The organism is Pseudoalteromonas sp. BSi20311 (genome assembly GCF_000239875.1).
GTDB lineage: Bacteria > Pseudomonadota > Gammaproteobacteria > Enterobacterales > Alteromonadaceae > Pseudoalteromonas.
Genome location: NZ_BADU01000190.1, coordinates 1 through 44,432 on the forward strand (window position 1 = coordinate 1; position 44,432 = coordinate 44,432).

Here is a 44,432-nt window from a genome sequence, read left to right on the forward strand (position 1 = left end):
TTTAGTCGAAAGACTTTAAATTTAAAAATTAATAATAAGAAAATTGAAAAGAATTTTCTTGGTGACAATAGCGTTTTGGACCCACCTGACCCCATGCCGAACTCAGTAGTGAAACGAAACAGCGCCGATGATAGTGTAGCATTTGTTATGTGAAAGTAGGACATTACCAGGATCCAATTAAAGAAACCCGTTACAGCAATGTAACGGGTTTTTTGCTGTCTGGAGTTTAGTAAATATCTAAGAGCCCATGCCAAACTCAGTAGTCAAACAAAACAGCTCGAAGGCGAGCCCCGCGGAAGGCCGCCCCGACACAATGATAGCATCGCATTTGCTATGTGACTTTTTATCGCTGTGGGCACTGCGACATTCTACTGCGCTGTGGCTACGAAGTAGCCCACCGACTCTAATTAAAGGCATCAGATTAAAGTAAAAAAAGTAGGAACTTAAAGCCCTTACTATGGTTTACTTATGCTGTAATAGTTTCGAAGTTTGTAGTGAAATATTTTCATTGATATCAGCGAATCCCCTATTTGCTCAACATTACCATGCGGTTATGGATCTGACGTGTTAAAATTTGGTTTTAGATTTCGTATTATTGAGGTGTCGATTGCCAACGAGTGATTATCAACGAGTGTTAAATGAGATAACTCAAGAGGTTAAGCTTTTACTAACGCAGGGTAAAGTTGCCGATTATATACCGGCATTGGCAGAGGTTTCTCCTGAGCAGTTCTCTATTGCTATTTATACTACGGACGGAGAAATTTTCTGCGCCGGTGATTGTGAGCAACGTTTCACAATTCAATCTGTCTCTAAGGTTATGACTCTGACATTAGCGTTGCAACGCTATGGCGATGAATTATGGAATAGAGTTGGCAAAGAGCCTTCAGGTACGGCGTTTAACTCTTTGACACAGCTTGAGTTTGAAAAAGGTATTCCACGTAACCCATTTATTAATGCAGGGGCGATTGTTACCTGTGATGCTCTGTATAGTCGTTTATCTGCACCTATGCACTCTATGCTTGAAACATTTCGCGATTTGTCAGGCAATCGAAGCATTGTAATAGACAAACAAGTAGCTAACTCAGAGTATGAGTTTAGGCATCGAAATGCGGCAATGGCACATTTAATGAAATCATTTGGTAACTTTGAGAATGAAGTAGATGATGTGCTTTGGTCATACTTTAATTTTTGTGCCATAGAACTTAATTGTATCGAGCTTGCTAAGGCGTACAATTTTTTAGCCAATAAAGGGATCGATTACAGCTCAAAAAAACGAGTGCTTTCTAGTCGTCAAAACAAGCAACTAAATTCGTTGTTATTTACCAGTGGGTTATATGACGCAGCGGGTGACTTTGGTTATCGTGTTGGTATGCCGGGTAAATCGGGTGTTTCTGGAACAATATTAGCGGTGTTACCGAATAGGTTTACAGTTGCAGTCTATTCACCGGGATTAAACTCTTTTGGTAACTCAGTGGCGGGAATAGCAGCATTAGAGCTGCTATCTAAAAAGCTTGATATATCGATATTTTAGCTTTGTTTAGCGTAACGGGATCTTATTGATCCCAATACACTTGTTCTAAACAATCTTCGCGCTCAGGCAAACCACGAGATAAGCGAGGAGAGTGCTGTACAAGTACTTCAAAGCTTGCACGGTTAGCATATTTGCTAATTTGTGCGAGCGAAGAGTAGGTAATGGCCTGTTGCTGATGCTTTGCTGAATTAGCAACATTCAACTTATGATAAACATTCGCTGATAAGTCATGTAAAACCGCGGCTAAAGCACAGTCACCGGCACCATTGGTATTTTTAATCGAGTCAGGCCCACCCATAAACGGCGCAGTATGGCTGTATGCCTTTATAGGATTTTCACAGTCAACTTTACGCATTGCACGTGAAAATTCATAACGATTAAAATCTGGTATAGCACCCGGTAATAATGGGTACTCTGTTTCACGTTTGCAGCTGTCATCAACAAAGCCAGCCATAAATAAGCCTTTTTCACCGGCTGTACAAATAACTAAGTCAACCCAGTCTAATGCTTTGTCAGCAGCAAGAAGTGGATCTTCATATCCAGTAATTGCTTGGCCTTCTTCTTCGTTCATAGCAAGTATATCAACATGCTTTTCTACAAAGTTAGCCCACCATGTCGGGTCCTGCTCGATAAGAAACTTAGTCCCTAGAGTTAATACCACCGGTACATTTGCATCGTTAGCGTACTTGATTGCTTGCATGGTCGCTTCGGTCATGGTTTCATCACCTTGAGTACGCATTAAATAAGCACTGATGACTAATGCTGATGAGCCTTCTATTAGCTCTTTATCAATTGACTCTGGCTTTAGGTAATTCATCAGGCCAGCACTAATAGCAAACGTGCGCTCACCTGTTTCATCAATCAAGGTAAAGCAACGGCCAATAGGACCATCGACTGGTTGTAAGTAGTCTAAATCTACACGACTTGAGTTATTACATAAAAATCGATAAGCATAACTGCCTATTTTTATATTTTCGCTCATTACGCCTAATAGTACCGAACGATCATCAGCAAGTACGGAATAGTTGTGCATTGTGTTGCCAACGGTTCCTCCTGCGAATTCGTAATCGACCATATCGTTTAGTTTTAAGCGATCGTATAAAGCATTAGTGATGTCATTATCTATAACTTGCGACATCCCTCGGCGCAATTGAAATTCATCGAGAAAAGCTTGGTCAACCTTAGCTTCTATATCAACAACGATTTGATCGATTCCCGTAATATAGCTGCGGTGTAATCGCTCTGTGGCGTTAAGTTGATTGGTCAGTGGATCTTTGGCTTCCACTGGAAAATAATGTTTATGCCTGCGGCGTCCAGGAAATTTCATTTGCTACCCGTGTTGTGAGCTAAATAAAAAAAGCGTGAGATTATAGCGTAAATCGCGCCTTATGAGCCATGGCAAACCACTTAAATTTGTTTTATTTTTGCAATAAAGTGATCAATAACGCATTTTATTACGCTAAGTTGGTATAATTACGGCATAAAAAATAGTTAAGTAATAATCATGACAGAGCCATTTGACGACCAATATTGGATGGAACAAGCCCTTGTGTATGCAAAACAAGCAGAGCAACTCGATGAGATACCTGTAGGCGCTATTATTGTCAAAAATAATCAGCTTATAAGTGCGGGTTATAATCGCTCAATTACTGATAATGATCCGTCGGCTCATGCTGAGATGATAGCGGTAAGAGAGGCCGGAAAAGTGCTTAATAACTATCGCTTAATTGATTGCACCTTGTATGTCACGTTAGAGCCGTGCTCTATGTGTGCAGGTTTATTGGTGCACAGCCGAATTAAACGCTTAGTATTTGGTGCAGCCGATGCTAAAACGGGTTCTGCTGGTTCAATTATGAACTTGTTGCAAGAACCTCGTTTGAACCATCAGGTAGAAATAACGGGTGGGGTATTAGAGACACAATGTGCAGAGACTATTTCGAGTTTTTTTAAGCGCCGTCGAGCACAAATAAAGGCTGCAAAGCTAGCCGCTCGTATTGCTAACAGCGATTAGTCAGCTGCTGCTATTAGAGCATCTAACTCAGCCATTTGTTGCATAGCGAACATGCGGCGACGCCAAATAACCTTTTTATGCAAGTTTCTTAACATCACTCGACGGCGAGTAGCAGTTGAGTGCTTTATACAACGTTTAAGTTGATGTGTACGTCTACGTTTAAGCATGACTTATCCTTATGTGCTTGGTGATGACACAAATTTTAATACAATTGAGCCAGATTATTGAATAATTGATTGCAAGTAAACAACTATTTGCTTTTCTGGCATGTCGCTAATTCAGCGCGAAATTTCATAGCATATTTATTTCTCTTTTTCGACTTCATCACTAGTACGTTGATTTGCCTCATCTGGTTTAATAGTCTGCTCTTTTGTTTCGCTTGCTGGCGGTATAGTTGCCATTGCGTCATTTTCATCCAGCCAAACAAGCGCATCGTAATAGCGACGAATATTATCAACGTAAGTCACTGCAACATCACCGCGAGCATAGCCATAGCGGGTATTACGGTAGTGACGTTTTTTTACTAGTAATGGTAAGCGCTTTTTAACATCAGCCCATTTATCAGGGCTAGCGCCTTGTTGCTCAGTAATTATGCGGGCATCATTGACGTGGCCCCAACCAACATTATAAGCGGCAAGTGCAAGCCAAGTTCGATCAGGCTGCGGGATTCTATCTGGTATACGCTTGATTAATTTTGCTAAGTATTGAGCACCGCCACGTATGTTTTGTTCTGGCTCTAAGCGATTAGTAACACCGACTTGTTTTGCAGTGCGCCTTGTTAGCATCATAATACCGCGCACCCCCGTTGGCGATTTAGCTCGTGGGTTCCACATCGACTCTTGATAACTCAATGCAGCAAGTAAGCGCCAATCAAGGCTACCCGCATATTGCATAAACCAAGGTTGATATTTAGGCAGTGTTTCTTTTATGGCATCTATATAAGCTAAGGTATTAACGTAATTAAACTGACGGACATGGCCAAAATACTTCTCTTCAAGCACATAAAGTTGATTGTTTTGTTTTGCTTCACCAAAAAAAGGAACTAGCAATGCGTATAAAGAATCATCATTTGATTTTCGAAGTATCCATGCAATTGAATCATTACGGGTAACTGAAAAGCCAATACTCAAGTTAGGATGATAGCGCCTAAATAACGCTAATGTATGAGAATCCGCTAAGGTGTAATCTATTTCCCCATCAATAACGGCTTGTAGTAACTCTTCTTCATCAAACTCTTCGGTTTCATTCCAAGTTAAATCTGGGTTGTTTTGTTGTATTTCCTCTAATGTGAGCGAGTGACTACTTTTGGCAATAACAGTGAAGTTACCAGTTAAATCATCAAAATCTCTTGGGCGTTCTCGGCCTTGTTTAAATACTAATTTTTGACTAATTGTTCTGTAAGTTGGGCCATAGCGGTAACGTTCGGCGCGCGCCTTGTTAAAAGTAAGTCCAGAGGCAATTAAATCGAGATCGCCACTATCTAAGCGCGCAAACATATCGGATAAATTAAAAAAGGGCACAATTTCGAGCTCTACCCCAAGGTAGTCGGCGAATGCCTGAGATAGTTCAAATTCAAACCCTTGTTCACCTTGAACAGCTTGATAGTAATTACTTGCACTGGCGAGTGTACCAACACGAATTTTATTTTCTGCTTTAATTTGGGCAAGCTGTGTTGACTGCTCTTGTGTGTTACAGGCACACAAAAGGATGACTAACGTAATGATTGTTATTAGCTTTATCTTCAACATATTCGCCTCTTTAGCATCGTATCTCCTGTTATAACAAAACTTACTGATTACGTCACTTACCGTTTAATCGCAGTTAGTAAAAAATTGGTGTAAACAAAAAGAAAAAGTTAATTTAATGAAAAGCGCATTTTTGAGTTAAATCTGAGAGTAATTTGGACTATAATACGCGCCTAAAATATCGTTCAATCCCTAACCCCGGGTGAAATTACTTATGTTGATCCTTCGTGGTGCACCAGCACTTTCAGAGTTCAGAGTTAATAAAATTTTAGCGCGTTGCCAACAATCGCAACTTCCTGTCACCAATGTATATGCCGAATACGCTCACTTTGCCGATTTAACATCGCCATTAAACACTGATGAGCAAACTAAGCTAGAAAAGTTGCTAACTTACGGCCCAACAATTGCTGAGCATGCGCCAGCGGGTCAGTTGGTATTAGTAACGCCTCGTCCTGGTACTATTTCGCCATGGGCTTCAAAAGCGACTGATATCGCTCATAACTGTGGGCTTAAGCAAGTTCACCGAGTTGAGCGTGGTATTACTTACTATGTTGAAGGTGATTTAAGCGCCGAGCAACTTACACAGGTTACAGCGCTTCTTCATGACCGCATGACTGAAGCTACTCATAGTAAATTAGAAGATGCAGCGCAGTTATTTCGCAGTGATGCACCTCGCCAAATGTCATCAGTTGATATTTTAGGTGGCGGCCGTGAAGCATTAGCCGTAGCCAATATAGAGCAAGGGTTTGCACTTGCTGATGATGAAATTGACTACTTAGTTGAAAACTTCATCAAGTTAGGGCGCAATCCTAACGACATCGAATTATTCATGTTTGCACAAGCAAACTCAGAGCATTGTCGTCATAAAATATTTAATGCTGATTGGACTATCGATGGTATTGAACAGCCAAAGTCGCTGTTTAAAATGATTAAAAATACCTTTGAGCATAATCCTGAAAATGTACTGTCTGCTTATAAAGATAACGCAGCCGTAATGAAAGGCTCAAAGGCGGGTCGCTTCTTCCCGAATGCGCAAGGTGAATATGCGTATCATCAAGAAGACATTGAAATTTTAATGAAAGTTGAAACCCATAACCACCCAACAGCGATTGCTCCTTTTTCTGGTGCCGCAACTGGGTCAGGCGGTGAAATCCGTGATGAGGGCGCAACCGGTCGAGGCTCTAAGCCAAAAGCGGGTTTAGTGGGCTTTACTGTATCTAACTTACGTATCCCTGGTTTTGAACTGCCTTGGGAAAGCGATTTTGGTAAGCCGGGTCGTATTGTAAACGCACTTGATATAATGACTGAAGGTCCACTAGGTGGCGCTGCATTTAATAACGAGTTTGGTCGTCCTAATTTATTAGGTTATTTCCGTACTTACGAAGAAAAAGTAACAAGCCATAATGGTGAAGAGGTACGTGGTTACCACAAGCCAATTATGCTTGCCGGTGGTTTAGGTAATATCCGTGCTGATCATGTTCAAAAAGGCGATATTCCAGTTGGTGCAAAACTCATTGCACTAGGTGGCCCTGCAATGAACATTGGCTTGGGTGGTGGTGCTGCATCAAGTATGGCATCGGGTCAATCAAATGAAGATTTAGACTTTGCATCAGTTCAGCGTGAAAACCCAGAAATGGAACGTCGTTGTCAAGAAGTGATCGACAAATGTTGGCAGCTAGGTGATGCAAATCCTATTGCGTTTATACACGATGTGGGCGCTGGTGGTTTATCAAATGCATTCCCTGAGCTTGTTAATGATGGCGGACGTGGTGGTAAATTCCAACTACGCGATATCCCTAATGATGAGCCGGGCATGGCACCACACGAAATTTGGTGTAATGAATCGCAAGAGCGCTATGTGCTTGCTGTGGGCGTTGAAGACTTTGCACGCTTTGAAGCAATTTGTAAGCGTGAGCGCGCACAATATGCAGTTATTGGTGAAGCAACAGAAGAGCGTCATTTAACGGTTGCGGATAGTCATTTTGATAACAGCCCTGTAGATTTACCATTGGATGTATTATTAGGTAAAGCACCTAAAATGCATCGTGATGTTACGTCGCAGCAAGTAGTCGGTACTGCACTTGATATGGATGCTATTAATCCTGCGGATGCAGCGCAGCGATTATTACGTTTACCAACCATTGCAGAAAAAACGTTCCTGATTACTATTGGCGACCGCTCTGTAACTGGTTTAGTAGCGCGCGATCAAATGGTTGGCCCTTGGCAAGTGCCTGTGGCTAACTGTGCAGTTACCGCAGCAACTTACGATACCTACCACGGTGAAGCTATGTCACTAGGTGAACGTACTCCAGCGGCATTACTTAATTATGGCGCCTCAGCACGTTTGGCTGTGGCCGAGTCTCTTACAAATATTGCTGGTGCTAATATTGGTGGCTTAGAAAACATTAAGTTATCTGCAAACTGGATGGCGGCTGCGGGTCACCCTGGCGAAGACGCAGGTCTATATGAAGCGGTAAAAGCCGTAGGTGAAGAGTTATGTCCAGCACTTGGGTTAACAATCCCAGTAGGTAAAGACTCGATGTCGATGAAAACGACATGGAAAAATGAAGATGATACAACTGAGCAATCAGTAACATCGCCTCTATCACTGATTATTACAGCCTTTGGGCGCGTTGATGATGTGCGTAAAACGGTGACTCCACAGCTGCGCACTGATAAGGGCGACACTTCGCTTATTTTAGTTGATTTAGGTGCGGGTAAAAACCGACTGGGCGCATCAAGCCTTGCACAAGTATATAAGCAGCTTGGTGATGTTACTCCTGATGTAGACAGCCCTGAGTTACTAAAAGGCTTTTACAATGCTATGCAGGCGCTAGTGGCTGATAGCAAGCTACTTGCGTATCACGATCGTTCAGACGGTGGCTTGTTTACTACTATCGCTGAAATGGCGTTTACCGGACATACCGGTGTAACCGTAGATTTAGCGACTTTGACAGGCTCTGATATTGAAGCGCTTTATAACGAAGAGTTAGGTGCTGTAATTCAAGTAGCAAACAGTGATTTAGATGCTGTAAAAGCTGTATTTGAGCAGCATGGTGTTGCCGCAATTAGCCATGTGATTGGCTCGCTTAATAATGACGATAACATTGTATTTAATCGTGGTGAGCAAACAGTACTTAATCATACGCGTACTGAGCTTCGTACAATTTGGGCCGAAACAACCTATCAGATGCAAGCGCGTCGTGATAACCCTGAGTGTGCTAAGCAAGAGTTTGACGCTAAATTTGATGCAAAAGACCCAGGCTTAAACGTTAAACTTAACTTTGACTTAAACGAAGATATTGCTGCACCGTACATTGCGACAGGTGCTAAGCCACAAATGGCTATTTTACGTGAGCAGGGCGTTAACTCGCACCTAGAAATGGCTGCTGCGTTTAACCGTGCTGGTTTTGCTGCGGTAGATGTTCACATGAGTGATATTTTAGAAGGTCGTTTAACGCTTGAACAGTTTAAAGGTTTAGTGGCGTGTGGTGGCTTCTCTTACGGTGACGTATTAGGCGCGGGTGAAGGTTGGGCTAAGTCAATATTGTTTAACGATATGGCACGCGATCAGTTCCAAAGCTTCTTCCATCGTGAAGATACCTTTAGCTTAGGTGTATGTAACGGTTGTCAGATGCTATCAACATTAAAAGAGTTGATTCCAGGTACTGAACATTGGCCGCGCTTTGTAACTAATAAGTCAGAGCGTTTTGAAGCACGCTTTAGTCTGGTTGAAATTCAAGAAAACCCATCGGTGTTCTTTAATGGTATGGCAGGTTCACGTATGCCAATTGCAGTTTCACATGGTGAAGGTCATGCAGAATTTGCAAATGATGCGGCAACTAAGGCTGCACTTGCAAGCGGCACCGTAGCAGTTAAGTTCGTTGATAACTACGGTAATCCAACAACACAGTACCCAGCAAACCCGAATGGTTCACCTGAAGGGATCACCGGTATTACATCAACAGATGGTCGTGCAACTGTAATGATGCCACACCCTGAACGTGTATTCCGTGCGGTTGCTAACTCTTGGCACCCAGATGAGTGGGCCGAGGATAGCCCATGGATGCGTATGTTTAGAAATGCGCGTAAAAATGTAGGTTAATATACACGCTGGATTCATGATCTAAATGTAAGATAAAAAGGCTGCCTTGTGCAGCCTTTTTTGTTTAGACTGTTCAAGGTTCAAGGTTCAAGGTTCAAGGTTCAAGGTTCAAGGTTCAAGGTTCAAGGTTCAAGGTTCAAGGTTCAAGGTTCAAGGTTCAAGGTTCAAGGTTCAATAAGGATAGTATGATCAAACGCATCGCATGGGGAATCGTGTTTTTATTTCTGAGTGTTTTAACACTGGGTTATGTATTTCGTATGCCTATAACTCAATGGGCTATAGCGCCATCTTTGAGCCAATCTGGTGTTGAACTACATTGTTTAGATTGGTCACTAAATGCAAATATTAGCTTAAACGTAAACCGATTATGTTTGACTTACCAAGGCCATCAAATTGAGCATTGTGGCTGATACAAAAAAAATAACTGTTGGCCGCGCTAATCTTCGTTTAAATGATAGCGAGAGTGTCTCAGCAAGTAATAATTCCTTCAAAAAGCTGGCACTTAGTTTACCCAAAGAGCGGCCGAAAATTGATATCAAAAGATTGTTAATTACCCACCCACAACTTCATGATGAACTGGTAGTTAGCATTGGTGAAGAGAAGCTAAATACATTTGTGATTTCAGGTGATGCAATCGCAGAGGTAACAGTCAGCAATCATAAAATTACTGGTCACTTTAAGTTAGTTGATGGATTACTAACAAAGATAAAGCCGATACCCGCGTTTTCATTAAACAGTGGGCATGAGTTCACCTTTGATGGGTTATCCGTTGATATAAAATCAAACATAGATGCTGAGTTTACACAGCAGTTTAGTAAATGCCCAGTAACGCTAAAGGCTTTTGGTGATATGAATATTTACTATCACTTTAACGATAAAAAAGCCTTGTTAAATACACAGCAATTAACCAGCTTGGTAACGTTTGAAAGTGATTGTTTGGCACTTATAAACAATCAATCACAGCGTGAATTTGTAGCCAAGCAGCTGCCGTTAAAATGGCAATTGATGCTTAGTGATACGGTAAAGTTTGAAAACGGACAACTTGTTATACCGTCAATGCTATTAAACACTAAAAATAGTGAAACGAAGCTGAGCCTGAAAAACCTAGCAATTAATATTCAGCAGCCGTTAGAGTATGCCAAAGGCAATATTAAGTTATTGTTTATCAGCGAAGGTATTGAGCATATAGAAATAGATGCAGCTTTAAATAACTTGGCTGTGAATGGCAACTACCAATTAAACGTCGATGAGCTGCCTGGTTTTTTACCTGTATCAGCTAAAAAGGTAGCAAGCACTGGCCTATTTCAAATAGAGAATGTTTTACAGCGTCAGCAAAATGCGAAAATAACCAGCGAGATTGGTTTTGCTGAGCTTAGTTTTGATAAATTAACAGTAAAGGGCTACAAGGCACAGTTTACGACTGAGATTGACGATAAACAAAATATCAACGCAAGCTTGGATAGCCATTTACGCTCAGTGGCTTATGAGCAATACCAAGTGCGTGGTGTAAATAATCAATTATCAGCATCTTCTAGTTTGGCTGTTGGCGAATTATTTGTCGATTTAAACAGTGAAACTAAACTTACCCAACTTAACAGTGATCTTTTAAACCTAAGTAATATTCGCATAAGCTCTAAAGGCCTGCAAAGTCGGGCGCTTCAAGCCTCACATCATGTATTTATTGATGGTATTGAGTTGGTAGCCAGTCACCACATATCTGCTGTGGAACACCCATTTGAGATAACAGTTGCAGATCAAGCTGTGACTAAATTTAACCCTGTTTTACAGCAGTTTGAACCATTAGCCACGCTGACCGACGGTAGCTTTAATGGAGTTGTTCGCGGAGATGTTAATTTACAGCAGGCTGAGTTTGCATTTCAAGTCGAACAGGTAAGTGGCTTATACAACGATTATTTAGCTAAGCATTTTAGCAGTCGCTTAACGGGTTCTTATGATTCAGGGCAGCTTAATGTGGCTCCTACTACATTTGAATTAAATGAGTTACGAGCAGGTGCTGTTGTGAGTAATATTGTCGGTAATTTTAGTGTTGAGAACTCTATTGCTCGCGCTGAAGAAATAACTGCTGATGTACTTGGTGGTCGTTTTGCTTTGGATAGCTACAAAGTGACGGAAAAAGCGCAGCAGTCTTTGGTCACATTTGAAAATATTGATGCGAGTAAACTTATTACCTTAGATGATAAATCGGGCATTACACTAACTGGTCGAGTGAATGGCCGCTTACCCGTTTACTTTGATCAACAAGGTATTTCGGTAAAATCCGGTGAATTATCTAACCAAGGAACAGGTAAACTAGTTATTACTGACAATGCAGCTTTTGATGCAGTTAAAGCTCAGCAACAAGAACTGGACCCGATTTTAAGCTTGTTGGAAGATTTAGACATTCAGAGCTTAAACAGTAGTGTTGACTTAAAGCCTGACGGTTGGCTTTATTTAGGTGTAAACTTAAAGGGATACAATAAGGAACAGGCGCAGCAAGTTAACTTTAATTACAACCATGAAGAAAATGTTTTTACACTCTTAAGAGCATTGCGCTTAAGTGATGAAATTACTCAAAAAGTTGAACAAGAGTATTCAACAAAAGGAACTAAAAATGACTAAATGGCTGATAATACTTACAGCACTGGGGTTGCTTAGTGCATGTACGCACCGCGTTGAAGTGGCAGCGAAAGAGCCTATCACCATTAATTTAAATGTGAAGGTTGATCATGAAATTCGCGTAAAAGTTGATAAAGAGCTAGATGACTTATTTAGCGATGACAGTGAGTTATTCTAAGGAGCAATTATGAGTTTATTAAAAAATAAAAAGTTAAACGTGATCACACTTTTAAGTGCCGCTTTATTGTCATTTTCTGCTTGGGCAATCAGTTTAGATGATGCTAAAAACCAAGGGCTTGTGGGTGAAGATAGCTCAGGTTATTTAGGTTTGGTTGTACAAAATGCAGAGGCTAAAGCGGTTGTTGATGAAATTAACGCAAAGCGCAAAGCACAATATTTAAAACTTGCGAAAAAGAACAACTTGTCACTTGCTCAAGTAGAAGCATTAGCAGCGGCAAAAACCATTGAAAAAACCCAAGCAGGGCATTTCGTTGAAGTTAATGGTGAGTGGGTTAAAAAATAACTCTGTGCATTATTAAAAACCAAAAACCGAGCTTATGCGCTCGGTTTTTTGCAATTTTCAAGTAGCTGCTGCCAAAAGTGAATGCCTTTACGGCGAGCTAAGTTGATATTGTGCTCAGGAATTGACTCCGGCTCGTTGTATTCATCTAGTGCCGCGCTCATGCTTGCTTCACGTATTAAGTGTAAAGTAGGAAAAGGCGAGCGATTAGTATAATTTGCAGCGTCATCTTCATCACTATCAGCGAATACATAATCAGGATGAAAGTTTGCAATTTGGTACTTTCCCTCAAATCCTTGTGCAACTAATAGCGCATTGGCTAAGTCAACAAGGTCTAAAAAATCTTCAAAATCAGTAAAGCCATTATCAAATATTAATAAAGTGGTTTCACGCTGAGGATCACGGTCAAGTTGGATACATTGTTCAAGCATATCCATAACAGCATCATCAATTTTTGAGGTGTTACTAATGGTGTAGTGAATGCAGTTATTTTCAACTTCTTTACGGGCAAATGGACAAAAATTGTATTTTACAATCACAGCGCTTACCCATTCACGGGTTTGAGATATAGCTAAGTTGGTCACGATTTTGGCTCTAAATAAGGAGTTATAATGGCAAGCGTTTTGGCAATAGCGCCTTGGTTTTTAGCAACGCACTGAGCTGCTTTACTGCCAAGAATATCACACGCTTTGGTGTTTTTAATTAAGCGAAGCAATGCAAGCACCAGTTCGTCAGTATTTTCAACCACATGGGCGCCTTTGAGTTTAATCAGTTCAGGGTAAACATGGTTAAAGTTGTAGGTATGAGGGCCGGTAAGTACACCCACTGAAAAAGCTGCCGACTCTAATGGGTTATGGCCACCACGAGGAATTAAGCTGCCACCGATAAAGCTAATATTAGCGGCACCATATAGATATTGTAATTCACCTAATGTGTCGGCTAACACAATTTGTTCATTATTATAATTTTTTTGACTGCGACGACTAAAGCTGAGATTAGAGTGAGTCAGTAGCTCTGCAACTTTATCAAATTGTTCGGGGTGACGTGGCGCAATGATCAGTAAAGCGTCAGGATGTGTTTCTAGTAGTTGCTGGTGGGCTGCTAAAATAAACTCATGCTCTATAGGGTGTGTAGAACCTGCGACCCATATAAAGCGTTCTGCTTTTTTATAATGTTGCTTTAAAGAGGCTACTTTATCGAGTTGTGCAGTGGTTGGGGTAATATCAAATTTTATTGATCCCGTTACACGGCTTTTTTCAGCAGGTAGCCCTAATTCAATAAAGCGATTTGCATCTGTTTTGTCATGACTTGCAAGTGCGGTAATTGATTGCATGATACTGCGAGTTAGCTGGGCCACTTTTTCGTAGCCTTGCTGAGACTTTTCAGATAGACGTGCGTTAACAACCAATACGGGTATATTTTGTTTGTGCGCATTAACCATTAAGTTCGGCCATAGTTCCGTTTCTAAAATACAGAGTAATTGCGGTTTTACTCGTTTTAAAAAGCGAGTGGTGGCCATAGGAAAATCAATGGGTAAATAACTAACAGCAACGCTTTGTTTAAACTGTGCGGTAACTTGCTCTCGTCCTGTTGGAGTATTGCAGGTAATTAAAATATTTAACTGCGGTTGTTCATGTTGTAGGGCTTTAATTAAAGGAGTTGCAGCTAACACCTCGCCCACTGAAGCACAATGAAATACAACTGGTTTGTTGTTTGAAAATAAAGCGCGGCTTATGAAGCCAAAACGTTCCTTAAAGTGAGCGCGATATCCCGCGTTTTTTTTACCTCTTAATACATATAAATAAAATACAATCAGCGGGCTAATAATAATTAATGCGAGTGAATAAAAAATGCGTGCCATACTGTTGCTTTATATAGATGAAAGTGGCGCTAGTTTAGCGTGAAATCGTTTTTTTCTAAATACACAAATATAAAATAGCAACTTGAAAAAGGTAACAACGATAAAAACCTTCTTTATCTGAATAATAACTTTCTACCCGTACTTTAATTTAGTTATATAGAGGTGATTTGGCTATAAAATTATGGAATAATGAAATTAATTTTTCCTGCCATTTCAGTTCCAAGAGGAATATCTCATGTCAATTATAGATTCAGTGGCAACTAGCTACCTAGAAAGTTTAAATCGTCACCAAGTATTGTTCGAAACCATGGAGGCGTATCATCAAGAGGTAATGCAGTTGTTAGAAGCATGTCATAGTGCTTTACAGGCTGGTGGTAAGGTTGTTTGGTTTGGTAATGGCGGCAGTGCGGCTGATGCTCAGCATTTGGCTGCAGAGTTTGTGGTACGTTATAAGTTAGAGCGAGGACCGTTAGCGTCTATTGCTCTCACCACAGACACCTCTATTTTAACAGCGCACAGTAATGACTATCATTTTGACACAGTATTTGAACGCCAAGTTCAGGCGCTATGTAAACCTGAAGATATCGTAATTGGCTTAACTACATCGGGCACCAGTAATAATATTAATTTAGCGTTAGAAGCCGCTAATAAAATAGGAGCATTCACTGTTGCATTTACAGGTCGCGATGGAGGTAAAGTAAAAGACATCGCCAAGTTACCTATTATTATTAAAAATGATGAAACAGCCCGTATTCAAGAGGCACACATGTTTATTGGCCATTGGCTGTGTGAAGCCATGGATATGGTTGTTGCGGAGCAGCAGTAATGGATTTATCGCTATTAAAAAACTTATCAGCAGCGCGTATTTTAGTGGTTGGTGACGTTATGCTCGACCGCTACTGGTATGGTGATTCTGGCCGTATTTCGCCGGAGGCACCAGTACCCGTTGTAAAAGTCAGTAAATTTGAAGACAAAGCCGGTGGTGCCGCCAATGTGGCTAAAAATATAGCCCGACTAGATGGCAAAGTGGGTTTACTTGGCCTAATTGGCGAGGATGAAAGCGGACAAATTTTAGAAAACATTCTAGAGGGTGAAAAAATAAATTCACAGCTTGTGAGTGTATGCGATTTGCCGACTATTTCTAAAATGCGGGTGATCAGTCGTCATCAACAAGTTGTGCGTTTAGATTTAGAAGAGGCTTTTAATGAGTCTCATAGCCAGTTGTTATTAAATCGATTAGAGCTGGTGCTGAGTGATTACGACTTTATTGTATTTTCTGATTACAACAAGGGCTCACTCGCGCTAATCCAAAAAATGATTTCGGTTGCTAAAGATGCAGGTAAAACCGTGCTTGTTGACCCTAAATCATCTGATTTAGAGTTGTACCGTGGAGCTGATTACATAACCCCTAATTTAAATGAGTTTAAATTAGCGGGTGGTCAGGTTGGTTCAGAAGAGTTGCTTGCTAGCAGCGCGCGTACCCTGATTAGTGATGCGGGTATTAACGCCATGCTACTAACACGCTCAGAACAAGGTATGTCGCTAATTGATGCAACGCAAAAGCATGACTTTGCAGCGCAACAACTCGAAGTAAGTGATGTAACCGGTGCGGGCGATACTGTTATTGCTACATTAGCTGTAATGCTAGGTGCGGGTATGACCGCCAAAGATGCAGTCGAAATTGCAAACTTAGCTGCAGGTATTGCAGTAAGTAAATTGGGAGCGGCTACCGTTTCTCCTGAAGAGTTGAGCCGCAAGTTAGGCCAATACTTACAAGCCACTGGCGAGCATTATCAAACCCCATTTGATGATGTATTACAACATATTGAATTTGCAAAGCAAAATGGAGAAACCATTGTATTTACTAATGGTTGTTTTGATATTTTGCATGCAGGCCATGTGCGCTATTTAGCGCAAGCTAAAGCGCGTGGTGATAGATTAGTGGTTGGTTTAAATAACGATGAATCCATTGCCCGTTTAAAAGGCCCTGAGCGCCCAATTAACCCATTAGATGAGCGTGCTATGGTTTTAAGTGCATTAGCCTCAGTTGATTGGGTTATTCCGTTTGGCAGTGAGGCTGAAAATGACACTCCAGCAAAGCTAATTGAGCAAATTAGCCCAGATATTCTTGTTAAAGGTGGTGATTACACTGTTGAGCAAATTGCTGGTGCCGAGCATGTGTTGCGTCATGGCGGAAAAGTAGAAGTGCTTGAGTTTTTAGATGGTTGCTCTACATCAAAAGTGATTAGCAAATTAAAAGCTAGCTAGTTAGTGAAATAAAAAAGGGGATAAACTTTGGTTTATCCCCTTTTTTATACTTACAAAACTAAAAGTTATATTCGAACTTTGCAAATGCAGACGTATCGTTTTCTGCTCCATCGTTATTAGAGGCAAGTCCGCCAAGGGTAAAGCGCCCCCCCATGGCAAGCATTCTGTAACGTACTTCAAGCTGTTTAGAGCTAAATGCTGTTTTGGTAATCGAGTTACCTAAGTCTGGGTTATTTGGGTAACGGTCACGGTTGTCGCTGTTGTAGTCAATATCACGTAATTTTACTTGCCAGTCAGTTCCGCTTGAGAGTTGCCCAAGTACGGTTAATACTAGTGATTGAGCATCATTATCATAGGTAGAGCCGATAGGGCGACCATGGTAACGATACCCTGATTGGTAATCAGTGTGCTCATAATAGCAATTTTCGGTCGTTGACCCCGCAGAGCAAGACACACCTGTATCAATGTATTCTAAGTTGACTAGTAAATTCTGCTCGTAAACACGATGTGTTGTTTGTAAGCCAAATAAGTACGCTCTATCAGCTGGTTTAAACTGTGAGCTCGCATCTTCACCAATCGTACTGGCATAAACGGCATAAGGTTGATTAAATAATGTATCTGACCAACGAATATCAATACCAGCTAATTGATTACCTATTTTTGACTCTAACTGGCTATCACAATTAGAAGTGCCATCAACACATTTTGTATCACCGGCAATCATATCAATAAAATCACTAGCCGAGCTTGGTTGTCCCTTACCAGCCCATTGTGCTGACCAGCTCAGTGCTATTTCTAATTGTTGAACGGGGCGAAAGTTAACCCGAGTGCTCCACAATAACGCATCAGGAATAACGCGGGTTGATTCCAGCTTAGCCATTTGTGCAGTAAACCCCCACTGACCAATCCAACTTAACCAAGGTGTTTCAAAGGCACTGCTTTGTTCACGAGAAATACTAATGGCAGGTAAAGGTTTTGCATTACCAGACATAATTAAGCTGTTATCAACACCCGGACCCCAAAATTGCTCAATGGCACCCGCTCTTACAATCCAATTACCCATACGATACGCTAAATAGCTGTCATCTAGAGAGGTATCATTGCAGTCAGTTAGTGCTTGCTCGTTTTGAGCTATATCATCAGTTGTTTTACCGTCGACTAAGCATTTTTTGCCATCATTACGATGATTAATCGCTATTTTAGCTGCAAAGTTATGTCCTAAATAAGCGTAGGCAGCAGTTAACTCTGATTCTTGGCTATTGGTGGCACCAAAGCTAGTGGCTACAAGAGGATCTGAGCTGGCAAATGCCGAAAGCTGTACACTATGCGAACCGCTATTTTCTGACTTATAACGATGTTTTACACGTAATAACGCATCTTGCAGTTGAGGGGGTAATTGTTCTAACGAAGTATTGTTAACATCATTAATAAAGCTTTTCCACATTAATGGGTACGTTGTTACTGGCGCTAAAATTATACCTGCATCGGCAAGCTGTTGTATATCTGCCCTAAGACCATAGTCATCAGGCTTTACCCAAGGTTCAGCATTTACGGTTGTAGTTACGGCACAAAAAAGCGAAGAAAGTATAAAAATTTTGTTTCGCAAAGCTCAGATCCTTATGATTGAAATTGCCGACAAGTTTAGCAATCTACGCTCTCTATTGCAGTAATTAAATCAACCAAGATAAATTTAAAATGCCACTATAGATTAGATTAAAACATTGTAGCTCTATCGGAAAAATGATCTCGTTGATATACTCGCTGCAAAGAAAAAAAAGAGATGGTAATGAGCAACAAACGACTTTTATTTATTCCCGTGTCATCGCCTGAAGGTATTGGTGAATATATGCGCTCGTTACAGCTAGCTCATTCCCTTACCTCGGAGTACGGCAATTCGTTAGATATTCATTTCATTTTAAATAAGCACACGGCTTATGCTAAAAACTGCCCATTTCCTACCTTATTGTTAAATCAATCGGCAACAAAAGAAAATACGCATGTATGTCAGTTTATTAAGCAATACAAACCAGATGCGGTGCTATTTGATTGTGCAGGACGCGCTGAGCAAATGAAAGCTGCAAAAAAAGTGGGTGCTAAAGTTGTTTTTATTTCACAGCATGCAAAAAAGCGAGCAAAAGGTTTAAAGCTTAATAGAGCGGGCCTTATTGATACTCATTGGGTGGTTCAGCCTGATTACTGTATTGAACCTCTTTCGTGGTATGAAAAGCTAAAATTGAGCATGTTGTCTCTGGCCTATCCTGCTAATGTTGGGCCATTTACAGTGTTTGCATCAGCGCAACAAAAATCCGATGCACTAACCCGTTATCAATTGAAAGAGAAAGAATTCTTTATTGTTAACGCAGGTTCTGGTGGGCACACCCTTAATGGCCAAAACTGTGCTGATATCTACTATAAAGCAGCACTGAATATTGCGAAAGAAACAGGTTTAAAAGGGGTTGTGGTGTTTGGTCCTAATTACACTAAGTCGTTACCTAAAAGCGATGAGTTAATTTGTTTGCCAAGCCAAGAGGGGACTGAATTTTTAGCCTTACTAAGTCAGGCTAAGGTGGCATTATTAAGCGCGGGCGATACTTTACTTCAAGCCATTACTTTACAAACGCCAACGATAGCATGTGCTATTTCAAAAGATCAAAATGAGCGAGTTGTTCGTTGTGCGAGTACCGGTGTTGTTAAAGAGGCTGAGCTTGATATTTTAGATATTACCCAAAAAATAAAAGAGCTACTTTTGGAACCAAATTATAATAATACAGTAGGCCAATACGAGTCGTTAGAAAATGTGCATAGCTTTGATGTTATAACCAAAGGAGTACAAGCGTTGTTAATAGGAAGTAAGCTATGAATATTGTTATTGTAATTGACTCTCTCGTTGGTGGTGGCGCTGAAAAAGTAATGCTTACTTTGGCGCAGGAAATGGTATCAAAAGCCCACAATGTGACTATTTTGTCATTGGCGCAAAATATTGAATATGACATTCCAAACCCCTTATCTGTTGAAAGTTTATTTTCAGGTCGAGCAACAAAAGTTGATCGATTTTGGCAGATAAAAAAGAATGTTAAAGTATTAGAAGCATGGTTTGAACAAAAGCTACTTCAACTTGGTTCTATTGATTTAGTACTTTCTAATTTAGATCGTAGTAATAACTTATTAGCAAAAAGTAAAATAGAAAATATCCATTTTGTTGTTCATAACTCAGTTAATGCAGAGCTCGCTAGGCAAAAAAAACTAGGTCCGCTTTCATATTTATATCTTAAAAAAAGCAAACAAAACTTAAATGGTAAATCATTGATTTGTGTTTCTAAAGGGGTTGAAGAAGAAATAAAGCAAGGCAACTTAATTAGTCCAAGTGCTATAACAACTATTTATAACCCCTTTAATTTTAAAGAAATTAATGAGCAAGCTAATGAATCAAATATTAATATACCAGATACACCTTACTTGATTCATGTGGGACGTTTTGCTAAACAAAAACGTCACGATGTTCTGTTTGACACATTTGCCAAATTAGATAAAAAATATAAATTGGTATTGTTGTGTAATAAAAAAGAGAAAGCGTTTAAGTTAGCCAAACAATACGGAATTGAAAATCAACTTATTGTACCTGGATTTGAACAAAATCCTTATAATTGGATTAAGCAGGCTAAGGCTTTGTTGTTAAGCTCAGACTTTGAAGGATTTGGTAATGTGTTAGTTGAGGCTTTGGCTGTAGGAACACCAGTTGTCAGTACTGAGTGTCCTCATGGTCCAAGTGAAATACTTACAGGTGAGTTAAGCAAATATTTAGTACCAATTGGTCAAAGCGAAAAGCTTGTGCTGGCAGTTAAGCAAGTGCTCGCAGATAACCCAAATGTAGGCAAAGCAGCTATTTTAGAAAAAGTGTGTGCCGATAGGGTAACAGAGCAATACTTAGCATTAGCAAACTAGTTTTTATTGGGTTAACCCGTCACGATAGTGTTTATCTAAACGCTGCCAATCGTTTTGCTGCCAATGAAAGTTGCTATTGCGGCTTTGCTCTTTTAAAAAGGAGCGCTGTAAGCGAGACATATTGCTTTGTTGCCATTTTTTATGGGGAACTTTTATTTCGCCACGGTCAAAGTCGATAATGTAAACATCACCAGAGTCATCAAATAAAATATTATTAATATTTAAATCAGCGTGATAAACCCCTTTACTATGAAATTGGGCAATAGTTTGTGCTATTTTTTTTTATCTCAGCTTCACTCAATGTGCGTTCAATCAGTATATCTAATATACTTTTAGCGCCGCTAACCGCTTCAGTAATAATATCACCTCGGTAAATGAAGCCATAGCGACTCACTTTAGCTGCAATAGGCTTTGGTACATTTAAGCCTAACTCTATTAATCGAGTCATTAAGCTAAATTCTTGATAAACACGCGTTTGCTCTAGTCCCCAATATAAATATTGGTCACTAAGTAGTTTTCCTATTAGGCCGCCACGCCAATAATGGCGCAACACAGCCGTTAAATCTGCGTGTTTAAAAAACCATGCGGTTGCACGTCCCTTTTTAGCGCCAACAATTTTTTGCTGTTGCTGCCAGAAATTGGGCTCAAACCAATCTAACTCTATCTGGCTGCTATATTGAGGATGGCTCAAAATGACATGGTTATTTTTGACGTGTTGATTAAACATAGCTCATAGGGTTCGCGTTAATATGTGCACATATTAACGTGTTTTAACGCTAAGGATAAGTACTTGCAATGACGCGATTATAATTTAAGATCAGGTTTTATTATTTTACCTCCAAGGAAACGTGTGACTTCAGCGCCTACTTACACTTCAATTTGTATTTTACGTCTTTCTGCTATTGGTGATGTATGCCATGCAGTAAGTGCGGTACAAGCTATTCAAAAAGCACACCCAAATGCCAAAATTACATGGGTTATAGGTAAGGTCGAGGCGATGCTGTTAGCTGACTTACCAGGCGTTGAGCTTGTTGTATTTGATAAAAAACAAGGTAAAGCGGCACTGAAACAGTTAAAGCAAACCTTTAAAGGGCAGTGTTTTGACGTACTGCTTAATATGCAAGTGGCTTTAAGAGCAGGTTTTGTTGCTCGCTGTATTCCTGCCAAAGTTAAAATTGGTTTTGACTGGGCTCGTTCAAAAGAGCTACATAGTTTATTTATTAATAAACGCATTAAAGCCCAATCTCAGGCGCATGTTTTAGAGGGATTTAAAGGCTTTGCCCAAGCGATTGGTGTTGATGATTATGTCCCTGTATGGAATATGCCCTTTACCAACAAAGATCAAGCTAAAGCTGATGAGCTGTTAGGTGACGATTATTTATCAAATAAGCTATTTGTTATTTCGCCAGCAGCAAGTAAAGCACAGCGTAACTGGTTAGCCGATCGCTATGCTGCGCTTGCGGATTATGCACATACACAGGGGTTTAAAATAGTATTAACTGGTGGACCGACTGAACTGGAAATTAATTTAGCAAATAACATCATTAAACACTCTGATTCACCCATTCTGAACTTGGTGGGTAAAACAAAACTCAAAGAATTATTGTGCTTACTTAAACGGGCAAGCTTAGTACTTGCGCCCGATACAGGCCCAGCTCATATGGCGGTGACTGTGGGTACGCCCGTTATTGGTTTATATGCGCATTCAAACCCTGCGCGTACGGGGCCTTATTTATACCAAGACTATGTTGTTGAGGTTTACCATCAAAACTTAGTAAAGCAAACAGGTAAAATCGCCGAGCAATTGCCTTGGGGTACTCGTGTTAAAGGCGATGATTTAATGAGCCAAATAACCACCGATGCAGTAAAACAAATGTTTGATCATGTTGTTAAAAAAGAGTCGCTGTTATGAATCAAGAGAACACTAACAAGGCGCTTTTTTTAGATCGTGATGGCGTAGTAAATGTTGATCATGGTTATGTGTTTAAAAGCGAAGAGTTTGAATTTATAGACGGTGTGTTTTCAACATGCAAAGCGTTTTATGATGCGGGCTATAAAATAATTATAGTGACTAATCAGTCAGGCATTGGCCGTGGTTATTATTCTGAGAGCGAATTTTTAACACTTAGCGAGTGGATGAAAGCGCAGTTTAGCGCTCATCAAATTGAAATTACGGACGTTTATTTTTGTCCTCATCATCCTAAAAACGCATTACCAGATTATTTAAAAGAGTGCGATTGCAGAAAACCAGCGCCTGGCATGTTACTTCAAGGAATAGAAGATCATCATATCAACCCTGCGCTTAGTGTGATGGTGGGTGACAAATTAGGTGACATGCACGCTGCCATTAGCGCTAATGTACGTACCAAAGTACTGGTACGTTCAGGGCAAAAATTTGATGACAAAGCTGTAAATTTTGCTGACTATGTTTGTGACTCAATCAACGACCTTCCGGCTTTGTTTGCTGATCTAACGTAGTACACACCTCAAGCCTGTAAACTGGCAGCTTTTCCTGCCAGTTAGGTAATTTGCGACGAATGACAAACAGTGCAATTTGGCGCTTAAACTTTTACAATACCCGCATTATAAATAGCAGCAACACGTCTGCTGTTTAACCCGTTCAACCAAATGGAGATCACAGATGAGAGCATCTGCTTTTTTTAGCCAATTACAACAGCAAATCGAAGACGTTAAAGCGGAAGGTTTGTACAAGAATGAACGTGTTATCACTTCGCAGCAGCAAGCTCAAATTGAAGTGGCATCAGGCGAAAAAGTTATTAATTTTTGTGCTAACAACTACTTAGGTTTAGCTAACAGCCCAGAGCTTATTAAAGCGGCGCAACAAGGCTTAGATGACCATGGCTTTGGTGTAGCGTCTGTGCGTTTCATTTGTGGTACACAAGATATTCATAAAACGCTCGAGAAAAAAATCAGTCAATTCTTAGAAACTGAAGACACCATTTTGTATTCATCATGTTTTGATGCGAATACGGGCTTGTTTGAAACTATTTTAGGTGCAGACGATGCGATTATTTCTGATTCATTAAACCATGCATCTATTATTGATGGCGTGCGTTTATGTAAAGCAAAACGTTTCCGTTATGCAAATAACGATATGGCAGATTTAGAAAAGCAATTAATTGCAGCCGATGAAGCCGGTGCTAAAACTAAACTAATTGCTACTGATGGCGTGTTCTCAATGGATGGCGTTATTTGTAATTTAGAAGCAGTGTGTGATTTAGCCGACAAATACGACGCACTCGTTATGGTTGATGATTCACATGCCGTTGGTTTTGTTGGCGAAAACGGTAAAGGTACACCTGAGTACTGTAATGTACTCGACCGTGTTGATATTATTACTGGTACCTTAGGCAAAGCGCTTGGTGGAGCCTCTGGTGGTTATACCTCAGGTAAAAAAGAAATTGTTGAGTGGCTTCGTCAACGTTCACGTCCATACTTATTCTCAAACTCATTAGCGCCTTCAATTGTAACGGCATCAATCAAAGTGTTAGAAATGCTTGAAAATGGCGGTGAGCTTCGCGCTAAGCTATGGTCAAATGCTAAATACTTCCGCGAGCAAATGGAAGCGGCAGGTTTTACCTGTGCAGGTAAAGATCATGCGATTATTCCAGTGATGCTAGGAGACGCCAAAGTAGCGTCACTTATGGCTGATAAGCTATTGGCTGAAGGGATTTATGTAACTGGCTTTTCATTCCCTGTTGTACCAAAAGGTCAGGCGCGTATTCGTACCCAAATTTCTGCAGCGCACAGCAAGGAACAGCTTGATATAGCCATTGCAGCCTTTACCCGTATTGGTAAAGAGATTGGTGTTATTTAATTTTCTTGTTAAATCGCGGCTAAAGTCGCGATTTTTTAATTGAGTGTGGATTATGAAAGCATTATCAAAGTTAAAAGCAGAGCCAGGCATTTGGATGACAGATGCACCAAAGCCTGAAGTGGGTCATAACGATCTGTTAATTAAGATTCGTAAAACGGCTATTTGTGGCACCGATGTTCATATTTATAAGTGGGATGAGTGGGCACAAAATACCATTCCTACGCCTATGGTGGTTGGCCACGAATACGTGGGTGAAGTAATTGACATGGGCCAAGAAGTGCGCGGTTTCAATGTTGGCGACCGTGTATCAGGTGAAGGTCATATAACCTGTGGTCATTGTCGTAACTGTCGTGCTGGTCGTGTTCACTTATGCCGTAATACAACCGGTGTAGGTGTTAACCGCGAAGGTGCATTTGCTGAGTACTTAGTTATTCCAGCATTTAATGCCTTTAAAATTCCAGATAACATTAGCGATGAACTTGCCTCTATTTTTGACCCGTTTGGTAATGCAGTACATACCGCTTTATCGTTTGACTTAGTGGGTGAAGATGTATTGATCACCGGTGCAGGCCCTATTGGTATTATGGCAGCCGCAGTAGCTAAACATGTAGGTGCTCGTCATGTAGTTATTACCGACGTAAATGAATACCGCCTAGACTTAGCGCGTAAAATGGGCGCAACGCGTGCTGTAAACGTTGCGAATGAAAAGCTTGAAGATGTAGCTAAAGAGCTGGGTATGACAGAGGGCTTTGATATTGGCCTAGAAATGTCAGGTGTTCCGAGTGCATTTAATGCCATGCTAAATAATATGAATCATGGCGGCAAAATTGCCATGTTAGGTATTCCACCTTCAGATATGGCGGTCGATTGGAATCAAGTTATCTTTAAAGGCTTAGTGATCAAAGGTATTTACGGTCGTGAGATGTTTGAAACCTGGTACAAAATGGCCAGCTTGATTCAATCAGGACTTGATTTAAAACCAATTATTACTCATCAATATTCAATTGATGACTTCCAAGCTGGCTTTGATATGATGATTTCAGGCCAATCAGGTAAAGTAATTCTTAACTGGGATTAATTATCCACTGTTAAGAGAATTAAAGGCGGCATTTGTCGCCTTTTTTGTAATTATAAGAGAGTACTATGGCATTTAAACATATATCAATCGCACAAACCCTCGAACTACTAAACAAAGAGGATGTGGTGATTGCCGATATTCGCGATCCTAATTCGTATCAGGCAGGGCACATTCCTGGCTCTGAAGCACTTTCAAATGCAAATATCGCCCAATTTATGATGGAAAAAGAGTTTGACCAGCCGATTATTATTGTTTGTTATCACGGCATGAGTTCACAAGGTGCTGCCAGCTACTTAGTAGAGCAAGGCTTTGAAGATGTTTACAGTATGGATGGTGGTTTTACTGCGTGGGAAGCCGCTTACAAGGATAAAGTAGCACGATGATAGAGCTTGGTAGCCTAACTAATCCCCGCGCTGCACAGGGCTTTATAGATTACCTAAAAAGCCAAGGGCTTACAGGGCAAATTCGTACTGAGGATGGCCATACGCTTGTTATTAGTGTGGCACCTGAAGACTTTCATGCAGTGCAGCCTTTATGGAACGAATTTGCTAAAAACCCTAATCATGAGCGTTACCAACAAGCATCATGGCAAGTAGGTACTACGCAGTCACCGTTAAAGTATCAAGGGCAGTCACTTAATTTAGTCGCTCGTTTTAAAGCCTTAAGCTGGCTTAATCAAGGTGTTAGTATTCTCAGCATTATTGTTTATGTTGCCTTTTTATTTGGTGCGTTTGAGCCTATTTATATGGCGTTGCAGTTCAATCCTGCGTCACCACTTACCTGGTTAACACCTGCTATTGTGCATTTTAGCGCTATGCATATTGTGTTTAACTTAATCTGGTGGGTATCGCTGGGTGATAACATTGAAAAGCAATGCGGTAAGTCGAGTTTAATCGGGCTGTTTTTAGTTACCGCTTTAATAAGTAATTGGGCACAGTACTTAATGGTCGGTCCTAACTTTGGTGGGCTTAGCGGTGTTGTATATGGGTTGTTAGGCTTTTGTTGGATTTACAGCGCGCTTAACCCTAAACAGCCTGCACTGGTTACAACCGCGATTGTTGGTTTTATGCTGGTATGGTTAGTACTTGGTTTTGCAGATGTATTATTTGTTGGAATGGCTAATTGGGCACACTTAGGTGGGCTTATTAGCGGTATGGCTTTTGCCTATACCGCTCAGCTTTTTAAAACAAAAAGCGGCTAATGATATAAATATTTAGTAAATAACAGGTCTCGGATTATTTCTTGGCCTGTTTCTTCCTTAAGTAAGCTTTTTAGTTTTTCTGCGCTTTTAAGGCGAATTTGCTCACGCCCTGTTAAAGACTTTATTTTGTTTTCAGGCTCTTTTGATAATATCTCTACTAGCGCATCACGTAACAGCGGGGTGTGGTGTTCTACAATGGCAATGTCGGATGTTTTATTTAGCATTAAATCAACCGTGACACGTACGTAGCCCATTTTTTTACTAGATGGACCAATATAATTGGTAATAATATCTGGCTCAAACCCAAAATAACCCACAGTAGACTCAGCACGTGCTGATAAGCTAGTTAGGCTGACTAAAAGAATAAAAAGGCCTGTAAATACTGTTTTTTTCATTTCAAAAGCGTTTCCGTAAACTGGTTACAAATAGTTTATACTTATTAGTAAATAAGATACAGCAAGATGCTGTTATTTGTTGTGTTATGTAAAAGTACTCTGGACTCAAGTTTGGGATAGGCAATAGCGAGAGTCAAATGCTAATTAGCGTTTTATAATATAGGGTGTGCTTGGTGGTGAGCAAATCGCGCTTTTTCAAATTCGTTGGCAATGTTATGATCTCACTGATTTTTATCAAATAGAGCTATTGTGATTACTTTTCCTCTTTCTTTATCTGCTGATTGGCAGAATACTGCTCAAGTCAGTGGCTTATCTAGCGCTGAGCAAGAGTGGTTATTTGAACCCCATTCTTTAACGGCTAAATTAAAAAGTCAGTCTCAGCACTTTGCTGTAAAAGTGTTGAGCGAGCAAAAAGTAGACCTTTCGCAATCACAGCAAGCGTTATTAAGTGATCAGGTAAACACGGTGCTTAACCGTGAAGTGTTACTGTTGTGTGATGAACAACCGATTGTTTATGCTCAAAGTTGGTTGCCAATAACAAGTAACAATACAAACAATCAGCTGCACAATATGGGAGAGCGCCCGTTAGGTGATGTGATCTTTCAAGATCCTGCGTTAAAGCGTACCGATATTGAAATTGCGCGCTTTGATGATAACCACACATTGCAGTCACTGGTGAGCGAACTTAATTTACCGAACCGTCCCTTACTGGGAAGACGCAGCGTATTTTCTTTACACAACTATCAATTTTTGGTTTGTGAGGTTTTTTTACCAGGAGCTTATTTATACTCATGAAATTAGCCGCTTTGTCAGTTCATCATATTCCCTTTTACATCCAGTTAATGCGAATAGATAAGCCCATAGGCACTTTATTGCTGCTTTGGCCAACTTATTGGGCACTGTGGATTGCGAACGAAGGTCTGCCTAGCTTAATTAATTTCATTGTGTTTACCCTTGGGGTAATAGTTATGCGCAGCGCTGGATGCGTTATTAATGATTTCGCAGATAGAAAAATTGATGGCTCAGTAAAACGTACTTGTCAGCGTCCGCTAGCGACCGGAGCGGTAAGTAGTGGCGAAGCAATTAGTTTGTTTTTATTACTCGTTGCCATCGCCTTTATATTAGTCTTAATGCTTAATACCAATACTATTTTGTTATCGTTTGGTGCGCTTGGATTAGCGTTTTGTTATCCCTTTATGAAACGTTACACGCAACTTCCTCAAGTTGTATTGGGCGCGGCTTTTGGCTGGGCAATCCCTATGGCTTTTATGGCGTCAACAAACTCTCTCCCCGTGCAGGCATGGTTGCTATTTATTGCCAATATTTGCTGGACGGTGGCTTACGACACTATGTACGCCATGGTTGATAGGGACGATGATTTAAAAATAGGAGTTAAATCAACCGCTATTTTATTCGCCAGTTATGACCGCCATATTATAGCGATACTTAACTTTAGCTTTTTTGCGTTGATGGTTTTAATTGGGTTGATGAACCAAATAGGATTTAGTTTTTGGTTGGGATTAGCTATTGCAGCAATGTTACTTGTGTATCAACAGCGTTTGATTCATTTACGCCAGCGAGATAATTGTTTTAAAGCATTTTTAAATAACCATTACGTAGGACTGGCTATTTTTATTGGTTTATTATTTTCTTATCCCGTTTTTGCTTAACGGGGTGGGTCGATAATGCCACTAATTGACGCGTTTTTTCTGAACCAACCAGCAATCGAATAGCGGTTATCAACAGCAGGAAGTACTTCATGTACAAAGCGTTCGCTTTCAAATAATACCAAAGTGCCTGCCGTGGGTTTTATTACTATTTCTATGTCTTTACTTTTAGGCTTGTAAATAACTAGCTCTCCACCTTCCTCTGGAGAGTTCAAATATAATACGGTAGTAAAAACACGGTTTGAACGACCTTTAAATGCATCTACATGTTTTTTATAAAAATCACCTTGCGTATATTTTGCATAGTGACATTCATAATCAAACAAACCCATAAAGAAAGTTCGATTAAGCGTATTACGAACTGCTTCCATTACTTGCTGGTAGCCAAGTTGTGCATTTGAACTGCCATCAAACCAATAGGTTTTGTCTTTACGAACAGTATCATCGATTTGCAAATTATTTAATCGACCAACACCGGCAAGGCTAAAGTGGGGGTTTATTCTATAACAATCAGCCATTAAATCAGAAATTAAGCCATTATCAATGGCGTTTTCAATAATGGCATAGCCATGCGTTTCAATGTGCTCTAAATAAATTTCAGTAGCGGTAAAGTTGTTCATCAACGCTAGTCATAATAGTAGGGAGCGTTAGTGTAATGTAAAAAAACTTTAAAGCTACAAATTTATAGTGATCATCAAAGCGCATGGTGCATTGTTATGCTCTTGAAACTTTCTTGATTAGCGAGAGTAGATGGTCAACATGCTCACCCGCTTCTATCTGCTGGCTGGTTTGCACAATAAGTTGCTCATGGCTAATATCGTTATTGGTCTTAAGCTGAATTAGATTGTGGTTCTCTGCCACAGAGCTAGTGTGTTCAATACCGGCAATCGCAAAGTGGTCTGATTTTTCAAGTCCAGCCATGACCTGCTCAATACTGCCCACTTTAATTGTTGAAACTTTATTTAATGAATCAATCACTTCATTCAGCATTGATTGCACTTGTTTTGATTGCGAAAAACAACTAAACATGGGAAAGCTTTCAAGCTCTTTTTTACTGATATCGCTTTTATTTGCTAATGGGTGTTGTTTTGAGCAAAACAAAATAAGCTGATCAGGTAATTGTATGTCGCTACCTATACTGTTGACTATTTGCGAGCATACACTAATGTCAATTTCCCCTTGAAGTAACTTTCTGTGAAGCTCAGTTTTGTTTTGCAGCTGCATTTCAATTTTAATATGAGGGTATTGGCTTAAAAACTCACCGCAGGTAATTGGCACTATGCTGCTGGTTGTTGTGGTGTAACCAATGACCAGCTTTTTCTCTTCAGTGCCATTAATCGATTGAAAAGCGCGGTGTTTTATTTGCTCCAACTCATTGAGGGTATTTCTAGCAAAGTCGAGGAAAAGCTCCCCAGCTTGAGTTAATTTGACTGATCGAGTAGAGCGGGTAACAAGTTCGTAACCAAGTTCTGTTTCAAGGGTTTGAATACTACGAGTTAACGCAGATGTGCTAATTTGGGTTTGTTCTGCAGCTTGCCTAAAATGACGAAGTAGGCCAAGCGCTACAAATTGTTCTAATTGTTCAAATCTCACTATATAGTCCTTTTTTATAGGTAAGCTAGGGGAATTACAGATTTAATACTGACTTTATATCCCTACAGATCAGTTGAAACATGGTTTTTAACCACCGACTTAGATTAACTTTCTTTTCATCGTATTTAAAGAGAATAGTTGCAAAATGTTGTTATACCTTTGGGTAATGTTAAGTAACTGTTGGGTTTTATTATTAGCCTAATTTGTGCAATTTTATAAACAGCTTTATTAAAGTTTCGGTTTGTTAATTGCTGTTTTTGCTTTTTGGATTAGGTCCAATAAAATTTTTACTAACTCTATTACTTAATGGTTTATTTTCAATATTTTGCAATTCAATTTCTATGGCGTCGCAAGAAATGTGAATTTCAAATAATGAAGTAAGCAAAGATAAGCTTAAGCAGCTTAAACTGACACCAAATAAAATAATACCTGTAGTATTAAATTCTATGAATAAGGCGAACATAGATAACGTACATAATAAAAAAGCAGCCACCCCGTATACTTGCATGGTTCTTATTAGTTTTATTCGCTTTCTTAGGTTGGTTATTTGCGCCACCACAACAGGACGAATTGACTCCCCTTCACGCGCATTCAGTTCTCGTATTAGTTGCGCAAGTACTAAAAATCGGTTTGTATAGGCAAGTAACAACAATGAGATGGCTGGGAAAAGTAAACCTGGGGTCGTTAGCGTCATAATGTGTCCTTAAATCATATTATTTGCTTTAGGTTACGCAGGCGCATTGTACACATAAAGTAAATGAGGTGGATATTGCAAAATACTAATAATAGTGATTCAAATGTAACATTATTTGATTGGGTAACGCTTTATAACGCAGAAAATAGTTTAGAGGCCAATATAATAAAAGGATTGATTCTTAACGCGGGAATTGAGTGTCAAATTAAAGGCGAAATGCTGCAAGGTGCTATGGGCGAGATCCCATTTGAGCAAACACAAGTAAGTGTGCAGGTTTATGCGATAAAAGAGCGCCATGCACGCGAAATATTGGTAAACTATCAGCAAGTAAAACAATCAGCTCCAGATTGGGTATGCCCTAACTGTAACGAGCATAATGGATCAACATTTGATTTTTGTTGGTCATGTGGGACTTTAAAGAATGACAAAAGCGAATAATTTTCAGCGTATTAGAGAGTTAAATTACCTACAAAAGGCGGTATTAGCCAGTGCGTTAATAGAGCGTATGTTGCCTAATTATGGACTATTTAGTGAGGCTACCGGTTTTGGTGATGAGGTTATTTTACGTAATGCTTTAAATGTATGTTGGGAAAAGATACTGCTTCCTAAAAGTAAGATTGATTTAGAAAAGCAAGTCGAAAAAATTGAACCTAATGTACCTGAACTTGCTGATTTTGATATGTTTGGCACTTATCCTGCCATTGACGCTGCCACCTCATTATTGAGCTTAATGCATGGCCTTTTAGCACAAGACGAGCAAGAATTTGTTAATGTGAGTAAAATATCGCAGGCAACTGTGGCTCGCTTTATTGAGTATCAAATGACGGTTGAAGGGGATGTTGCTGATAATAAAGCAGTGCGTGAACACCCACTAATGCAATACGAAATAGAGGTATTAGGTGAACTAATTGATTTTGTAGAAGCTATGGGGCGTATTACTGCTGAAAATGTAAAAGCATTGAAAAAGCATGTCCTTGCTGATGGCCAAACTAACATTGGTTTAGCACTTTAAGTTATTTGTTTTAAACACCTTGTTAGGTGGCAGGAGAATTAACAATGCGAATTTTAGGCATTGAATCATCATGCGATGAAACTGGTATTGCTATTTATGATGATGAAAAAGGGCTACTGGCTCATCAATTATATAGCCAAGTAAAAGTACATGCTGATTACGGTGGTGTGGTACCTGAACTTGCATCTCGCGATCATGTACGTAAAACATTGCCGCTTATCGATGCGGCATTTGCACAAGCTGGCTGTGGACCGGAAGATTTAGACGGCATTGCCTACACGGCAGGACCTGGTTTAGTGGGGGCATTGTTGGTGGGCACCTCAATTGGTCGCTCTTTAGCGTATGGTTGGGACATTCCAGCTGTAGCAGTGCACCATATGGAAGGGCATTTATTAGCGCCAATGCTTGAGGAAAACGTTCCCGAATTTCCATTTATTGCTTTACTCGTATCTGGCGGTCATACCATGATGGTAAAGGTCGCGGGTATTGGCCAATATGAAGTATTGGGTGAGTCGGTAGATGACGCTGCAGGTGAAGCATTTGATAAAACAGCTAAATTACTAGGACTTGATTACCCTGGCGGCCCTCGTTTAGCTAAAATGGCTGAGCAAGGCGTTGCCAAACGATTTGTTTTTCCACGCCCGATGACAGATAAGCCTGGTCTTGATTTTAGCTTTAGTGGCCTAAAAACCGCCGCTTCGATTGCTATTCGTGAAAATGATAGCGACGAGCAAACTAAAGCAGATATTGCCCATGCATTTCAAACAGCTGTTATAGATACTTTAGTGATTAAGTGTAAAAGAGCACTAAAGCAAACGGGTATTAAACGTTTAGTAATAGCCGGTGGTGTGAGTGCTAATACACAACTACGTTTGCAATTAGAGCGTGTGATGCAAGGTATGAAGGGCGAAGTGTATTACCCTCGCACTGAGTTTTGTACCGACAATGGCGCAATGATTGCTTATGCTGGTATGCAGCGTTTAAAAGCAGGGCAATTTGCTACGCTTGACATGAAAACTAAACCGCGCTGGCCAATCGATAGCTTAGAAGCAATATAGTTAACCAGAACTTATTAGTTATTACTTATTATCATCTGTGGGGGCTTGTTTAGTCCCTACTTTTGGTTCTTCACCCTTAAATAAACGTACAATATTAGTACGATGCCTAATAATGATCAGTAGCGTAATAAAGGTCACCGGTAAGGTATATAACGGTTTTATCCACCATGTATATAAAGGTGCTAGCGTCACAGCGACTAACGCTGCAAGCGATGAGTAGCGGGTAATCGCGACAATAATCAGCCAAGTACCAATTAATAACCCTCCTAAAGAAAGCCCTATCGGTAGTAATGAACCAAATGCCGTTGCGACCGCTTTACCCCCCTTAAAACTAAAAAATAACGGGTACATATGGCCTAAGCATGCTGCAACCGCGACTAAACCGAGCTCTAGCGGCTCAAGTTTTAAAAAGTAAGCGCCCCAAACAGGAATAGTACCCTTTAAAATATCAAATATTAACACTAAGCATGCGGGGAGTGCCCCGCCTAAGCGGTAGACATTGGTTGCTCCTGGGTTATTGGAGCCATTTGTGCGTGGATCGGGAAGTTTGAATAGCCGCGACACTAAAATGGCCGATGAAATCGAGCCGAGCAAATAGGCTAAAACAAACATTAAAATGACTAACACGCGCTTCCTTATTTTTTAATCATTACTTTTAAGCTATTATTGGCGTCAAAATTTACGGGCCTCTTAAATTACTCGCAATTTCGTAACCATTCTATTGTAGAAGTAATTTTAGTATATTTAAACACTGATTAAAGTATATACAGTATTAATTTGATTGATACAATATGTAATTAACTCAGTGACTTGTTACAGTCATTTGGAGTATCAATGGACAAGGTATTTATATCACAATTGCATGTCGAAACGATTATCGGTGTGTATGATTTTGAAAAGAAAAGTAAACAAAGCCTGTACTTTGATATTGAAATGTTAAGTGACATCAAACCTGCAGCACAAAACGATGATATTAGCTTAGCATTAGATTACGCCAAAGTGAGTGAGCGAGTCATCGAGCACAGCACGACTAAACCAGTCGAGCTTTTAGAAACGCTGGTGGAGCAATTAGCGCAAATTATTTTAACCGAATTTAATACACCTCAAGTAACGATAAGAGTTAGCAAGCCCGCCGCAGTTTCACAAGCGCAAACTGTGGGTGTAGAGATAACCCGCAACAAGGCTTCGGCTTAAATGGCGCAGATATATATTAGCCTTGGTTCAAACATTAATAAGGCAGAGCATATTCGTCGTGCTCTAGTGGCGTTAAATGAGCACTTTGAAAACACACAGCATTCATCAGTATTTGAAAGTGAAGCTGTAGGTTTTGCCGGTAATAACTTTTATAACTCAGTACTTGCCGCCACCACTAACATGGCGCTGGTTGATGTGTGCGCGTTATTAAAACAAATAGAACGCGATAATGGTCGCCAAGCAAATGATAAAAAATTTAGCCCACGTACTCTGGATCTCGATTTACTTTTTTATGATGATGTAATTTGCGAGAGCCCAGCACAACTACCGCGTGATGAAATTACTAAAAATGCCTTTGTTTTGCAGCCTTTAGCCGAGGTGGCGCCTAACTTTTATCATCCGGTAGCAAAACAAACGATTGCCCAAATATGGAATGCATATAACAACCCTCAACAAAAACTATGGAAGGTGGAGTTTTCTAACCCATGAGTATTATAGAAATAATTGTTTTAGCCCTAATTCAGGGATTTACTGAGTTTTTACCTATATCGAGTTCTGCACACTTAATTTTACCGTCACAAATTTTAGGTTGGGAAGATCAAGGTTTAGCATTTGATGTTGCCGTGCATGTAGGCACTTTAGTTGCGGTTGTTATTTATTTTCGTAAAGAAGTAGCCGATATACTCGGTGCTTGGTTTAAATCGTTTGGTGCGCAAGGCACAACAGATGATAGCAAACTAGGTTGGTGGATCATTTTAGGTACTGTGCCTGCGGCTATTTTAGGCTTATTGCTAAAAGACTTTGTTGAACTGTATTTACGCAGCGCATGGGTGATTGCAACCACAACGATCGTATTTGGCTTATTACTTTGGTACGCCGATGCCAAAGGTAAGCAGATAAAAACAATTTATCAGCTAAACTGGAAAACGGCCCTTATTATTGGCTTTGCACAGGCCGTTGCGATGATCCCTGGCACTTCACGTTCAGGTATTACTATGACTGCGGGTTTGATGCTGGGTATGAACAAACAAAGTGCAGCGCGCTTTTCGTTTTTATTAGCTATTCCAATCATTTCGATGATGGGTCTTTATTACACTGCAGAACTTGCCCTTGGCGATCATATCGTAGATTGGACGGCATTATTGTTAGGTGTAGTGCTGTCGTTTTTATCAGCTTATGCTTGTATTTTTATGTTTTTAAAAGTGATTGAGCGAATGGGAATGCTGCCATTTGTTATTTATCGTTTATTATTAGGTATAGGTTTAATATTCTTTTTAATGTTATAAGCCATTAATTTTTTAAAGGCCTCCCAATTCGGGAGGCCTTTTTATTTGCGCCAAGGGTTAATGGTAACTTAAGCTAAATTTTGGCATTATAGCGTCATTAAACTTTGCCTTAGAGCAAACCCCGTGCAGGATGAAAGGATAGTAAATGCATATACATATTTTGGGTATTTGTGGCACATTTATGGGTGGTATTGCCGCTATAGCTAAATCATTGGGTCATCACGTTACTGGGTCAGATCAAAACGTTTACCCACCAATGAGTACCCAGTTACAAGAACTGGGTATTGAACTAACGCAGGGCTATGATGTATCTCAACTAGAGCCAGTACCAGACATCGTTATTATTGGTAATGCAATGAGCCGTGGTAATCCGTGTGTTGAATATGTACTAGATAAAGGCCTGCCTTATACTTCAGGGCCTGAGTGGCTAAAACATAACTTATTACAAGATTCATGGGTGCTGGCTGTGGCGGGAACTCATGGTAAAACAACCACCGCCAGTATGTTGGCGTGGATACTTGAATATGCGGGTTTAAAACCGGGCTTTTTAATTGGCGGAATTGTACAAAACTTTGGTCTTTCTGCGCGAGTTGGGGAAACGCCATTTTTTGTGATAGAAGCCGATGAGTACGATACGGCCTTTTTTGATAAACGCAGTAAGTTTGTTCATTATTTACCGCGAACGCTTATTTTAAATAATCTTGAATTTGATCATGCTGATATTTTTGAAGATTTAAACGCGATTAAAAAACAATTTCACCATTTGATACGTACATTACCGCAAAGCGGCAAAGTGTTGTGGCCTAAAAATGATGAAGCACTGAGCGATGTTATAGCAAAAGGGTTGTGGAGCGAGAGCGAAACTCTAGGCGATGACTGGAATTATGAATTACTCAAAGCCGATGGTTCTCAATTTAATGTGTTATTAAACAAGCAGCTGCAAGGCGAAGTTAACTGGCAGGCAATTGGTGAGCATAACGTTAAAAATGCCATGATGGCTATTGCAGCAGCACGCCATGTGGGAATTGCAATAGAGCACAGTATCGAAGCTTTGAGTGAGTTTATCAGCCCAAAAAGGCGGATGGAGCTTAAAGCAGATATTAATCATATTAAAGTGTATGACGATTTTGCCCATCACCCAACGGCAATACAAACAACGCTTGCGGGGCTGCGTGCTAAAGTGGGCGATGAAAAAATCATAGCGATTTTAGAGCCGCGCTCTAACACCATGAAAATGGGAGTGCATCAATTTACACTTCTCGATTCACTTCGCGATGCAGACGACGTGCTGTTATTCGAACCAGAAAACTTAAACTGGTCACTTAAAGAGCAAGCTGACAAAGCGGGTATGCAGTGCTTTGATTCTACAACCGCCATTATTGATACAGTGCTTGAGAATATTGAGCCAAATCAACATGTTTTAATTATGAGTAATGGTGGTTTTAATGGTCTGCATCAGCAACTTGTTGATGGTTTGGCCGATAAATACAGCGGAGAATAATGTGCAATTTAAAGATACAATCACCTTAGCATTTAGCGGCGCATCAGGCGCACCATATGGGTTGAGGCTGTTGGAAGTGTTGCTTGAGCAACAATTTCAAGTGTATGTACTTATTTCAAGTGCTGCGCGTGTAGTTTTTGATACCGAGTCTAATATAAAGTTATCAGGGAATGAAGATAAAGCTACCGAGCAGTTAAGTGTATTATTTAACGCCAAGCCTGAACAATTAAAGGTATTTGGCAAAGATAACTGGTTCAGTCCGGTGGCTTCGGGCTCAGCAGCACCGAAAAAAATGATAGTATGTCCATGTAGTGCCGGGTCAGTGTCTGCGATTGCAGTCGGCGCATCAGATAATTTATTAGAGCGCGCTGCCGATGTGGTGATAAAAGAGCGAGGCCAGCTTATTCTAGTGCCACGCGAGACGCCATTTAGCGAAATTCACTTGGAAAATATGCTCAAATTGTCGCGTTTAGGGGTCACTATCATGCCCGCTGCTCCTGGGTTTTATCATCAACCACAAAGTATAGAAGACTTGGTTGATTTTATGGTGGCGCGAATTTTAGATCATTTAAATATTGAACATAACCTCACAAAGCGCTGGGGTTATGGTGAGGGTAAGAAATGAATAAGCAAAACATTGCTTTAAATATTGAAGGCCTTACCAAGGTTTACAAAAATGGGGTAGAGGCAGTAAAAGGGGTTGATTTACAAGTGCATGAAGGTGACTTTTTTGCACTGTTAGGTCCAAATGGGGCGGGTAAATCAACCACTATTGGGGTAATTTCTTCACTGGTTAATAAGACCAAAGGCAAAGTTGAAGTATTTGGTCACGATATTGATACCGACCTTGAAGCGGCTAAAGCGAATTTAGGCCTAGTACCACAAGAGTTTAACTTTAGTCAGTTTGAAACCCTAAGCCAAATACTCGTTAATCAAGCAGGTTACTACGGTGTACCGCGCGGCGAAGCACATAAACGTGCAGATAAATACTTAGCGCAACTTGGATTAATCGAGAAAAAAGATAAGCAAGCACGTACTCTTTCTGGTGGTATGAAGCGTCGTTTGATGATTGCACGTGCCTTAATGCATGAGCCAAAGTTACTTATTTTAGACGAACCAACTGCGGGCGTTGATATAGAGCTGCGCCGCTCAATGTGGGAGTTTTTAAGACAAATCAACGAACAAGGTGTGACCATTATTTTAACCACTCACTACCTTGAAGAAGCCGAACTACTGTGTAAAAACATCGCTATTATTGATACCGGTCGCATAGTTGAAAACACTACTATAAAAGCTTTGTTGGCTAAATTAGACAAAGAAATCTTTGTACTGGATTTAAAGCAGCCTACCAATCCGGTGACACTTGAAGGGTATAATTTCACCATGACTGATGAGCACACCATTGAAGTTGAAGTGGCTAAATCACAAGGGCTTAATGCTGTATTTAGTGCGTTAACCGAACAAGGTAATACTGTGCTAAGCATGCGCAATAAAGCAAATCGATTAGAAGAATTATTTGTAGGTTTATTAGAGCAAGGGCGGGGCGAATAAATGTTTAAATATGGCGTAGCCTTAAAAAGTATTTGGATTAAAGAGTGTATTCGCTTTTTGCGTATTTGGGTGCAAACCTTAGTGCCGCCAGCGATTACTATGAGCTTATATTTTGTTATTTTTGGGAACTTAATAGGCTCGCGTATTGGCGATATGGGCGGCTTTAGTTACATGGAGTTTATTGTTCCTGGCCTTATTATGATGTCAGTTATAACAAACTCTTACTCGAATGTAGCTTCAAGCTTTTACTCAACTAAGTTTCAAAAAAGTATTGAAGAGTTATTGGTTGCACCTGTGCCTAATTACATCATTGTGTTGGGTTATATGGGCGGAGGCATGACCCGTGGCATTATGGTTGGCTTTATTGTAACGTGTGTTTCTTTATTTTTTGTAGATATACAAATACATAATATTTTTGTGATTATGGCCACTGTTATTCTTACCTCGGCGGTGTTTGCCTTGGGCGGGTTAATCAACGCTATTTATGCAAACAGCTTTGATGACATAAGTATTATTCCGACCTTTATTTTAACACCCCTAACCTATTTAGGCGGGGTGTTTTATTCAATCACTTTACTGCCTGATTTTTGGCAAATGGTGTCGCAAATTAATCCTATTATTTATATGGTTAACGCATTTAGATATGGGTTTTTAGGTGTGTCGGATGTAGATTTATCGGTCGCAATGGGTGTGTTGTTGGTGTTTATCAGCGTCCTATTTACTTTAGCACTGACGCTAATTAAAAAAGGTGTGGGGCTAAGACACTAATGAGCGATGCAAATTCACGTAGTATTGTATCTAATCAAGCGGGGCTTCATGAAAAGCTTGATGAAATAGTTAATAAACACTTACAAGCCGAGTTTAAAAAGCCAATTGCAACACATACGCAAACCGCATTTGATGAAGTTAATGCTAAAGTGCAAGCCTTTAATGGGCCGCTTATTTTAGATTCCTGTTGTGGGGTCGGGGAGAGCACCGCTAATTTAGCAAAACGTCATCCTGAAGCGTTAGTTGTGGGCATTGATAAGTCATCTCACCGACTTGATAAGCATGATGTTGAGTATAAACAAACTGAGAGTGGTCAATACATTTTAGTGCAAGCTGACTTAAATGACTTTTGGCGTTTAGCGGTGGCTGCTAATTGGCAGCCTACGCATCACTATTTGCTTTACCCTAACCCTTGGCCTAAGTCTAAACACATACAAAGGCGCTGGCATGGGGCGGCTATCTTCCCCTTTATTGTTAAATTAGGTGGTTTGCTTGAAGTGCGCAGTAACTGGGATATCTATGTTAAAGAGTTCGCCAGAGCGCTCGAGTTAGCTGGGTATCCTTGTCAAACCGCGTTGTTTGAATCAGATGAAGCAATTACTCCTTTTGAGCGTAAGTACTGGGCCAGTGGTCAGCAAAGCCACCGACTAGCCATTAATATTAATAACTAATTCATTGCTTTTTTAAAGTCAGTAACATGTGGCGTTGGTTTGCCAAGGAAACTACCTTGCATCAGCGTCACATTTAGTTGGCTGAGTAACTCTGCAACCGTATCACTTTCTACCGCTTCAACAACCAATTCAAGTTCAAGCTGCTGGGCTATATCAGTGATGTAGGATATAAATAGCGACGTATTTGCATCATTTAATAGCTGCTTTGTGATTGCACCATCGAGTTTTATACCATCAACCTCCACTTTTAAAGTATTAAGAGTATTAATAAACTCATTACCCCAGCAGTGCATCACCACCTTTGCCCCCTTACTTTTTACCATTGCGATAAATGACTTTATTTCATAGTAATGTGAAATAACCTGCGACTCTAAAATCGAAATAGTAATGTTTTCAGGATTAGGGTAGCGATGAAGCTCATACGCAATATGATCATAAATAGTGGGATCTGCAATGTTTTCAGCGCACAGCGTTAACTCCCAACAAATTGCTGATTTACGAAAACGTGAAACACATTGAGTAAACAGTGCATGGGTTAACATGCCATTCATACGCAGTCTATTTAGTGCATTTGCAAAGGTATCAGGGGTTAAAATCTCCCCTTGTGAAGTGACTATTCTCGGTGAGCAATCATACCTAATAACTTCATCGGTATGAGTATTTATAACCGGCTGAAAGTAAGGAACAACACGATGAGCATCAAATGCTTCACGAATTTCTTTTGCTATTTCAACATTATATAAATATAGAGATTTAGCGTCATTAATTGCCTCACAGTAGTTAACTATGCTCTGATCGCCCTGCTTAGATTGCAGTAACGCAATATGAGCATTCTTAAGCAGTAATGACTTATTCCCTCTTGCCACTCCAGCGTTGAGCGTAATATAAATAAATGGGTCTGTAATAAAAGGTGTATTTTTATTATGGGATTGAATAATGCTATATAGCTCATCAAAGGGAGTTTCTTTATCAGTTAAAATAGCGAGTTTATTAGTTGCAATACGATAAATACGTGCGTGCAAACGGGCTTGCTGCTTAAAGTGAGTGAGCAGCTTTTTCATCACTTCATCGGCTGTTTTTGTGCCAAAAAAAACGGCTGATATTATCAATTTCGTTCACTAAAATAATCGCAATTTGTAAATGATGTTCATTGCTTTTTTTTAGCCGTTTTTCTAAGGCAATATGATTTTCGAATCCGCTTGCATGGTCGCTCATTAATGAACGACGTACTCCATAGTAATAAAGAGTATAAACTATTAATAAAATAATAATTACGCAGCAAAAATGAAACATAGATTGATATAAGTCTGTTTTTAACGCATTGCTAATTTTATCAACGCTAATATCTGCAGCTGTAATATAGGTTCTGCCATTTTTTGCCAGATGAGGAATATATACTGTTTTAGAATGGCCGCGATGCGCTGTTGAGGTTTCAAAAATAGGGGCCGTTGATAAAAATGCAGCCATAGTTATTGGCGTGGCTTCGGGATAAAGATCTAAAAACTGAGTAACTTTACCGTTATTTTGATCATCTTGAGTGTAGCTAGAGGCAGTAAAATAAACATTTTCATCAATCAGTACCATTGAATATAAATAATCTATATTTAAATCATTGGCCAATGCCGAAAGCTGGTCGGCTTTATTTTGATAGCTTGAAAAGCTAATTTCTTGCGCTACTTTATCGTGATAATCATTACCTAAAATGTACTTTACGCTGGTGGCTGCATTTAATAAACGATTATCAATGCTGCGTATAACATCATTATTGATGGCAGTGTAGGTGTAGTAACTGTAAATTATTAAGCTGACTAAAAAAAGACGGTACCGAGCGCCAACCGAGTTAATTTTAGATTTCCTTTTAGCATGCAACATCCTTATTTTTTGTTAGATTTATTATACTTAAAAATTATAAATGCCCAATATTTTAATTACCCTTTGTACTAAATATAAAAAATAGTGAAATGTTATCTATTTTGTATTGTCTTTTATGGCTTAAAACGAGACATTTTTGTCATATTGCAGTAAAGTTAGCGCAATTTTTTTAGAAATGCCGTTGCTTAAAAACACCTTAAATTAGCGTGTTTTACAAACTAACAGGTGTTTTAGTCACACACTAGGTATGAAGATGGATCAAAAGCGTTGTGCCGTCGCCTCTAAAGAAAGCCTCAAACGGATATTTACCGTTCCAGAGGCCCCTGACTCAACTTTGAGCAAAATAGAGCTTGAAATTTCGAGTAATTTAGCAGGTTTCTTAAACGAAAATATCGCGGCAATTGAAAAACCATTACATGAAATAGAAAAAGATTTTCAATCGGCGGCTATCCCTGAAGAGCCAACGTTTGTGTCTTGCTATGCCCAAGATATTATGGAACAGCTGGTTGCTCATTCTGTACATACCGCAGCGCCAAGCTTTATTGGTCACATGACATCTGCTCTGCCACATTTTTTACTGCCGTTATCGAAATTAATGGTTGGGCTAAATCAAAACCTTGTAAAAATAGAAACCTCAAAAGCGTTTACCCCATTAGAGCGTCAAGTTTTAGGAATGATGCATCATTTAGCTTATAGCCAAAGTGATGGTTTTTATTCTAAATGGATGCACAGTGCAAAAACCTCTTTAGGAGCATTTTGCTCTGGTGGCACAGTAGCTAACATTACAGCACTTTGGATTGCCCGCAACCGCTTATTGAAAGCAGATGGCAACTTTAAAGGCATTGCTGCACAAGGTTTAGTGGCGGGAATGCTCCACTATGGTTACAAAGGACTGGCGGTTTTAATCTCTGAGCGAGGTCATTACTCATTAGGCAAATCGGTTGATTTATTAGGTATTGGCCGTGAGAATTTAATTGGTATTAAAACATCGGCTGATAATAAAGTTGATGTAGCTGCTATGCGAGAAAAAGCGCTAGAGCTTGAAGCGCAAGGCATTAAAGTGATGGCAATTATTGGTGTAGCCGGAACGACTGAAACTGGTAATATCGATCCACTTGAAGACATGGCTAATTTAGCACAAGAGATTAATTGCCACTTTCATGTTGATGCGGCGTGGGGCGGAGCTACTTTACTGTCTAATACCCATAGGCATTTATTAAAAGGTATTGAGCATGCAGATTCAATCACCATTGATGCGCATAAACAAATGTATGTACCGATGGGAGCAGGTTTGGTGCTGTTTAAAGACCCTGCTGCAACTGATGCCATAGAGCATCATGCTGAATATATTTTACGTAAAGGCTCTAAAGATTTAGGCAGCCATACCCTTGAGGGGAGCCGCCCTGGTATGGCGATGTTAGTGCATGCTTGCTTACGTGTTATTGGTCGTAAAGGCTATGAAATGCTTATCGATCGCAGTATTAAAAAAGCACGTTACTTTGCTGGTTTGATAAAAGCAGATGAAGACTTTGAATTAATATCAGAACCTGAGCTATGTTTGCTAACTTATCGTTATGTCCCTAAGCAAATTAAAAATGCGATAGCACAGGCCGACGCACAAACCCGTTTAGATATCTTTGCCGCGCTTAATCGTTTTACTGCAAGCATGCAAAAACGTCAACGTGAATCAGGTCGCTCGTTTGTATCGCGTACACGTTTAACGCCAGTTCAATATGATAACCAACCAACCGTGGTATTTAGAGTGGTGCTTGCGAATCCGCTTACATCAGGTGCAATATTAAAAGAGATATTAGAAGAGCAGAAAGAACTAGCTCAAACCGACCCTGTATTTAAAAAGTATTTACGAAAATATATGTAACTAACCTGAACTCTGGTTTAGAGATTTACTAACATATTGAATCAAAGATGATATTTATGTTTATTTTCTCTAGCCAGAGATTTTCAGTGAAAACAAGGCGAACTTACGCGTCAATAGCTAGCCTATTGCAAGTAAATTCAACGCAGTTAGCGCTAAAAATAGCTGCTTGAGATAGATTTATTATTCAGAGTTCAGGTTAAATATAAATGCTATAAAAAAGACGCTTAATAGCGTAATGCCGATCAGTTAAGAATATTTTTGATCGGTTGACTGATCTTTTTAACGCTTTCAAAATCCGATATCTGTCTCTGGTATCGGATTTTTTTATGCGCTTTGAAAATGAATTAGCGGTCGCTTTTAACTCTTGTGGTAGTTTTCATACATTTGAAAAATATGCTGAGCTACTTTCCCCTCAACTTATTCAGCAAGGCTTTGAACAAGCTGGTGTGGCTACCATTCGTAAAAGAAGGTTGCCGCTTGAAACGGTTCTGTGGTCAATTATCGGCATGTCTTTATATCGTCAGAAATCGGTTTGGGATATTGCAACACAAATGGACATTATGTTGCCCGATAAT

Annotated in this window: 45 protein-coding genes, 1 rRNA gene and 1 pseudogene; 33 read left to right on the forward strand and 14 right to left on the reverse strand. The window is 40.0% G+C overall.

The window, feature by feature from the left end:
* Positions 1–57: 57 nt before the first annotated feature.
* A 5S ribosomal RNA gene (gene rrf / locus P20311_RS18110) occupies positions 58–172 on the forward strand.
* Positions 173–607: 435 nt separating this feature from the next.
* Positions 608–1,531: a glutaminase B gene (gene glsB / locus P20311_RS18115; protein WP_008115561.1), complete on the forward strand. Its 924-nt coding sequence runs from the start codon at positions 608–610 to the stop codon at positions 1,529–1,531.
* A gap of 22 nt (positions 1,532–1,553) precedes the next feature.
* Here the strand turns inward: glsB and P20311_RS18120 are convergent, their stop codons facing one another.
* Positions 1,554–2,858, reverse strand: a complete 1,305-nt coding sequence (locus tag P20311_RS18120; protein ID WP_036985324.1) for an inosine/guanosine kinase — start codon at positions 2,856–2,858, stop codon at positions 1,554–1,556.
* Between the two features lie 177 nt (positions 2,859–3,035).
* On the opposite strand from P20311_RS18120, the gene tadA reads away from it, so the two are divergent.
* Positions 3,036–3,542: a tRNA adenosine(34) deaminase TadA gene (gene tadA, locus P20311_RS18125; protein ID WP_008115564.1), complete on the forward strand. Its 507-nt coding sequence runs from the start codon at positions 3,036–3,038 to the stop codon at positions 3,540–3,542.
* Here tadA and P20311_RS19170 read toward each other — a convergent pair.
* Both P20311_RS19170 and mltF read right to left on the reverse strand, forming a co-directional pair.
* On the reverse strand, positions 3,539–3,709 hold the full coding sequence (locus tag P20311_RS19170; protein ID WP_008115566.1) for a hypothetical protein: 171 nt from the start codon (positions 3,707–3,709) through the stop codon (positions 3,539–3,541). The two genes, tadA and P20311_RS19170, sit on opposite strands and share 4 nt — an antisense overlap.
* A gap of 135 nt (positions 3,710–3,844) precedes the next feature.
* On the reverse strand, positions 3,845–5,290 hold the full coding sequence (gene mltF / locus P20311_RS18130; RefSeq protein ID WP_008115569.1) for a membrane-bound lytic murein transglycosylase MltF: 1,446 nt from the start codon (positions 5,288–5,290) through the stop codon (positions 3,845–3,847).
* A gap of 211 nt (positions 5,291–5,501) precedes the next feature.
* Between mltF and purL the strand changes: the two genes are divergently transcribed.
* The 5 genes from purL to P20311_RS18150 all read left to right on the forward strand — a co-directional run bounded on the left by purL (position 5,502) and on the right by P20311_RS18150 (position 12,531).
* Positions 5,502–9,392: a phosphoribosylformylglycinamidine synthase gene (gene purL / locus P20311_RS18135; RefSeq protein WP_008115570.1), complete on the forward strand. Its 3,891-nt coding sequence runs from the start codon at positions 5,502–5,504 to the stop codon at positions 9,390–9,392.
* A gap of 185 nt (positions 9,393–9,577) precedes the next feature.
* Positions 9,578–9,802: a hypothetical protein gene (locus P20311_RS19405; RefSeq protein ID WP_008115572.1), complete on the forward strand. Its 225-nt coding sequence runs from the start codon at positions 9,578–9,580 to the stop codon at positions 9,800–9,802.
* Entirely contained in the window at positions 9,795–12,011 is a 2,217-nt protein-coding gene (locus tag P20311_RS18140) for a YdbH domain-containing protein (protein WP_238529463.1), read from the forward strand. The genes P20311_RS19405 and P20311_RS18140 overlap by 8 nt, the downstream gene beginning before the upstream one ends.
* Entirely contained in the window at positions 12,004–12,186 is a 183-nt protein-coding gene (locus P20311_RS18145) for a YnbE family lipoprotein (RefSeq protein ID WP_008115575.1), read from the forward strand. Before P20311_RS18140 ends, P20311_RS18145 begins: the two co-directional genes overlap by 8 nt.
* Before the next feature lie 9 nt (positions 12,187–12,195).
* Complete coding sequence (locus P20311_RS18150) at positions 12,196–12,531, forward strand: YdbL family protein (protein ID WP_008115577.1); 336 nt, start codon at positions 12,196–12,198, stop codon at positions 12,529–12,531.
* 32 nt (positions 12,532–12,563) lie between these two features.
* Here the strand turns inward: P20311_RS18150 and P20311_RS18155 are convergent, their stop codons facing one another.
* The gene (locus tag P20311_RS18155) at positions 12,564–13,112 is read right to left on the reverse strand and encodes a DUF1415 domain-containing protein (protein WP_008115579.1); all 549 of its coding nucleotides are present in this window, start codon (positions 13,110–13,112) and stop codon (positions 12,564–12,566) included.
* Positions 13,109–14,389, reverse strand: a complete 1,281-nt coding sequence (waaA, locus tag P20311_RS18160) for a lipid IV(A) 3-deoxy-D-manno-octulosonic acid transferase (protein ID WP_008115581.1) — start codon at positions 14,387–14,389, stop codon at positions 13,109–13,111. Before waaA ends, P20311_RS18155 begins: the two co-directional genes overlap by 4 nt.
* 235 nt (positions 14,390–14,624) lie before the next feature.
* Here waaA and P20311_RS18165 point away from each other — a divergent pair, with 235 nt between their 5' ends.
* Positions 14,625–15,215, forward strand: a complete 591-nt coding sequence (locus P20311_RS18165; protein WP_008115583.1) for an SIS domain-containing protein — start codon at positions 14,625–14,627, stop codon at positions 15,213–15,215.
* Positions 15,215–16,657: a bifunctional D-glycero-beta-D-manno-heptose-7-phosphate kinase/D-glycero-beta-D-manno-heptose 1-phosphate adenylyltransferase HldE gene (gene hldE / locus P20311_RS18170; RefSeq protein ID WP_008115584.1), complete on the forward strand. Its 1,443-nt coding sequence runs from the start codon at positions 15,215–15,217 to the stop codon at positions 16,655–16,657. Before P20311_RS18165 ends, hldE begins: the two co-directional genes overlap by 1 nt.
* Before the next feature lie 58 nt (positions 16,658–16,715).
* Here hldE and P20311_RS18175 read toward each other — a convergent pair whose 3' ends face one another.
* Positions 16,716–18,263 carry a capsule assembly Wzi family protein gene (locus P20311_RS18175; protein ID WP_008115585.1) on the reverse strand — a complete coding sequence of 516 codons (1,548 nt, stop codon included), beginning with the start codon at positions 18,261–18,263 and terminating at the stop codon, positions 16,716–16,718.
* 180 nt (positions 18,264–18,443) lie between these two features.
* Between P20311_RS18175 and P20311_RS18180 the strand changes: the two genes are divergently transcribed.
* Positions 18,444–19,517 (forward strand): hypothetical protein, encoded by a 1,074-nt coding sequence (locus P20311_RS18180; protein ID WP_008115586.1) that lies wholly within the window; start codon positions 18,444–18,446, stop codon positions 19,515–19,517.
* A complete protein-coding gene (locus P20311_RS18185) occupies positions 19,514–20,599 on the forward strand; it encodes a glycosyltransferase (protein WP_008115587.1) in 1,086 nt (361 codons plus the stop codon). Before P20311_RS18180 ends, P20311_RS18185 begins: the two co-directional genes overlap by 4 nt.
* A gap of 3 nt (positions 20,600–20,602) precedes the next feature.
* On the opposite strand, the pseudogene P20311_RS18190 reads toward P20311_RS18185, so the two are convergent.
* Positions 20,603–21,326 (reverse strand): annotated as a pseudogene (locus P20311_RS18190) (3-deoxy-D-manno-octulosonic acid kinase).
* A 123-nt stretch (positions 21,327–21,449) separates the two neighbouring features.
* Between P20311_RS18190 and P20311_RS18195 the strand changes: the two are divergent.
* From P20311_RS18195 to glpG, 6 genes are all read left to right on the forward strand, one after another.
* Positions 21,450–22,511, forward strand: coding sequence for a glycosyltransferase family 9 protein (locus P20311_RS18195; RefSeq protein WP_008115590.1), 1,062 nt, complete (start codon positions 21,450–21,452; stop codon positions 22,509–22,511).
* The gene (gene gmhB / locus P20311_RS18200; RefSeq protein WP_008115591.1) at positions 22,508–23,077 is read left to right on the forward strand and encodes a D-glycero-beta-D-manno-heptose 1,7-bisphosphate 7-phosphatase; all 570 of its coding nucleotides are present in this window, start codon (positions 22,508–22,510) and stop codon (positions 23,075–23,077) included. The genes P20311_RS18195 and gmhB overlap by 4 nt, the downstream gene beginning before the upstream one ends.
* Positions 23,078–23,240: 163 nt before the next feature.
* Entirely contained in the window at positions 23,241–24,437 is a 1,197-nt protein-coding gene (locus P20311_RS18205; protein WP_008115592.1) for a glycine C-acetyltransferase, read from the forward strand.
* Between the two features lie 52 nt (positions 24,438–24,489).
* Positions 24,490–25,515, forward strand: coding sequence for an L-threonine 3-dehydrogenase (gene tdh / locus P20311_RS18210; RefSeq protein ID WP_008115593.1), 1,026 nt, complete (start codon positions 24,490–24,492; stop codon positions 25,513–25,515).
* 65 nt (positions 25,516–25,580) lie between these two features.
* On the forward strand, positions 25,581–25,898 hold the full coding sequence (glpE, locus tag P20311_RS18215) for a thiosulfate sulfurtransferase GlpE (protein WP_008115594.1): 318 nt from the start codon (positions 25,581–25,583) through the stop codon (positions 25,896–25,898).
* Positions 25,895–26,716, forward strand: coding sequence for a rhomboid family intramembrane serine protease GlpG (gene glpG / locus P20311_RS18220; protein WP_008115595.1), 822 nt, complete (start codon positions 25,895–25,897; stop codon positions 26,714–26,716). Before glpE ends, glpG begins: the two co-directional genes overlap by 4 nt.
* On the opposite strand, the gene P20311_RS18225 is transcribed toward glpG, so the two are convergent.
* Entirely contained in the window at positions 26,713–27,111 is a 399-nt protein-coding gene (locus P20311_RS18225) for a flagellar basal body-associated protein FliL (RefSeq protein ID WP_008115596.1), read from the reverse strand. The genes glpG and P20311_RS18225 overlap by 4 nt on opposite strands.
* A gap of 249 nt (positions 27,112–27,360) precedes the next feature.
* On the opposite strand from P20311_RS18225, the gene P20311_RS18230 reads away from it, so the two are divergent.
* Both P20311_RS18230 and ubiA read left to right on the forward strand, forming a co-directional pair.
* On the forward strand, positions 27,361–27,906 hold the full coding sequence (locus tag P20311_RS18230; RefSeq protein ID WP_008115597.1) for a chorismate lyase: 546 nt from the start codon (positions 27,361–27,363) through the stop codon (positions 27,904–27,906).
* Entirely contained in the window at positions 27,903–28,781 is an 879-nt protein-coding gene (gene ubiA / locus P20311_RS18235; RefSeq protein WP_008115598.1) for a 4-hydroxybenzoate octaprenyltransferase, read from the forward strand. The genes P20311_RS18230 and ubiA overlap by 4 nt, the downstream gene beginning before the upstream one ends.
* On the opposite strand, the gene P20311_RS18240 is transcribed toward ubiA, so the two are convergent.
* The 3 genes from P20311_RS18240 to P20311_RS18250 all read right to left on the reverse strand — a co-directional run bounded on the left by P20311_RS18240 (position 28,778) and on the right by P20311_RS18250 (position 31,065).
* A complete protein-coding gene (locus tag P20311_RS18240; RefSeq protein ID WP_008115600.1) occupies positions 28,778–29,398 on the reverse strand; it encodes a 2OG-Fe(II) oxygenase in 621 nt (206 codons plus the stop codon). The two genes, ubiA and P20311_RS18240, sit on opposite strands and share 4 nt — an antisense overlap.
* 94 nt (positions 29,399–29,492) lie before the next feature.
* The gene (locus tag P20311_RS18245) at positions 29,493–30,371 is read right to left on the reverse strand and encodes a LysR family transcriptional regulator (protein ID WP_008115602.1); all 879 of its coding nucleotides are present in this window, start codon (positions 30,369–30,371) and stop codon (positions 29,493–29,495) included.
* Positions 30,372–30,615: 244 nt separating this feature from the next.
* On the reverse strand, positions 30,616–31,065 hold the full coding sequence (locus P20311_RS18250) for a DUF2721 domain-containing protein (RefSeq protein ID WP_008115604.1): 450 nt from the start codon (positions 31,063–31,065) through the stop codon (positions 30,616–30,618).
* Between the two features lie 75 nt (positions 31,066–31,140).
* On the opposite strand from P20311_RS18250, the gene P20311_RS18255 reads away from it, so the two are divergent.
* Genes P20311_RS18255 through tsaD form a run of 3 tightly spaced genes read left to right on the forward strand, consistent with a single transcriptional unit; the run spans position 31,141 to position 33,135 of the window.
* Positions 31,141–31,503: a DUF2007 domain-containing protein gene (locus P20311_RS18255; RefSeq protein WP_008115605.1), complete on the forward strand. Its 363-nt coding sequence runs from the start codon at positions 31,141–31,143 to the stop codon at positions 31,501–31,503.
* On the forward strand, positions 31,487–32,077 hold the full coding sequence (locus P20311_RS18260; RefSeq protein WP_008115608.1) for a YjaG family protein: 591 nt from the start codon (positions 31,487–31,489) through the stop codon (positions 32,075–32,077). Before P20311_RS18255 ends, P20311_RS18260 begins: the two co-directional genes overlap by 17 nt.
* Before the next feature lie 44 nt (positions 32,078–32,121).
* Positions 32,122–33,135, forward strand: a complete 1,014-nt coding sequence (gene tsaD, locus P20311_RS18265) for a tRNA (adenosine(37)-N6)-threonylcarbamoyltransferase complex transferase subunit TsaD (protein ID WP_008115610.1) — start codon at positions 32,122–32,124, stop codon at positions 33,133–33,135.
* 21 nt (positions 33,136–33,156) lie between these two features.
* On the opposite strand, the gene plsY is transcribed toward tsaD, so the two are convergent.
* The gene (gene plsY, locus P20311_RS18270; protein ID WP_008115611.1) at positions 33,157–33,762 is read right to left on the reverse strand and encodes a glycerol-3-phosphate 1-O-acyltransferase PlsY; all 606 of its coding nucleotides are present in this window, start codon (positions 33,760–33,762) and stop codon (positions 33,157–33,159) included.
* A 207-nt stretch (positions 33,763–33,969) separates the two neighbouring features.
* On the opposite strand from plsY, the gene folB reads away from it, so the two are divergent.
* The 8 genes from folB (at position 33,970) to P20311_RS18310 (ending at position 40,106) form a co-directional block, all read left to right on the forward strand.
* Entirely contained in the window at positions 33,970–34,329 is a 360-nt protein-coding gene (gene folB / locus P20311_RS18275) for a dihydroneopterin aldolase (protein WP_008115612.1), read from the forward strand.
* Complete coding sequence (gene folK, locus P20311_RS18280; RefSeq protein WP_008115613.1) at positions 34,330–34,818, forward strand: 2-amino-4-hydroxy-6-hydroxymethyldihydropteridine diphosphokinase; 489 nt, start codon at positions 34,330–34,332, stop codon at positions 34,816–34,818. It abuts the gene before it with no gap.
* Positions 34,815–35,615, forward strand: coding sequence for an undecaprenyl-diphosphate phosphatase (locus tag P20311_RS18285; protein WP_008115614.1), 801 nt, complete (start codon positions 34,815–34,817; stop codon positions 35,613–35,615). Before folK ends, P20311_RS18285 begins: the two co-directional genes overlap by 4 nt.
* Before the next feature lie 145 nt (positions 35,616–35,760).
* Positions 35,761–37,116, forward strand: coding sequence for a UDP-N-acetylmuramate:L-alanyl-gamma-D-glutamyl-meso-diaminopimelate ligase (gene mpl, locus P20311_RS18290; protein WP_008115615.1), 1,356 nt, complete (start codon positions 35,761–35,763; stop codon positions 37,114–37,116).
* Between the two features lies 1 nt (position 37,117).
* On the forward strand, positions 37,118–37,741 hold the full coding sequence (locus tag P20311_RS18295) for a flavin prenyltransferase UbiX (protein ID WP_008115616.1): 624 nt from the start codon (positions 37,118–37,120) through the stop codon (positions 37,739–37,741).
* Entirely contained in the window at positions 37,738–38,667 is a 930-nt protein-coding gene (locus P20311_RS18300; RefSeq protein WP_008115617.1) for an ABC transporter ATP-binding protein, read from the forward strand. Before P20311_RS18295 ends, P20311_RS18300 begins: the two co-directional genes overlap by 4 nt.
* Positions 38,668–39,435 carry an ABC transporter permease gene (locus tag P20311_RS18305; protein ID WP_008115618.1) on the forward strand — a complete coding sequence of 256 codons (768 nt, stop codon included), beginning with the start codon at positions 38,668–38,670 and terminating at the stop codon, positions 39,433–39,435.
* Positions 39,435–40,106: a tRNA (guanosine(46)-N(7))-methyltransferase TrmB gene (locus P20311_RS18310; RefSeq protein ID WP_008115619.1), complete on the forward strand. Its 672-nt coding sequence runs from the start codon at positions 39,435–39,437 to the stop codon at positions 40,104–40,106. Before P20311_RS18305 ends, P20311_RS18310 begins: the two co-directional genes overlap by 1 nt.
* Here P20311_RS18310 and P20311_RS19555 read toward each other — a convergent pair.
* Positions 40,103–41,215 (reverse strand): GGDEF domain-containing protein, encoded by a 1,113-nt coding sequence (locus P20311_RS19555; protein ID WP_008115620.1) that lies wholly within the window; start codon positions 41,213–41,215, stop codon positions 40,103–40,105. The two genes, P20311_RS18310 and P20311_RS19555, sit on opposite strands and share 4 nt — an antisense overlap.
* Positions 41,172–41,978 carry a hypothetical protein gene (locus tag P20311_RS19560; protein WP_008115621.1) on the reverse strand — a complete coding sequence of 269 codons (807 nt, stop codon included), beginning with the start codon at positions 41,976–41,978 and terminating at the stop codon, positions 41,172–41,174. Before P20311_RS19560 ends, P20311_RS19555 begins: the two co-directional genes overlap by 44 nt.
* Positions 41,979–42,231: 253 nt before the next feature.
* On the opposite strand from P20311_RS19560, the gene panP reads away from it, so the two are divergent.
* Together panP and P20311_RS18325 are read left to right on the forward strand one after the other, a co-directional pair.
* Positions 42,232–43,857 carry a pyridoxal-dependent aspartate 1-decarboxylase PanP gene (panP, locus tag P20311_RS18320; RefSeq protein ID WP_008115622.1) on the forward strand — a complete coding sequence of 542 codons (1,626 nt, stop codon included), beginning with the start codon at positions 42,232–42,234 and terminating at the stop codon, positions 43,855–43,857.
* 326 nt (positions 43,858–44,183) lie between these two features.
* Positions 44,184–44,432, forward strand: a 249-nt coding sequence (locus P20311_RS18325) for a transposase domain-containing protein (RefSeq protein ID WP_036985325.1), incomplete at its 3' end; no start/stop codon positions are given.

Bases quoted from the DNA above. Each gene is read 5' to 3' on its own strand.
- P20311_RS18120 (WP_036985324.1), bottom strand. From the start codon at position 2,858: ATGAAATTTCCTGGACGCCGCAGGCATAAACATTATTTTCCAGTGGAA.
- tadA (WP_008115564.1), top strand. From the start codon at position 3,036: ATGACAGAGCCATTTGACGACCAATATTGGATGGAACAAGCCCTTGTG.
- P20311_RS19170 (WP_008115566.1), bottom strand. From the start codon at position 3,709: ATGCTTAAACGTAGACGTACACATCAACTTAAACGTTGTATAAAGCAC.
- mltF (WP_008115569.1), bottom strand. From the start codon at position 5,290: ATGTTGAAGATAAAGCTAATAACAATCATTACGTTAGTCATCCTTTTG.
- purL (WP_008115570.1), top strand. From the start codon at position 5,502: ATGTTGATCCTTCGTGGTGCACCAGCACTTTCAGAGTTCAGAGTTAAT.
- P20311_RS19405 (WP_008115572.1), top strand. From the start codon at position 9,578: ATGATCAAACGCATCGCATGGGGAATCGTGTTTTTATTTCTGAGTGTT.
- P20311_RS18145 (WP_008115575.1), top strand. From the start codon at position 12,004: ATGACTAAATGGCTGATAATACTTACAGCACTGGGGTTGCTTAGTGCA.
- P20311_RS18150 (WP_008115577.1), top strand. From the start codon at position 12,196: ATGAGTTTATTAAAAAATAAAAAGTTAAACGTGATCACACTTTTAAGT.
- waaA (WP_008115581.1), bottom strand. From the start codon at position 14,389: ATGGCACGCATTTTTTATTCACTCGCATTAATTATTATTAGCCCGCTG.
- P20311_RS18165 (WP_008115583.1), top strand. From the start codon at position 14,625: ATGTCAATTATAGATTCAGTGGCAACTAGCTACCTAGAAAGTTTAAAT.
- hldE (WP_008115584.1), top strand. From the start codon at position 15,215: ATGGATTTATCGCTATTAAAAAACTTATCAGCAGCGCGTATTTTAGTG.
- P20311_RS18180 (WP_008115586.1), top strand. From the start codon at position 18,444: ATGAGCAACAAACGACTTTTATTTATTCCCGTGTCATCGCCTGAAGGT.
- P20311_RS18185 (WP_008115587.1), top strand. From the start codon at position 19,514: ATGAATATTGTTATTGTAATTGACTCTCTCGTTGGTGGTGGCGCTGAA.
- gmhB (WP_008115591.1), top strand. From the start codon at position 22,508: ATGAATCAAGAGAACACTAACAAGGCGCTTTTTTTAGATCGTGATGGC.
- P20311_RS18205 (WP_008115592.1), top strand. From the start codon at position 23,241: ATGAGAGCATCTGCTTTTTTTAGCCAATTACAACAGCAAATCGAAGAC.
- tdh (WP_008115593.1), top strand. From the start codon at position 24,490: ATGAAAGCATTATCAAAGTTAAAAGCAGAGCCAGGCATTTGGATGACA.
- glpE (WP_008115594.1), top strand. From the start codon at position 25,581: ATGGCATTTAAACATATATCAATCGCACAAACCCTCGAACTACTAAAC.
- glpG (WP_008115595.1), top strand. From the start codon at position 25,895: ATGATAGAGCTTGGTAGCCTAACTAATCCCCGCGCTGCACAGGGCTTT.
- P20311_RS18225 (WP_008115596.1), bottom strand. From the start codon at position 27,111: ATGAAAAAAACAGTATTTACAGGCCTTTTTATTCTTTTAGTCAGCCTA.
- ubiA (WP_008115598.1), top strand. From the start codon at position 27,903: ATGAAATTAGCCGCTTTGTCAGTTCATCATATTCCCTTTTACATCCAG.
- P20311_RS18240 (WP_008115600.1), bottom strand. From the start codon at position 29,398: ATGAACAACTTTACCGCTACTGAAATTTATTTAGAGCACATTGAAACG.
- P20311_RS18250 (WP_008115604.1), bottom strand. From the start codon at position 31,065: ATGACGCTAACGACCCCAGGTTTACTTTTCCCAGCCATCTCATTGTTG.
- P20311_RS18260 (WP_008115608.1), top strand. From the start codon at position 31,487: ATGACAAAAGCGAATAATTTTCAGCGTATTAGAGAGTTAAATTACCTA.
- tsaD (WP_008115610.1), top strand. From the start codon at position 32,122: ATGCGAATTTTAGGCATTGAATCATCATGCGATGAAACTGGTATTGCT.
- folB (WP_008115612.1), top strand. From the start codon at position 33,970: ATGGACAAGGTATTTATATCACAATTGCATGTCGAAACGATTATCGGT.
- folK (WP_008115613.1), top strand. From the start codon at position 34,330: ATGGCGCAGATATATATTAGCCTTGGTTCAAACATTAATAAGGCAGAG.
- P20311_RS18285 (WP_008115614.1), top strand. From the start codon at position 34,815: ATGAGTATTATAGAAATAATTGTTTTAGCCCTAATTCAGGGATTTACT.
- mpl (WP_008115615.1), top strand. From the start codon at position 35,761: ATGCATATACATATTTTGGGTATTTGTGGCACATTTATGGGTGGTATT.
- P20311_RS18300 (WP_008115617.1), top strand. From the start codon at position 37,738: ATGAATAAGCAAAACATTGCTTTAAATATTGAAGGCCTTACCAAGGTT.
- P20311_RS18305 (WP_008115618.1), top strand. From the start codon at position 38,668: ATGTTTAAATATGGCGTAGCCTTAAAAAGTATTTGGATTAAAGAGTGT.
- P20311_RS18310 (WP_008115619.1), top strand. From the start codon at position 39,435: ATGAGCGATGCAAATTCACGTAGTATTGTATCTAATCAAGCGGGGCTT.
- P20311_RS19560 (WP_008115621.1), bottom strand. From the start codon at position 41,978: ATGTTGCATGCTAAAAGGAAATCTAAAATTAACTCGGTTGGCGCTCGG.
- panP (WP_008115622.1), top strand. From the start codon at position 42,232: ATGGATCAAAAGCGTTGTGCCGTCGCCTCTAAAGAAAGCCTCAAACGG.